The organism is Rhabdonatronobacter sediminivivens, assembly GCF_013415485.1.
Classification (GTDB): Bacteria; Pseudomonadota; Alphaproteobacteria; order Rhodobacterales; family Rhodobacteraceae; genus Rhabdonatronobacter; species Rhabdonatronobacter sediminivivens.
Genome location: NZ_JACBXS010000005.1, coordinates 56396 through 112783, shown reverse-complemented (window position 1 = coordinate 112783; position 56388 = coordinate 56396). Strand labels below are relative to the sequence as shown.

The following is a 56388-nucleotide window of genomic DNA, read 5'->3' as shown; positions in this document are numbered from 1 at the left end:
GTCATTCTGGAAGTCCAGCCACATCTTCATCCGCAGCGCATAACCGGCGCGGGCGGGCATGATCCAGACCTGGCGCAGGGGTGCTTCCTCGGGCGCCTCGGCCCGGGCGGGGTGCCCCGCATCCCCCGTGGCGCCCGTATCGCGCGCCGCCGCAGCGCCTGCGGCATGGGCATCGGCCAGCCCGTCGCCCGCGCCCAGGGCACCGCTGGCTGCCCCGGCACAGGCCACGAAGCCCGCCCCGTCATGGCCCAGCGGCGGGCGGTCGGGATCGGGCCGGAAAAACGCCTGCGCGTCATCCCAGATCAGCTTGCCCCCGCAATGCGACCACAGATGCACCACCGGCGACCAGCCGCCGGACATGGCGACTGCGTCACAGTCCAGCACCTCGGTATGGGTGGACCCGTCGCTGTCGATCCGGCAAAGCGCCACGCCGGTGACGGTCTTGCCGCCCTTGACCTTCTGCACGCCGGTTCCGGTCATGATCCGGATGCCCAGATCGCGCGCCTTCTGCGGCAGCGCGCCGGTGGCCTCGTCGCGGGCATCGGCGATCACGGGCACATCCTCGCCCGCCTCTTTCAGCGCAATTGCGGTGCGATAGGCATCGTCATTGTTGGTGACGACCACGGTGCGGCCGGGGCTGACCGCCCAGTTCACCACATAGTCCCGCACCGCGCTGGCCAGCATGACGCCCGGCAGGTCATTGCCCGCAAAGGACAGGGGCCGCTCGATCGCGCCGGTGGCCGTGATCACCCGGTCCGCGCGCACCCGCCACAGCCGCTGCCGCGGCCCTGAGGCGCCGGGCAGATGATCCGCCACCCGCTCATTGCCCAGAACATAGCCGTGGTCATGGACCCCGGCCCCCATGCAGCGCAGGCGCAGGCTGACATTCTCCATGCCTTCAAGGGCTTCCACGGCGCTCTTGATCCAGCTATCCGCAGGCTGACCGTCGATCTCCACCCCGTCCACCGGCGCGCGCCCACCCCAATGGGCGGTCTGCTCCCACAGCATGACCCGCGCCCCGGCCCGCCCGGCCGCCAGCGCCGCCTGCAACCCGGCCACGCCGCCGCCAATCACCAGCACATCGGCAAAACCATAAACCAGCTCATAGCGGTCCGGATCGCGGCTTTCCGCATCGGGTGCGCGGCCCAGACCGGCCGAACGGCGGATGATAGGCTCATAGACATGCTTCCAGAATGCGCGCGGGCGCAGGAAGGTCTTGTAATAGAACCCGGCGGTCAGGAACTGCGGCACCAGGTTGTTTGCGGCCAGCAGGTCGAACTCCAGACTGGGCCAGTGGTTCTGGCTGGTCGCGGACAGCCCGTCGAACAGCTCGGTCGTGGTGGTGCGCTGGTTGGGTTCGAACCGCTCCCCCTTGCCCAGCCCTACCAGGGCATTGGGTTCCTCGGCGCCCGAGGCAACGACCCCGCGCGGGCGGTGATACTTGAAGGACCGCCCCGCCAGCACCTGACCCCGCCCCAACATGGCCGAGGCCAGCGTATCGCCCGCAAAACCGGACATGTGCTGGTCGTTGAAGGTGAATTTCAGCGGGCGCGCGCGGTCGATCAACCGCCCGCCCGAGGCCAGACGCCGGCTCATTTGTAGCCCTCCCACTCCGGGCGCTTCGCTTTTATCGTCTCGACAATGCCGGCCGGCGGCTCGGTCGTCTGCGCCGGATAGGTGCCGAACACCTCCAGCGTGACCGTGCAGCGCGCGGCGATAAACCACTTGCCGCAGCCATAGGCATGGCGCCAGCGCTCGAAATGCACGCCCATCGGGTTCTTGCGGTTGAACATGTAGGCTTCGAACGCATCATCGTCCGAACCGGGGCCGAAGCGCTTCAGATGCGCCTCGCCGCCCGGGGCGAATTCGGTTTCCTCGGCGGTGACGCCGCAATGGGGACAGGTCAGCAGCAGCATGGCGCGCTCCGGTTGGGGGCCGAACCGCGCGCCGTCAGCCAGGCTGCGCGGTCAGTCGAAGGTTTCCACCACAAAGGCAGGGGGCGGGCTGGCACGGGTGTCCGAAAGGCCACCCGAGAGAACGGCCAGGACCAGGGCCGCGCCCAGAAGCGGCAGGGCCATACCCGCGGCAAAGGCTGCAAAGCGACGCGGATGGCGGGTGACAGCGCGGAAGAGGAAATAGTATCGCATGCGAACTCCGTTGAAACAGGCCCGGATGCAGATAGGCGCCCAAAAGACCGAGTCACGCCCGCATATGCCGAATTGCACGCAAATACCATGGCCGCCCCGCCCTGCGGCAGCCCAGCCAGAGCGACGCGCAGGCAAAGGCGCCGCAGCGCCCGGCGCGCGCGGGTGGGCGGGTGGGGCGCGGGCCGGGCGCTGTCCGACATCGGCCGCCCGCGATCCCCCCCGGCAAGGGCGACATCAGACCTCAATGCGCCACCCCCGCCGCCACGGATTCGTCGATGAACCGCCCTTCGCGGAAGCGATACATGGAAAACGCATCGGCCAGCGGCGCGTTGCCCTTCGCCATCAGCTCCGCCATGGCCCAGCCGGATCCGGGGATCGCCTTGAACCCGCCGGTGCCCCAGCCGCAGTTGATGAAACACCCCTCCAGCGGGGTTTTCGAAATGATGGGCGAGCGGTCGCCGGTCATGTCCACGATCCCGCCCCACTGGCGCAGCATCTTCAGGCGGCTGATCATGGGGAATGTCTCGCACAGCGCGCGGACCGTTTCCTCGATATGATGCCAACTGCCGCGCTGGGTGTAGTTGTTATACCCGTCCGCGCCACCGCCGATGACCATCTCGCCCTTGTCGGACTGGCTCATGTAGCCATGCACCGTGTTGGCCATGACCACCACATCTATGCAGGGCTTGATGGGTTCGGACACCAGCGCCTGAAGCGCCACCGATTCCACCGGCAGCCGGAAGCCCGCCATATCCGCCAGTTTGCCCGAATGCCCGGCGACAACAATCCCCAGCTTGCCGCAGCCGATGGTGCCGCGGGTGGTGTTGACGGCCGTGACCTGCCCGCCGGCGGATTCCACACCCGTCACCGCGCATTGCTCGATCACATGCATGCCCATGGCCGAACACGCCCGCGCATAGCCCCAGGCCACCGCATCATGGCGCGCGGTCCCGGCCCGTGCCTGCCACAGCGCCCCCAGCACCGGGTAGCGCGGCCCGTCCAGATTGATGATCGGCACCAGCTTCTTCACCTCGGCCGGGCCGATGAAGCGCGTATCCACGCCTTGCAGCGCATTGGCGCGCTCGGTGCGCAGGTAGCCGCGCTTTTCATGTTCGGTCTGGGCCAGCATCATCACCCCGCGCGGACTGAACATGATGTTGTAGTTCAGGTCCTGCGACAGGGTCTCATAAAGGCTGCGCGATTTTTCATAGATCGCCGCCGAGGGGTCCTGCAGATAGTTCGAGCGGATGATGGTGGTGTTGCGCCCGGTATTGCCGCCCCCCAGCCAGCCCTTGTCGATCACCGCGACATTGGTGATGCCGTGGTTCTTGCCCAGGTAATAGGCGGTGGCGAGGCCATGCCCGCCCGCGCCCACGATCACCACGTCATAGCGGTCGCGCGGTTCAGGGCTGGGCCAGGCCTCGGTCCAGCCCTGATGCTGGCGAAGCGCCTCGCGGAAGATGGCAAAGGCCGAATAGCGTTTCATTCCGTCCCCTCGGCATGACTGCATGCGGTACCGCGCGCCTGACGCGCGCCCTGCCCGCCTTCTGGACCGGGGCGCGCGTCCAGCGCCGACCGCAAGCGGCACTATGGGGCAAAAAACGACACCACGCCTCGCCGGACTGCGACGCGATGTCCCGCAGCAACTGGCACAGTTTTGACCGCAGACGCGCACCGCCCCCTTTTGCCCGCAGCACATGCGCGCTAGGACACGTGCAGACCGAAGGGAAAGGGTGACGATGAGCATTCTGGCGTTCTGGATAACCGTGGGGATTCTGTCGGCGCTGGTCCTGTTGCTGATGGTGCTGGCCCTGCTGCGCGCCCGGGCCGAAGATGCAGAGGCCACACATGAGCGGGAAATGCGCGTCTATCGTGACCAGCTGGACGAGATCGAGCGCGACCAGGCGCGCGGCGTGATCGGCAAGGACGAAGCCGCGCGCCTGCGCACCGAAGTGTCACGCCGCTTGCTTGATGTTGACCGCGCACGCGACCGGGACCTGGGGCGCGGCCCGGCACCGGGGGCCATGCGCATGGTGGCACTGGTGGTGGTGCTGACGTTGCTGCCGGTTTCGGCAGCGACCTATTGGTGGGTGGGTGCGCCGGGTTACGGCGACCTGCCCCTGGCCGAGCGGCTGGCCCAGGCGGCCGAGTTGCACCGCAACCGCCCCGATCAGGCCACGCTCGAAGCGCGCATGGCCGAACGCCGCCCACCGCCCCCCGAAGATGACGCCGAACGCAACGAGCATGAGGCCCTGGTCACGCAGCTCCGCGCCGCCCTTGCCGACCGCCCGCTGGACCTTCAGGGTCATCTGCTGCTGGCCCATAACGAAGCCCTGCTGGGCAATTTTCCCCAGGCCGCAGCCGCGCAGGCACGGGTGATCGAGATCCGCGGCGAAGAGGCCGATGCCGATGACCACGCCGTGCTGGCGGAGTATCTGATCCTGGCAGCCGGTGGCGCCGTCTCGCCCGAGGCCGAGGCCGTGCTGGAACAGGTGCTGCGGCGCGACCCGCAGCACGGTGTGGCACTGTATTACACCGGATTGCTGTTTGCGCAGACCGGGCGGCAGGACCGGACCTTTGCGATCTGGCGGCGGCTGCATGACATGAGCCCGGGCGACGCGCCCTGGATGGATGAGCTGCGCGCCTCGCTGCCGGAACTGGCCGAGATTGCGGGGGTGCGCTATACCCTGCCGCCGCGCCCGGCGGTCCGAACGGTCGCCGCCGAACCCGGTCCCACCCGCGAACAGATCGAGGCCGCTGCCGAGCTGTCCGAAGACGAGCGCCAGGAGATGGTCGAAGGCATGGTGGCGCGGCTGATGAACCGCATGGCCGCCGAAGGCGGCCCGCCCGAGGATTGGGCCCGCCTCATCGCGGCGCTGGGCGTCATCGGCGACACCGAACGCGCGACGACCATATGGGAAGAGGCCCAAGTGATTTTTGGTGCAACCCCCGAGGCCCTGGCTGAAATCCGCGCCGCCGCCGAACAGGCCGGCATCCTGCGTGCGCCCACCCCCCCGACACCCTGACCCAAGGCCGGCTGTCATCCAGCGGCGCGCGCGATGCGCGCAAGTCCATGAGCTGCCGCCCCTGCTTGCGCAGGGGCGGCAGCGGTGGGCACTGGCCGTGATGGCAGGGGAATGATCCGGGCATTGGTGCTTGCCCATGGAAGCAGGAGCAGCGTATCTGCAGTGCCAGGAAACGGAGGCTCCCATGCCCGTGCAGGATGATGTTGCCGAATTCGCCGCGCTGCTGCCCCGTGACGGGGCACTGCTGGGGCTGGACCTGGGCGAGAAGACCATCGGGGTTGCCGCCTCGGACCGGATGCGGGCCGTCGCCTCGCCTCTGCAGACGATCCGGCGCCGGAAATTCGGCCAGGACGCGCAGGCGCTGCTGGCGATCGCAACCCAACGCGAGATCTGCGGCCTGGTGCTGGGACTGCCGCGCAATATGGACGGCTCCGAAGGTCCGCGCTGCCAGTCGACCCGCGCCTTTGCGCGCAATCTGGCCCGGCTGAGTGACCTGCCCATCACCTTCTGGGACGAACGGCTTTCGACTGTTGCCGCCGAACGCGCGCTTCTGGAAGCGGATACCTCGCGCCGCCGCCGCGCCGAGGTGATCGATCATGTGGCGGCGGCCTATATCCTGCAGGGCGCGCTGGATCGTCTGCACCACATGCAGGGATGAGCCCGCCCTTGCCCGGTGCCCTGGCACCGGGCGCGCCCATGCGGTGCACAGGGTGGGTGGGCGGGTGCGCCGCATGGGCGCTGTGCACCCCGGGCCACAGGCGCGCGGTCAGCCGGTGTAGTCAGCGCGGACCAGGCCGTATTTCGCCATCTTCTCGTTCAGGGTGCGGCGTGGCAGGCAGAGCTCCTCCATCACCGCAACGATCGAGCCCTTGTGGCGGCGCATGGTGTTGTCGATCAGCATCCGCTCAAAGGATTCCACATGGTCCTTCAGGGGCTTGCCTTCGGTGGTGATGGCCCCGCCCGAGGCCTCGTTATCCGCCATCAGCATCGACAGGATCGATTCGCCTTCGCGGCGGCTTTGCAATGCCGCGCGTTCGGCCATGTTGACAAGCTGGCGCACATTGCCCGGCCAGGGGGCCTGCAGCAGTTGCGCGGCCTCCTGCGCAGCGATATCCGGCGGCGCGCAGCCGTATTCGTCAGCAAATTCCGCCGCATAGGCGGCAAAGAGGGTCAGGATATCCTCACCCCGCGCGCGCAGCGGCGGCAGGGTCAGCTTCAGTGCCGACAGGCGGAAGAACAGGTCCGGGCGCAGCACATCCTCGATGGTGCGGTCGGGGGCGTGTTCGTTGCACACGGCGATGATCCGGGTGGGCGCAGGCGTGCCCTGTTCGTTGATGAAGGCCAGCAGGCGCGCCTGCGCGGCCTCGCCCAGCGCCTCGATATCCTCCAGGCACAGGGTGCCGCCGCGGGCTTCCTCGACCAGCGGCAGACCGCCGCCTTCCTCGACCGGGCCAAAGAGCCGCGCGATCAGGCTGTCCTGATCCTGCCCCGCGCAGGCCACGGTGACAAAGCGCTTGCCCGCCCGTGGCCCCACCGCGTGCAGCGCATGGGCCACCAGCGTCTTGCCGGTGCCGGTTTCGCCATCGATCAGCACGTGACCATCGGCCTGGCCAAGATCCAGAATATCCTCGCGCAGGCGCTGCATGACCTCGGAATTTCCCGCCAGCCGACGCATCAGCGTGCTGCCATCAGCCAGTTCCTGGCGCAGGGCGCGGTTTTCCAGGGTCAGCGCGCGGGCCTTGGCGGCGCGGCGCACCAGATCGGACATCTTGTCAGGGTCAAAGGGCTTTTCCAGAAAATCGAAGGCGCCCAGGCGCATGGCCTCGACCGCCATGGGCACATCGCCGTGGCCGGTGATCAGGATCACCGGCAGGCCCGCATCCTGCGCCACCAGACGCTTCAGCAGCGCCATGCCATCCATCCCCGGCATCCGGATATCGGTGATCACCACGCCGGGAAAATCGGTGCCGATGGCGCGCAGCGCCGCCTCGGCCGAGGCATGGCTTTCGGTTTCGAACCCCGACAGCGACAGCCATTGGCTGATCGACTGGCGCATATCGGCTTCGTCATCAATGATTGCAACCCGTGGTGCCCGTGGCATTGATGGTCCTTTCGTCAGCTGCAAGGCCGCCACGCGGCCCGGTGTGGCGGCTTATTCGGCCGCGGCGAGGGCGTCATCCAGGATCGGCAGGCGCAATTCGAAAACCGCGCCTCCCTGCGGCGCGTTCTGCCCGCGCAGCCGCCCCCCGTGATCGGCGGCGATACCCGAGGAAATGGCCAACCCCAGCCCCACCCCTTCGCCGGCGGCTTTGGTGGTATGGAAGGGTTCGAAAAGGTTCTCCAGATCGGTGATACCCGTGCCATTGTCGCGCACGGTGAGGGTAATGTCATCACCCTGGGTGATGATCAGGTCAATCCGGGGGGCGTTGGAGGTCTGGGTGGCGTCAATCGCGTTGCGCACCAGGTTGATGATCACCTGTTCCAGCCGCACCCGGTCGCCCATCACCCGCACCGGGGTCTGCGGCACGGTGCGCGTGACCAGCACCCGGGCGCTGCGCAATTGCGGTTCCATAAGCGCCAGCGCCTCGGTCAGGCAATCGCGCAGGTCCAGCGGCGCGAATGCCTCGCCGCCCTTGCGGGCAAAGGATTTCAGGGTGCGGGTGATGGCGCCCATGCGTTCGATCAGATCGTCAATGCGCTGGAAGCTGGCCATGGCCTCGTCCACGCGCTTGCGCGTCAGCAGCAGCCGCGCACCCGCCAGGTAGGTCTTCATCGCCGCCAGCGGCTGGTTCAGCTCATGGCTGACCGAGGCCGACATCTCGCCCAATGAGGCCAGCTTGGAGGATTGCGCCAGCGTCTGTTCGGCCACGGCCAGGTCCTTCTGCACCTTCTCGCGGGCCGAAATCTCGCGCTGCAGGCGCATGTTGAGCGCGCGCAGCTCCGCCGATTCGCGCTGGAACAGCGCCGATTGTGACCATGCCCGGCGCGAAACCACGTAGAAAGTCAGCGCCAGCAGCAGCGCAAACCCCATGATGACCAGCGCCAGCAACCCGTTGACCCGTTCCCGGACCGAGTCATATCGGGTAAAGGAAATCAGCTTCCAGCCGCGAAAGGGCACCCGGATTTCCGAACGCAGCACCGCCTCGCCGCTGAGAAAGGCATCGGGCGGGTCCTGTGCCCAGTCGGCGGTGGCGCGCAAGGCGCGGGCGATCGCCGAGGGCGCATCGCGCAGGGCCAGGGCTTCGACCTCGGTCCGGCCGCGCCAGCGCGGTTCGGTGGCCAGGATGATGCGGCCTTCGCTGTCGGTCAGGGCCACGGCATCGGCAAAGCCGGCCCAGCTGCGTTCGAATTTCGACAGGTCCGCCTCGACCACCACCACGCCCAGGAAATCGGCGGCCTGGCGCACAGTGCGCGAAAAGGTGAAGCTGAAGCCGCCGCTGTCGCGTTCCTTGACCTGAAACGCGGTGTCCGAGCTGCGCCGTGCATCGACGAAAGCCATGTCATTCAGCAAGTTCATGCCCAGCCGGTTGCGATCGGTGGCGGCCACCGTGCGCCCGTAGTTGTCCAGAAGCTCGATCGAGGCCGCGCCGATTTCCGATTGCAGGTCCATCAGCCGCTGCGATGTGGCGGCGTAATTGCCTTCGCGCAGCGCCGAGATCAGTTCCGGATCGCGCGAGAGCAGCAGTGGGACCACGGAATTGCGCTGCAGCTCGCTCTGGATATTGCCGGAATAGAGCACCAGCCGCAGTTCGGCGCGGTTGCGGGTGTTTTCGGTGAAGCTTTCGGTCAGCCAGGTGTTGAGCACCCAGACCACCACCACCCCGGCCACCATCAAGGTGCCGACGATCACCCGCCCCCAGAGCGGTATGCCCAGAAGCCCGGTGCGGGAGTTGTCGATATCCGGCGGCTGCATCATCGACATAGGTTACGCCCTGCGCGCGCTGTGCTCAAGCACCGGGCGCGCTGCGGTTACGCGGGCGTGAGCGTGTCAAGCAGCGTGCGGAACAGAATCGCCCCGTCGGCGGCGCCCTGATGCGGTGCAATCGCGCGCTCCGGGTGCGGCATCATCCCCAGCACGCGGCGGTTTTCCGACAGCACCCCGGCAATGCCACGGGCCGAGCCGTTGGGCGTGTCGGCATAGGTGAAGGCGATGCGATCCTCAGCCTCCAGCCGGTCCAGGGTGGCGGGATCGGCGGTGTAATTGCCATCATGGTGGGCGATGGGCAGGGTGATGGTGGCACCCTGCGCCCAGCCGGAGGTAAAGGGGCTTTCGGCGGTGGCAACCTGCAGCGCCACCGGCTTGCAGATGTATTTCAGCCCGGCATTGCGCAGCAGTGCGCCCGGCAGCATCCCGGTTTCCACCAGCACCTGAAAGCCGTTGCAGATGCCCAGCACCGGTCCCCCGGCGGCGGCAAATTCGGCCAGCGCCCGGGTGATGGGCGCGCGGGCGGCAATCGCCCCGCAGCGCAGGTAGTCACCGAAGGAGAACCCGCCGGGAAGCCCCACGATATCCACCCCCGCGGGCAGCGCGGTATCCTTGTGCCAGACCCGTGTGACGCGGGCACCGGCGGCTTCGAAGGCCACGGCAAGGTCGCGGTCGCAGTTGGAACCGGGGAAGGTGATGACAGCAGCGTGCATGGCGGTCTCCGGAATTTCGGCGCTGGAGTGCCTTTAGCGCGATTCCCGCACGGGGGGAAGCGGGGCGCGGAGCTTTGGCGGCGCGGCGGCGGGGAGGGAGCGCTCCCGCCCGTCTTTGCCACGCCTGACGGCGCGGCGCATCCCGTTGGGCCGGGCCCTGCGCCCGTTGGGCGCAGGGCGGGTGCTCGGGTTTGGGCCTCAGGTGCCGCAGAAGGTGGCGCGCACGCGCTCGGTGGGCAGGGGCGCATCCTGCAGGGCGGCGTCTTCGGGGGCGGGATCGGCGAAGGGTGTGGCGAGGACGCGGTTGAGGCGTTGGAAGGGCGCGTAATCGCCCTGAAGCGCGGCCTCGATCGCCTGTTCCACGCGGTGGTTGCGCGGGATCACTGCCGGGTTGGCCCGGGCCATGCGGGCCTGCGCATCGGCGGGGGTGCTGCCCTCGGCCTCCAGCCGGGCGAGCCAGTCGGTTTCCCAGGCGGTGAAGGCCTCGGGCTCGCGGAACTCGGCCTTGGCGGTGCCGTGGCGCAGGCCTTGGAAGGTGCGGGTGAAATCGGCGCCCAGGGTGGCCATGCGGTCCAGCAGCGTCTGGGCAAGGGCATCGTCGCCCGCGCGCGCCTCGGCCAGGCCCAGTTTGGCGGCGAAGCGGCTGCGGTGGGCGGCCTCATAGAGCGGGGCAAAGCCGTGGACGATCTCGGTCGCCTCGGCGATGGCGGCCTCCTGGTCATCTTGCATCAGGGGCAGCAGGCAGGTGGCCAGTTGTGCCAGGTTCCAGACCGCCAGTTGCGGCTGGTTGGCATAGGCATAGCGCCCGTGGCTGTCGATGGAGGAGAACACCGTGTCCGGGTGGTAGGCATCCATGAAGGCGCAGGGGCCGTAGTCGATGGTCAGCCCGCCGATATGGCAGTTGTCCGTGTTCATCACCCCGTGGATGAAGCCGAAGCTCATCCAATGCGCCACCAGATCGGCCTGGGCGGCGACGGCGTGGCGCAGCAGGTCTGCGGGGCCGCTGGCCTGCGGGAAATGGCGGGTGATGGCGTAGTCACAGAGCGCTTGCAGGGCCTCGGTGTCACGGCGGGCGGCGAAGAACTGGAAGGTGCCCACGCGCAGGTGGCTTTGGGCGACGCGGGTGATGACGGCGCCGGGAAGCTGGCCCTGTTCGCGCCAGACCGGTGCGCCGGTTTCCACGGCGGCCAGCGCGCGGGTGGTGGGCACGCCCAGCGCGGCCATGGCCTCGGAGACCACGTATTCGCGCAGCACCGGGCCGATCCAGGCGCGCCCGTCGCCGCCGCGCGAAAACGGCGTGCGCCCCGAGCCCTTGAGCTGGATATCCATGCGCTGGCCATCGCGGGCGATCACCTCGCCCAGCAGATGGGCACGGCCATCGCCCAGTTGCGGGACGAACCCGCCGAACTGGTGCCCGGCATAGGCCATGGCCAGCGGCTCGGCCCCCGGGGGCAGCGCGGCGCCCGAGAAGACGGCCGCGATGGTGGCCTCGGCCAGGTCCGGCAGGTCCAGTTCGGAGGCGAGAGCGGCATTCCAGGCGATCAGCCGGGGCGCCGGGGCGGGGTCCGGGTCCACACGGGCATAGAAGCGCGCGGGCAGGCGCGCGTAACTGTTGTCAAAGGCGATTGCGGGCTGGGTCAGGGTATCCATGCCCCAAACATAGGCATCCCGCGCGCCGTGGCGAGGGGGCGGGCGCAGTTTCAGGGCAGGACGCCGCCGCGATCTGCGCGCCGGAGGCTGAAAGTGAGCGCGCCTTAACGGCACGTTAACCATTCTGCTGTTGGGCTTGGCAGGGGCGGCGGGTGTGTGTCGCCGCAGACAGGGTAACGGATGACCATTGCGGGCAGAAGCTTTGCAGGCATGCTTTCGGCTGCGTGGCGGGCGCGGCCAAGCCAGCCCCTGCCCCGGTTGCGGCTGGTGGACCCCCTGCCCCGGCCACGGCCAACCCTGGCCACGGTGCTGATCCGCATGGGGGCGATCCGGCCTTCGGACCTGGTGCGGGCGCTGGCGCTGCAATCGCGCCATGCCGGGCATCTGGGCGATATCCTGCTGTCGCACGGGATGATCTCCGACGCCACGCTGCTGGCCGCGCAGGAACGGCAATTCGGCGCGCGGCGGATCACCATGGCGCAGGGGCTGCCGGATGCGCGGCTGATCGACCGGCTGGGGGGCGCGCGCTGCCTGGCCCTGGGGTGCCTGCCCTGGGCGCTGGCGGGCGGGGTCTGCATCGTCGCCACCGCGCAGCCTGAGCGGTTCGAGGCCAACCGCCCCACGCTGGAGGCCGCGCTGGGACCGGTGGCCATGGCGCTTGTCAGCCGGGCCGAACTGCACCGGATGGTGCTGGAAACCCGCAGCGCCGCGTTGCGCGACTATGCTGAAACCTGTGTCCCCGAGGCCCTGAGTTGCCGCGACTGGACCCGTCGCGGCCTGCATCGCTGGTTGGCGGCGGTGGTAATTCTGGTGCTCACGGCGGCAGTGCTGGACCCGGTGGCCACAGGCTGGGCGATGACGGGGCTGGCCTCGGGGTGGCTGGCCGTGATGACGGGGCTGAAACTGGCCGCGGCCATTGCCGCACGGCGCAAGGCCCGCGACCCGGCACCGCCTGCGGGGCCGGTGGCGGCACGGCTGCCGGTGGTCAGCATCATGGTGCCGCTGTTTCGCGAACCCGGAACAGTGCGCCCCCTGATCAACCGGCTGGCGCGGCTGAGCTATCCGCGCGACCTGTTCGATGTCCTGCTGGTGGTCGAGGAACATGACACCCCCACCCGCCGCGCGCTGGAGGCCGAGACGCTGCCCCACTGGATGCGGGTGATCCCCGTGCCCGACGCGCCCCTGCGCACCAAGCCCCGCGCCCTGAATTTTGCGCTGCTGTTCGCGCGCGGGTCGATCGTTGGCGTCTATGATGCCGAGGACGCCCCCGAACCGGACCAGATCATCCGTGTTGCCCGCCATTTCGCCCGCGCCGCCCCCCAGGTCGCCTGTGTCCAGGGCATGCTGGATTACTTCAACCCCGGCACCAACTGGCTGTCGCGCTGCTTCACGCTGGAATACGCCGCCTGGTTCCGGCTGCTGCTGCCGGGCAAGGAACGGCTGGGGCTGGTGCTGCCGCTGGGGGGCACCACGCTGTTCTTTCGCCGCGGGATACTGGAGCGGCTTGGCGGCTGGGACGCGCATAACGTGACCGAGGATGCGGATCTGGGCATCAGGCTGGCGCGGCAGGGGTTTCGCACCGAAATCCTGGACACCACCACATTCGAGGAAGCCAATTGCCACCTGCTGCCCTGGATCAAGCAACGCTCACGCTGGATCAAGGGCTATGCGATCACCTATTTCGTGCATATGCGCGACCCGCGGGCGCTGTTGCGCGATCTGGGCCTGCGCCGCTTTGCCGGGTTTCAGGTGCAGTTTCTGGGCACGCTGATGCAGGTAATCCTGGCGCCGATGCTGCTGTCCTTCTGGGCACTTGTGCTGGGCTTCGGCCACCCGCTGCAGGGCACTGCGCCTGCGGGCATGCTCTGGGCGCTTTCGGGGTTCTACATGATGTCGCTGGCCGCCGACATGGCGGTCCACCTGCTGGCGCTGCACAACCGCCACCACCGCGCGCTGATCCCATGGGTGCTGACCCTGCCGCTCTATTTTCCGCTGGCCACGATTGCCGCCTACAAGGCTTTGTGGGAGCTGATGACCGCGCCGTTCTACTGGGACAAGACAGAACATGGAAAATACGCCAGCCGCGCGGATGCCACCCATGTTGCGCGGTTTTGATCGTCCGGTCTTGAACACGGCGCGATCCGGCGCACCTATTGCGAGAGGACACTGATGACAGGAGCGCCCCAGATGCCGCATGACGTGACCGTGAACGGCACCCGCCACAGCCTGGACCTGCCGGGCGAGACGCCGCTGCTGTGGGTGCTGCGCGATGAACTGGGCCTCACGGGGACAAAATACGGCTGCGGGGTCGCGGCCTGCGGCGCCTGCACCGTGCTGGTCGCGGGCGAGGCCGTGCGCGCCTGTGCGCTGCCGCTGGCCGATGTCTGGGACGAAGTGACCACCATCGAAGGCTTCGGCACCCCCGAAGCCCTTGCCCCGCTGCAGGCGGCCTGGGTGCGCCATCAGGCGGCGCAATGCGGCTATTGCCAGCCCGGCCAGATCCTGCAGGCCGCCGCACTTCTGGCCGAGAACCCAACGCCTGACGATGCCGCCATCAATGCCGCCATGTCCGGGAATCTGTGCCGCTGCGGCACCTATCCGGCGATCCGTGCGGCCATCCACGATGCCGCCGCCGCGATGTCCGAGGCCTGAAGCATGACTAAAAGCAAAAAGGGCAGCAAGCTGGGCCGGATCACCCGTCGCACGCTTCTGGTCGGCGCCGTGGCCGTGGCCGGTGGCGCGGCCTTCGGCATCTGGCAGGTCCGCCGCCCCGTGGACAATCCCCTGGCCCCCGAAAGCGGGGCCACGCTGAACCCCTATCTGATCATCGACGGCGATGCGATCACCATCATCACCCCAAGGGCCGAGATGGGCCAGGGCATCCACACCACCCTTGCCGCGCTGGTGGCCGAGGAACTGGATGTGGATTGGGCGCAGGTGCGCCACTGGCATGGCCCGCCCTCGGCCGCCTATTACAATGGCGCGTTGATGCATGGCGCCCTTCCGGTGGCTGATTACGCGATGAAGGGGTGGCAGATCGCCCTGGCCGAAACCCTGGGCGCGGCCTCGAAGGTGCTGGGTCTGCAGGTGACGGGGGGGTCAACTTCCACGGTCGATGCCTATGAACGGATGCGGCTGGCCGGCGCCGGCGCGCGCGAGGCGCTCAAGGCCGTGGCCGCCGACCGGCTGGGCGTAGAGGTGGCGCAACTGCGCACCGAAGCCGGCCAGGTGCTGGCCCCTGACGGAACAAAGCTGCCCTATGGCGAACTGGCGGCCGAGGCCGCAACCCGCCCCGTGCCGCAACCCGCGCTGCGCGACCCGTCGCAATGGCGCTTGCTGGGCCGGTCCCTGCCCCGGCTGGACATGGTGGCCAAGGTCACCGGCACCGCGGAATTCGGCACCGACATCAAGCTGCCGGGGCTGCACTGCGCGGCGCTGCGGCTCTGCCCCTATCCCGGTGGGCGCGTGGCCGGGTTCAACCCGGACCCCGCGCTGGCGGTGCCCGGCGTGGCCCATGTGATCGATCTGGAAGACGGGATCGGCGTTGTCGCACGCAACACCTGGGCCGCGATGCAAGGCGCGCAGGCGCTGGAGGTCGACTGGCAGCGCGGCGATCTGCCCGACAGCATCGAAGCCATGTTCGACCGCATTGCCGAGGCTTTTGACGACCGCCGCAACTCGCGCATGCGCAATGACGGCGATCCGGAGCGCGCCATCTCCGACGCCTCCGAGGCGCTGGAGCTGGAATACCGCGCCCCCTTCCTCCACCATGCCACCATGGAGCCCATGAGCGCCACGGCCCTGCTGGAGGAGGGTCATCTGACGCTCTGGTGCGGCAACCAGGCCCCGCGCCTGCATCAGGAACGTGCCGCGCGCGCCGCCGGGATCACCCCCGAGGAGGTGACCCTGCACAGCACCTATATGGGGGGCGGTTTCGGGCGCCGCGCGGAAAGCGATTTCACCCATTACGCGGCAAAACTGGCGGCCGCCCTGCCCGGCACGCCGATCCGCCTGACCTATAGCCGCGAGGAAGATATGGCCCATGGGTTCCTGCGCCCCGCTGCGATCGCACGGATGCGCGGTGCCGTGGCCGATGGGCGGGCGGTGGCGTTTGACGCGCAGGTGGCCGCATCCTCGGTCAGTCATCAGGCCATCGCACGGATGACCGGGCGGCGCATGGGTGGGCCGGACAAGGGCCATGTGGAAGGGCTGTTCGACCAGCCCTATGCCATCCCGAATTATCGCGTGCGTGGATATCTGGCCGATCTGGATGTGCCCGTGGGCTTCTGGCGCGCGGTGGGCAATTCGCAGAATGCGTTTTTCCACGAATGCTTCATCGACGAACTGGCCCATGCCGCCGGCGCCGATCCGCTGGCCTTCCGGCTGGCGCATATGCGCGATGAACACGCCCCCTCGGCGCAGGTGCTGGAGGCCGTGGCCGAGATGTCCGACTGGGGCAACCCGCCCGAGGGGCGCGCGCAGGGGGTGGCCTTTTGCCATTCCTTCGGCACCCCCACGGCGCAGGTGGTCGAACTGGCGCGGGAGAATGGCAGCCTGCGGATCACCCGGGCCTGGATCGCCTGTGATCCCGGGCGGGTCCTGGACCCGGGGATCGTGCGCGCGCAGATGGAATCGGGGCTGATCTACGGTCTTTCGGCGGCGGTGACGGGACAGATCACCTTTGCCGACGGCATGGTGGAGCAGCGCAATTTCCCCGATTACGACGCCCTGCGCATGGACAGTGTACCGGAGATTTCGGTGCGGATCCTGGAGAACAACCCGCATATGGGCGGCGTGGGCGAACCGGGCACACCGCCCGCAGCCCCTGCCCTGGCCAATGCAGTCTTTGCCCTGACCGGAGAGCGCGTTCGCACACTTCCCCTGAGCCTGCAGTTCGATTTCCGGGTGTAGGAATGCCCCTCCTCGGGCGCCCCACCCGCCCACCCTGGCGCCCTCGGAGGGGCATGGTCCTGCGCAGGCGCAGAACCATCAACAAGTGGCGTCCGGTGCGATCGCACCGGACAGCGCCCGCGAGGTGCACCGGGGTGGGTGGGTGGGAGGTGCGCCGAGCGGGCGCTCCCCCCGTTTGCCGGATGCACCGCGCCGGGGGGATCAGAGCGTTGGATAGACCGGGAAGCGGGCGCAGAGTTCGGCGACCTCGGCCTTGACCTTGGCCTCCACCGCGCTGTTGCCATCGGCACCATTGGCGGCCAGCCCGTCCACCACTTCGGTGATCCAGTCGGCCACCTGGCGGAACTCGGCCTCGGCAAACCCGCGCGTGGTGGCCGCCGGTGTGCCCAGCCGCACCCCCGAGGTCACCATCGGCTTTTCCGGGTCAAAGGGAATGCCGTTCTTGTTGCAGGTGATATGCGCGCGGCCCAGCGCCTTTTCGGTGTCATTGCCCTTCACGCCCTTTGGCCGCAGGTCCACCAGCATCACATGCGTGTCGGTACCACCCGTAACGATATCCAGCCCGCCCTTGATCAGCTGATCCGAAAGCGCCTGCGCGTTCTTGATCACCTGGGTGGCGTAATCCTTGAACTCGGGGCGCAGAGCCTCGCCGAAGGCCACAGCCTTGGCGGCGATGACATGCATCAGCGGCCCGCCCTGGATGCCGGGGAAGATGGCGCTGTTGAACTTCTTGGCCAGACCCTCGTCTTTGGTCAGGATCATGCCGCCGCGCGGGCCGCGCAGGGTCTTGTGCGTGGTGGTGGTGGCCACATGCGCATGCGGGAAGGGCGAGGGATGTACGCCCGCCGCAACCAGCCCGGCGAAATGCGCCATGTCCACCATCAGATACGCGCCCACGCTGTCGGCGATCTCGCGGAAGCGGGCAAAATCGATCTGGCGCGGGATGGCCGAGCCGCCGGCGATGATGATCTTCGGCTTGTGCTCGGCGGCAAGGGCGGCGACATGGTCGTAATCGATGCGCTGATCGTCGCGCTTCACCCCGTAATGCACGGCGTTGAACCATTTGCCGGACTGGTTGACCGGTGCTCCGTGGGTGAGGTGCCCGCCTGCGGACAGGTCCATGGCCAGGAAGGTGTCGCCGGGGCGCATCAGCGCGGTGAACACGCCCTGGTTGGCCTGGCTGCCGGAATTGGGCTGCACATTGGCGAAACCGACGCCGAACAACTCGCAGGCGCGGGCGATGGCCAGTTCCTCGGCCACGTCCACGAACTGACACCCACCGTAGTAGCGCCGCCCCGGATAGCCTTCGGCGTATTTGTTGGTCATCACCGAGCCCTGGGCCTCCATCACCGCGCGGCTGACGATGTTTTCCGAGGCGATCAGCTCGATCTCGTCGCGCTGGCGTCCCAGCTCGTTGCGGATGGCGCCGAAAAGTTCGGGGTCGCGCGATTCAAGCGCCTCGGTAAAGAACCCGGAGTCACGGTGGGTGATGTTCATGGCAGTCTCCTCGCGCGTGGTGGTGGCCGTCCCTTGTCTGGGCGGTGACATAGCGCAACTGCACCGGATCGCAAAGCGCCGAAAACGACGCATGCCGGCGCAAGGGCGCTGCAGGCGCCGATTTTCCGCGTGATGCGCTTGCCAAGCCTGCCGCGGCGCGCGACAAACAGCACCATCGCCGCGCAAGGAGCATAAGCGCATGACGCAACCCAGACTGGGGTTCACGGCCAGCCCGGCCGCCGACGCGCAGGAAGCCCTGGCGATCCTGTCGGCGCGCTACATCAACCACCCCCTGGAGGCAGCAGATATCATCGTGGCGCTGGGCGGGGACGGCTTCATGCTGAGCACGCTGCATGCCACGCAACACCTGCCCGCACCGGTCTTTGGCATGAACCGGGGCACGGTGGGGTTCCTGATGAACAGTTATCGCCCCGGGGGGCTTTATGAACGGCTGGCCCGGGCCGAGACTGCGCAGATCAACCCGCTTCGGATGCGCGCCACGACGGTTTGCGGCGATGTCCATGAGGCGCTGGCGATCAACGAGGTTTCATTGCTGCGCGAGGGCGCGCAGGCGGCCAAGCTGCGCATCTGGGTGGACGGGCATCTGCGCATGGAAGAGCTGGTCTGCGATGGCGCACTGCTGGCCACGCCTGCGGGGTCCACGGCGTATAACTATTCCGCCCATGGACCGATCCTGCCCATGGGCGCGCCGGTTCTGGCGCTGACCCCGGTGGCGGCCTTTCGCCCCCGGCGCTGGCGCGGGGCGCTGGTGCGGATGAGCTCGAGCGTGCGCTTCGAGGTTCTGCACCCGGGAAAACGCCCGGTGATGGCCGATGCCGACAGCCGGTCGGTGCGGGATGTGAAGCGGGTGGAAATCGCCGCCGATATGGATGTGACCCACAGCCTGTTGTTCGACCCCGGTCACGGGCTGGATGAACGCCTGATGCGCGAACAGTTCAGCTGAGCTGCCCCGTGGCTGGGCGGGGAAGCGCCCGGAAGCCGCCCACCCGCCCACCCGTTGCGCCTTCCGGGCGCTGCCTGGCGCGGGCGCCAGGCAGGCATTGTCGTCAGCCGATCACGTTATGATCGGGGCCATAGGGGAAGCCGGTGATGTTTTCGGCCCCGTCTTCGGTGACGATCAGGATGTCATGTTCGCGGTAGCCCCCGGCGCCGGGCTGGCCCTCGGGGATGGTCAGCATCGGCTCCATGGAGATCACCATGCCGGGTTCCAGCACGGTGTCGATATCCTCGCGCAGTTCCAACCCGGCCTCGCGCCCGTAGTAATGCGACAGGATGCCGAAGCTGTGGCCATAGCCGAAGGTGCGGTAGTGCAGCAGATCCCGTTCGGCCAGGAAATCGTTGATCTGCGCGGTGATGCCGGAACATGTGGCACCGGGGCGGATCAGGCTGATCCCCAGTTCATGCGCGGCCACATTGGCCTGCCACACGCCCAGGCTGGCGTCATCCACATGGCCGGCAAAGAGCGTGCGTTCCAGCGCAGTGTAATAGCCCGAAATCATGGGAAATGTGTTCAGGCTGAGGATATCGCCCGCGCCGATGCGCCGGGATGTGACCGGGTTATGGGCGCCGTCGGTGTTCGGCCCGGACTGGAACCAGACCCAGGTGTCGCGGTATTCGGCATCGGGGAAGCGGCGTGCGATCTCGAGTTCCATCGCATCGCGCCCGGCCATGGCCACATCGATCTCGCGCGTGCCGATGGCGATGGCATCGCGGATGGCCTCGCCGCCGATATCGGCCACCTGCGCGCCCTGGCGGATAAGCGCCCGTTCGGCGGGGGATTTGTGCATCCGCTGGGTCATGGTTTGTGCATGGATTTCGACCAGCGCGCGCGGGGCCAGGAAGGCGCGCAGGGCGGCTTCGGCGCTGCGGGTCAGGTGGTCGCCCTCAACCCCGATCACGCCGCCCGTTCCGGCCACATGGGCCACCGCGCGCCAGAAGTTGTCGCGCGTCCAGTCGGTATAGGTCAGCGCCTCACCATGGCTGCGCCGCCACGGCTGGCCGGCATCGATCCCGGCGGCAATGGTGACGCAGGCACCGGGCGTGACCACCAGCCCGTAGGGCCGCCCGAAGGCGCAATACAGGAACCCGCTGTAATAGGCGATATTGTGCATGGACGTCAGCACGCAGGCATCCACCCCGGCATCGGCCATGATCGCGCGCAGCCCGGCCAGGCGGGCGTCATATTCGGCGGCGGCAAAGGGCAGCGGAGCCTTCGCGCCGTTGCGGAGGGGGTGAAACGGTGGACGGGGGATGTGTGACATGGTGACCTCGAACCGGAGGTCGGGCGCTTTGGGGCCGGAACCTCCTGAAAGGATCCCGGCGTACAGGACGGACAGGCAGCGCCGCGCGCTGGCGGTGACGCCATCACCGCATCCTTGACCGTTACCATTCGTGCGACGGAATCGCCAGTGCAAAGCTGCGGCGCGCAGGTCGGAATTGTGACAGAATCCTTGCGCAAACGCGCCGCTGCGGCTACCTTGAAGGCAACACGATATGGAGGGCGATGAATGACGCCCGAGCGTCCCGCAGGCGCGGGCGCGCACCCGAAATCGACCCACGGCCCCGGCATGACCGCGCGGGCCGCGACATCGGCGAAGCCGCCGCGCCAGACCAAGCCCGGACGGGCGGGGCTTTATGCCGCGCTTGACCTGGGCACCAACAGTTGCCGCATGCTGATCGCCCGACCGAAGGGCGCGCAGTTTGAAGTGGTTGACAGCTTCTCCAAAGCGGTGGAGCTGGGTACCGGGCTGGAACAATACGGGCGATTATCCTATCGCCCGATGGAGCGCACACTGCATGCGCTGCGCATCTGCCGGTCCAAGCTGGACAAGCATGACGTCGCCTCGATGCGCCTGGTGGCCACCGAAGCCTGCCGCCGCGCCCGCAACAGCCGTGACTTCATCCGCAAGGTGCGCCGTGAAACCGGGCTGAACCTGGATATCATCACGCCTGAGGAAGAGGCCCGTCTGGCGGTTGTCTCATGCGCCTCGCTGGTGGCGCGGAGCACCGAGCAGTTGCTGGTGCTGGATATCGGCGGCGGGTCCACGGAACTGGTCTGGGTGGATCTGTCATCAGTGGCCCCGGCGCAGCGCCGCGCGGCGATCATGGACATGCACCGCGGCTTTTCGCGCACCCCCCGGGCCGGCAAGGCCATGGTGGTGGACTGGATCAGCGTGCCGATGGGCGTGGCCACCCTGCGCGACATGTTCGCCGATGTGGACGATGATGCCGCCCGCTTTGCCCTGATGAGCTGGTTCTTCGAGGAACAGCTGGCCGATTTCAGCCCCTACCATTCGCCGCAACCGCGCGACGGGTTTCAGATCATCGGCACCTCAGGCACCATCACCACGGTGGCGGCCTCCTACCTGGGGCTGCGGCGCTATGACCGCAACAAGGTGGACGGGTTGACCATGACCTCGGACCAGATTGACCAGGTGGTGCGCGATTATCTGGCGCTGGGCCCCGAAGGGCGGCGGCTGGACCCGCGGATCGGGCGCGAGCGGCACACCCAGATCATGTCCGGCGCGGCGATCCTGATGGCGCTGATGCGGGTCTGGCCCACGGACCGGATGTCCGTGGCCGACCGCGGGCTGCGTGAGGGGTTGCTCTATTCACAGATGACCCGGGACGGGGTATTGCTGCCGGTCTGATCCTGCGGATCATCCGGCGGCGGCAGGGAGAGCAGACACCATGGCAGCCAAGGGCAAGCAGACCTCGGGGCGGGGACAGCGTGAATTGCGGGTGCGGGTAAAGACCGCCAAGGGGCGCAAGCTGTCCTCCACCCGCTGGCTGGAGCGGCAGTTGAATGACCCTTACGTGCAGGCGGCCCGGCGTGAGGGGTATCGCGGGCGCGCGGCCTACAAGATCATCGAACTGGATGACAAGTATCGCTTCTTGCGCCCCGGCGCGCGGGTGGTGGATCTGGGCTGCGCGCCGGGCGGCTGGCTGCAGGTGGCTGTGGCCCGCGTCAATGCCCTGGGCGAGGATCGCAGCAAGCCCGTGGGCCGCGTTCTGGGCGTGGACCTGCAAGAGGTTGACCCCCTGCCCGGCGCCGAAACCCATGTGCTGGATTTCCTGGAAGTCGGCGCCGATGACAAGGTTCGCGCCTGGCTGGGCGGGCGGGCGGATGTGGTGATGTCGGACATGGCCGCGGCCAGTTCCGGGCACCGCCAGACCGACCATCTGCGCATCATCGCCCTGTGCGAGGCCGCGGCCGAATTCGCCTTTGACGTGCTGGAAGAGGGCGGGACCTTCGTGGCCAAGGTGCTGGCAGGCGGGGCCGAGAGCGACCTGCAGGCCCGGCTGAAACAACGCTTCACCAAGGTTGCCAATGTCAAACCCCCCGCCAGCCGCGCCGACAGCGCCGAGAAATACGTGGTCGCCACCGGCTTCCGCCTGGCGCCTGCAGAGCCGGAGGCATGAACACCCCGCGTCCCGGCGAGCAGCCCCTGCCCGGCCCGCTGTCAGCCGATGCCACGCTGGCCTTCATCGGCACCATCCGCAGCGACTGGGCCCCCGGTGATTGCCCGAAGAACCTGACCCAGGCGCGCGAGGGTGGCGGCGGCAACGCCCGGCTTGAGATCGCAGCCCCCTTTCGCCCGGGACTGGAGGGTCTGGCGCCGGGGGACGGGCTGATTCTGCTCTACTGGATGGACCGCGCCCGGCGCGACCTGATCCGCCAGCACCCCGGGCACCGTGACGCGCCTGCGGGCACCTTTGCCCTGCGCTCCCCGGTACGGCCCAACCCGGTGGCCATGGCCGTGGTGCGTTGCCAGAGCATCGACCCCGTTGCGGGAATTGTGGGGATCGATGCGATTGACGCCATGGACGGCACGCCGCTTCTGGACATCAAGCCCTATCTTCCTTCGGTCGATGTGCTGCCGGGCGCAGGGGACCAGGCATCCTCCAGCCGGGCATAGAGATCGCCCGATTGCGCATCGGCGGGCAGCGCGGCCAGCCAGTCCCGCAGCGTCTGCGCATCCTGCCAGTCCTGCCATTCGAACCGCGCATGTTCCCCGCGCACCGCGTTGAACCGATACGCCCCCAGCGCGCAAAGACGGTCCAGCACCGCAAGGGTCAGCGCGGGCCAACCGGGCAGGTATTCGACCGAGATCACACGCACCGGCTGCGACAGCCCCGCCAGAACCTCCAGTTCAAAGCCTTCGACATCGATCTTGACCAGCGCGGGCAGCCCATGATCCGCAATCACCGCATCCAGCGTGGTCACGGCCACCTGCGCCTGCGCATCCCAGCGGACATGTTCGAACCCCGGCTTTGCCACCGCATCGGCCACGAACCCCTCGTTCAGGCTGGACACGGTCGGATGGCGCCGGGACACCGTCATGGCCGCCTGCCCCGGCGCGGGTCCGGCGGCAGCCTCGATCAGCCGGATATCGCGCGGCAGGGTGCGGCGCAGGAACCGGGCAAAGACCGGCTGCGGCTCCAGCGCCACCACCCGCGCCCCAGCCGCGCGCATGGCCCGCGCCCGGGTGCCCACATGCGCGCCCACATCGATCGCCAGATCCCCCGGCCCCAGCAACCCGCGATACAGCGCCCGCGACTGCCGGATCACGGCCGGGTTGTAATAGATCACCAGTGACCGCAGCAGCCCGGCCAGCGCAGCAAATTGCATCGCCTCTCCCTTCCGGCGCATTCTCACAGCGTTTTCAGGTATTCCAGAATCGCGCGCCGCGCGTCCGCGCTCAGCGCCTCGCCATAGCCGTGGCCGGTATTGGCATAGCCGGGGCGCGTGGTGTCATGGATGCGCGCCTGGGTGGCGCGGTCGGGGGCGGCGTCCTTGCCTGCGTCCAGTTCCTCGAACCGCCAGCCCATGGCTTCGGGGTCGTAGTCCGGCGGGTCGGCGTGCATCCAGTAGCGCGGGCGCAGGCGCGGGTTCAGCAGCGCTTCCAGGCTGGGCACCGATCCGTTGTGCAGAAAGGGGGCGGCGGCCCAGATGCCATCCAGCGGCGGGGCGATATAGCCTTCGGCCGGGGCGGCGCGGACGGTGCCGCCATGGGATGAGCGGTCCACCCAGTCATAGAACCGGTCCAGGCTGCCATCGGTCATGGTCTGCGCATACATCGGGTCGGTGCCGATCCGGTCCAGCGCGATCACCCGGTTGGGATAGCCGGGGTCATCGCCATAGGTGCCGTGGCAACTGGCGCAATTGGTGTTGAAGAGCGCCTCACCCTCGGCAGCGAGGGCCGTATCGACCTCCCACGGAAAGGCGGGCGGCTCGATGCTTTCCAGGAACGCGCGGATATCGGCGGCATAGGCGTCGATTTCGTGCAGTTCCTCCACCGAATCGGCGCAGAGGAGCGAGGCAAACAGCATGTAGCGCGCATGATCCCCGCGCCCGATGGTGGTGTAGAACATGGCGTTCTTCTTGCCCATCCACCACCAGGGCGGGGTGCGCAGGGGCACGGGGGTTTCGGGGGGCGGGTCCAGCAGCGGGTCCGGCGACCATTCCATGGTTGCCGGGTCCCGGTGCGCCATCAGCGCCCAGCTGAGGTTCGTGGCCGGGTTCATGCCCACCGTATCGGTGCGGATATACGGCGCGATCCCTTCGATCCGGTCGGCCCAGTGTTGCCAGGCGGCCACATGGTCAGCACCACGCACAAAACGCCCCGATTGCGTGACCAGATCGCGCGCGTCCTGGGTGAAATCGACAAACGGGTTGCCCAGCCCCACCACCAGTTCGCCACTAATATGGCCCGCATGGCAGGTCAGGCAGTTGTTGGCCACCACCTCGACCCCCGTTTCGGTGACATGCGAGGTCAGGAAATAGGGCAGATCGGCGTTGCGCCCCGTGCGCCCGGGCAGCAGGTTGTCCGGATCGGTATCCGGGGCGAGCCGGGTCCAGACCTCGCGCGGGATGCCGCAGCTGACATAGGGGGCGTTGAGCAGCGCATCGCGCCCGGCCTGCGGGTCGCCCGGGCGCTGCTCGGCGGCGGCGACCGGCCCCGTGTCCGAGCGGTTCTGCCCGGCCTGTGGCGCAGGGGGTTGGGGGGCGGGCCACAGAAACCACAGCGCCACGCCCCCAGCCAGCACCAGTGCGGCCATGCCCATCAGCCGTGTGCTGCGCGTCATTCCAGCCCCTCCGCATCCAGGGTCAATGTAGCATGGCCCTGCACCGGCTGGCCATCGCGGCGGCCTTCGGCGCGGACCAGCCCGGACCAGAGGGGGGCCATGAAATCATGGGCCTGCGCGTCGATCACCGGGGTCACCTCCAGTGCCAGCCCGTCCAGCGTCACACTCCAGCCCACCGGCCAGCGCCGCCCCGCCCCGTCCCAGTGCTGCGTGACCGCCACCTGCGCGGTTTCAGGGTCAATGGCCCGCACATCGCCCGCAGCATCAATGGCGAAGCCTTCGAGGGTCGCCCGCCCGCCCCCATCCGCCCGGCGTGAACGGACCAGCGACAGGTCGGTGCCATCATCAAGCTGCAGTTGCAAACGGTCCGACACCACCGCCGCCCCGCCCCCCGGGATCGGCAGCGCGCCCCAGGCATGTTCAAACCAGGCCGTGCCCCGGACCGGCAGTTCCGCCCCCCCGTTCCGCAGATGCCCCTGCGCTGTCATCCGGGTAAAGGCATAGCCGTGAAAGGGGGCGCCTTCGGCATCGGCGGCCAACGCGGGCCTTGCCGGGGTCAGGGTCAGGGCGATCTGCGTGTCCCCGGTGCCTGCCTCCAGCACCCAGGCTTCGGGGGCAAAGCGCAGGGACCAGCCGTCCAGCCGCAGCCCGTCCCCATCGGCCCCCGCAACGCCCGCCATCGCCCGCGCCAGCCGTTCCTCGGCCATGACACCGCGGGCCGGGTCAGCCAGGATCACATGCCCGCGAAACAGATCGCGCGCCATCCAGTCGGGGGTCGCGCCGGGGTCCGCAGGCGCAGCCAGTGCCAGCCGCGCCAGGTTGAACTGCACGCCCAGAGGCACGCCGTCAGGCCCCTCCAGATGCGCGGAGAGGTGCCACAGTTCGCTCGGCGCATCGGGGTGCGCGCCATGGTCCGCGGGCAGGTCCAGCGACCATCCGGGCGCAAGACCAGGGCGCCCGGGGGCCTCCTGCGCCAGTAACCCGGCCATAGGGTCCGGGGCGGGTGCATCGGACGGCGGCGCGGACATCAGCCCCCAGAAGGCCAGCGCCACCGCGCCCAGCCCCAAGACCCCCAACCCCACCGCCGTTCGCACCCGCGCGCTCCTTCCGCATTGCCTTGGCAACAGCTTAGCCTGACCGGCCCACCGGACAATCCCCCCGCACATCATTGCGCAGCCGAACACCCAGATATTGACGCAATGCCCCGCTTTGCCCCAATATGCAGGGAGCCCGCAGCCATCCACAAACCATCCACAGGCTTGCCAACAGGGTTATACAATTTGCGCTGGCCTCCCGTTTCCGGCATACCCGCCCCACCCTCGAACGACAGGTCCCCGTGCCATGAACGAAGTTGCAGCAATCCGCGCCGAATCCTCCAGCGAACCCCTTGCCCTGCCCCATAACATCGAGGCCGAGCAGCAGTTGCTGGGCGCGATTCTGGTCAACAACGACATCTATGACCGGATTTCCTCGCTCGTGCGGGCCGAGCATTTCCACGACCCGGTGCACCAGCGCATCTTTGAAATCGCCAGCACGCGAATCCAGAAGAACGCGCTGGCCTCGCCGGTGACGCTCAAGGCCTTCATGGAAGATGACGAGGGGCTGAAGGAACTGGGCGGGCCGGCCTATCTGGCGCGGCTGGCGGGGGCGGCGATTTCCTCTTATGCGGCGCGCGATTATGCGCAGATGATCTACGAACTGGCGGTGCGGCGTGACCTGATCACCCTGGGCCAGGACATCGCCGCCCGCGCCGCGCAGGTGGATGTGGAAAGCGAGCCGAAGGACCAGATCGTCGATGCCGAACAGCGGCTTTACAAACTGGCCGAACAGGGCGTGGCCGAACGTGGGTTTCAAAGCTTTCTGAAGGCGGTAACGGACGCCGTTAATGTGGCCAACGCCGCCTATCAGCGCGATGGCGGGCTGGCGGGGATTTCCTCGGGGCTGACGGACCTGGACAAGAAACTGGGCGGGCTGCACCCGTCGGACCTGATCATCCTGGCCGGGCGCCCGTCCATGGGCAAGACCTCGCTGGCCACGAACATCGCCTTCAACATCGCCAAGGCCTGGAAGCGCGGCACCCGCCCCGATGGGACCGAAGGCACCGTCAATGGCGGTGTCGTGGGATTCTTCAGCCTGGAGATGAGCGCCGAGCAGCTGGCCGCGCGGATCCTGTCCGAAGCCTCGGAAGTGCCCAGCGAACAGATCCGCCGCGGCGACATGACCGAAGAAGAATTCCGCCGCTTTGTCGAGGCCGCCAAGGCGCTGGAATCCTGCCCGCTCTATATCGACGACACGCCCGCACTGCCCATCAGCCAGGTCGCCGCCCGCGCCCGGCGGCTGAAGCGCACCCATGGGCTGGATGTGCTGATGGTGGACTATCTGCAACTGCTCAAAGGCGCCTCGCGCGAGAGCCGGGTGCAGGAGGTGTCCGAGATCACGCAAGGCCTGAAAGCCATCGCCAAGGAGCTGGACATTCCCGTGGTGGCGCTGTCGCAGCTGTCCCGCCAGGTCGAAAGCCGCGAGGACAAGCGCCCGCAGCTTTCGGACCTGCGCGAATCCGGGTCGATCGAACAGGATGCCGATGTGGTGATGTTCGTCTACCGCGACGAATATTACCGCGAGCGCGAGAAGCCCGGCGACCATGATCTGGAGGCCATGGCCAAATGGCAGGAGATCATGGAAAAGGTCCATGGCAAGGCCGAGGTCATCATCGGCAAGCAGCGCCACGGCCCCATCGGCACGGTGGAGCTGAGCTTCGAGGGCCGTTTCACCCGCTTCGGCAATCTGGTCCAGCCCTGGCAGCAGGGCGGCGATGGCGGGTTCTGAGCGCCCTCAACCGCCATCACGCTTGCGATACGCCGCCCGCCCGGCGCGCCTGAGCGCTTGACCATCCCCGCGCCCCGGGCCAGTTTGGCGCCCGAGTTGCAGGAGCCCCCATGACCGGCAGAACACCCCCTTTCGCAGGCTTCGAATGGATGATCGCCTGGCGCTACCTGCGCGCGCGCCGGGCCGAAGGCGGCGTCAGCGTGATGACGCTGATCTCGTTCATCGGGATCACGCTGGCGGTGTTCGCGCTGATCGCCACCCTGTCGGTCCGTGCGGGCTTCCGCGCCGAATTCGTGGACACCATCCTGGGCGCCAATGCCCATGTGACCATCTATAACGCGGTCCATGTGACCGAAACCGGCACCGCGACCCGCGTGATCGAGGATTACGCCGACATGGCCGCCCGCGTCGCCGCCGTGCCGGGCGTGACCCGTGTCGCCCCCCTGATCAAGGGCCAGGTCATGGCCAGCGCAAACGGCGGCGCGGCGGGTGTCGAGGTGTTCGGGATCGAGAAGGAAAACCTGCTCACCATCCCGCGGATCGTGGACCCCGAAGACAGCCTGGGCGACATCATGCGGTTCGAGGACGGGATCGCCATCGGCTCGGGCGTGGCGCGGGAACTGGGCGTGGTGACGGGGGATATGGTGCGCCTGATCTCGCCCGAAGGCGCACGCACAGCCTTTGGCACCAGCCCCCGGGTGTCCGCCTTCGAAGTGGTCTATATCTTCACCGCCGGGCGCTATGACATCGACCGAACCCGGGTCTACATGCCGTTCGAGGAGGCGCAGATCTATTTCAACCGCGATGGTGTGGCGGATGAACTGGAGGTGATGGTCGCCAACCCCGAACGCATCGACGCCATGTACAGCGCGCTGCTGCGCGCGGGCGGCGAACGCGCCCTGCTCTGGACCTGGCGCGACAGCTCCGGCGCCTTTCTGCGCGCGCTGGATGTGGAGGATAACGTGATGTTCGTGATCCTGTCGATCCTGGTGCTGATCGCAGCCATGAACATCATCTCGGGGCTGATCATGCTGGTGAAGAACAAGGGCCGCGATATCGGCATCTTGCGCACCATGGGCCTGACCGAAGGCGCGGTGATGCGGGTGTTCTTCATCTGCGGCGCCGCGGTCGGGGTGGCGGGAACGGTGTTCGGGGTGATCCTGGGCTGTCTGTTTGCGATCTATATCGACCAGGTGTTCAGCTTCGTGAACTACATGGCGGGGGGCGGGGTCTGGGATCCGTCAATCCGGGGGATCTACAACCTGCCCGCGCTGCTGCGCGCCGAAGATGTGGCCAAGGCGGTCGGCCTGTCGCTGGGCCTGTCCTTCGTGGTGACCATCCTTCCCGCCCGACGCGCCGCGCGCATGAACCCGGTGGAGGCCCTGCGCTATGAATGACCCCCGGCCGGTGCTGGCGCTGGATGCCATCACCAAGACATACAACAAGGGCCGCCCGAATGAGGTGCGCGTGCTGATGGACGCGGCCCTCACCCTGGCCCCGGGCCAGGTGGTGGCGCTTGTCGCGCCTTCTGGGGCGGGCAAATCCACGCTGCTGCACATCGCGGGACTGCTGGACACGCCGGACAGCGGCACCGTGCTGCTGGACGGCCAGGACATGAGCCGCGAAAGTGACACTGCCCGGACCGTGGCACGGCGCCAGAAGATCGGGTTCGTCTATCAGTTCCATCACCTGCTGCCGGAATTCACCGCGCTGGAAAACGTGGCGCTGCCGCAACTGGCCAATGGCGTGACGCGCGCCGCAGCCAATGAACGGGCCGTGGATCTGCTGGACCGGGTCGGTCTGGGCAAGCGCCATGACCACCGCCCCGCGGCACTGTCGGGGGGCGAACAGCAGCGCGTGGCCTTTTGCCGGGCACTGGCCAACGCCCCGGCGCTGCTGCTGGCGGATGAACCCACCGGCAACCTGGACCCGGCGACCTCGGACCAGGTGTTCGATGTGCTGCTGGGACTGGTGCGTGACACCGGACTGTCGGCGCTGATTGCCACGCATAACCTGGCGCTGGCCGAGCGCATGGACCGCGTGCTGCATATGGACGGCGGGCGCGTCACCTGACGCAGCACAAGGCGGCCCGGCACACCGGCCCCGCGGGCTGTGCCCCGCCCAGCCATCCGCACACCCCGCGGACCCGGCGCGCCGGGCCGCTGGCAAATGACGCTAAAGCCGGTATCGGCCTGCCGCACGCCCGGCGCAGGGCACGCGGGTGGGTGGGTGGGGCGTGACCTGTGACGGGCGTGCGGCAGGCCGCAGCAGCGCGATCAGGGGCGCCAGCTCAGGAAGTTGCGGATCAGGGCCAGCCCGTTGGCCTGGCTCTTTTCCGGGTGGAACTGGGTCCCGATGATATTGTCGCGCCCCACGATCGCCGTGATCGGCCCGCCATACTCCACATGCGCCAGCAGATGCGCCGGGTCCGCCACCTGGAAATGATAGGAATGCACGAAATAGGCGTGATCGCCCGTTGCCACCCCTGCCAGCACCGGATGCGCATGATCGATCACCAGGTCATTCCAGCCCATATGCGGCACTTTCAGGGCCGGATCATCGGGCGTGATCCGCACCACCTCGCCGCCGATCCAGTCCAGACCCGCGGCCTCCCGGTACTCGCGGCCCAGCGTGGCAAGCATCTGCATGCCCACGCAGATCCCCATGAAGGGGACGGCGCGGACCTGCACCGCCTCGGTCAGCGCCTCCACCATCCCCGGCACCGCGTCCAGCGCCGCGCGGCAGGCCGGGAAGGCCCCGTCGCCGGGCAACACCACCCGGTCAGCGCGCGCCACATCCTCGGCCCGGCTGCTGACCAGCACCGCGCCGCCGCCGACCTCGGCCGACATGCGCTCGAACGCCTTTTGCGCCGAATGCAGGTTCCCGCTGTCGTAATCCACCAGCACCGTCAGCATGGGTCAGAGTGCCCCCTTGGTTGACGGGATGGCATCCCCCTTGCGCGGATCGGCCTCGACCGCCATGCGCAGCGCGCGGGCCACCGCCTTGAAGGCCGCTTCGGCGATGTGGTGGCTGTTGATCCCGTGCACCTGATCCAGATGCAGGGTGATCCCGCCATGAGTGGCCAGCGCCTGAAAGAACTCGCGCACCAGTTCGGTGTCGAAGGCGCCGATCTTCGCCGTGGGAAACGCCACGTTCCAGACCAGAAACGGCCGCCCCGAAAGATCCAGCGCGCAGCGGATCTGCGCATCATCCATGGGCAGCGCGCATTCACCATAGCGCCGGATCCCGCGCTTGTCGCCCAGCGCCTGCGCAAGCGCCTGCCCCAGGGCGATGCCGCAATCCTCGACCGTGTGGTGGTCGTCGATATGCAGATCGCCCTTGGCGCGCAGGGTGATGTCGATCAGGGAATGCCGCGCCAGCTGGTCCAGCATGTGATCGAAGAACCCCACCCCGGTGGCGCAATCATACACCCCTGCCCCATCCAGATCGATGCTGACCGAGATATCGGTTTCCGAGGTCTTGCGGGTGATGCTGGCTGTGCGCATGGAACCGGGCCTGTGCTGTGCTTTTCGCGCGCCGGTATAGGCCAGTGGCCCCCGCATGGAAAGAGCCGTTGCGCAAGGACAGGCGCCGTGCTCTACTTCCGGGTGCAGCGTCAGCACCCGGGGGGCGCCATGACCAAGCAGTTGATTGTTGTCGTGCACGGTGTCGGCGTGCGTGAGGCAGGGGCCTCCACCGACATGCTGTCCACCGCGCTGGAGCCCGCCCACCCTGATGACCCATTGGCTGAAACGCCGGAGGCGGATGCACCCCGCTTCATCCCCGGATCGAGCGATGATTTCCACCTGCTTGAACACCCCCGCCAGGACAGCGGCACCCGCGCACGGGATTTCCCCGCCCGCCTGCGCCGCTTCCGCGAGGCCGTTCCGGACAACGACCACCGCAACCCCCGCGAGCGGGTGATCGCCGATTTCTACTGGGGAGACGTGGCGGCCTTGCGCGGGGGGGCGCCCGGGCTGGTGCTGGGGTTCTTTCGCGTTGCCATGGGGCTGGGCCATGCCATCCGCGAGAACGCCCGCGCGGTCTTCCCCGAGCCCTTCGGCCCCGATCAGCGCATGCGCCAATTGGCGGCGGCCGCGGTGCTGACGCTCCACGGCCCGGTGATCGCCATCAACATCGTGTTGCTGGGCGGGCTGTTGCTGCACCGGGCCCTGACATACCTGGCCGAGGACCCGCCCGCAGCCGTCACGGCCCTTGTCCTGGCCGCGCTGGCCATGGCCGGGGGCATGGTGGCCCTGCGCTACACCCATGCCTTTCTGACCCGGCACATGGCCGGCTGGCTGGCGCTGACCGGCGCGGCGGTGCTGCTGATGCAACTGGTTGCACCGCCGCCTTCTGATGCTGCGGCACTGGGCACGCTGGACCTGTGGCTGGTCACCCGCAGCTGCGCCATCTTCCCGGACACCACCGACTGCACCGATGGGTATACAGGGATTTACCTGATCGGGCTGCGGCTTTACGCAGCGATGATCCTTGCGCTGGCACTGGCAATCGGGCTGGCGGTGGCGGTGGGCTTCGGCTCCTGGTCACGGTATCGGCGCGGCGCCCGCCCTGAGCATGTGGTGGACCTGACAGTGCCCGCGCTGGGGCTGATGATCCTGCTGTGGTTTCTGCTGATCTCGGCCATCTGGGGAAGCGTCGGCTATCTGGGGCCGGATATCATCCCCGAGCCGGAGCATGTGACCTCGGCGCTGCGCGGGCTGCTTCCGGCGCTGGTGGCGCTGATCGCACTTGCCGTGATTGCGGGATATGTCATGTGGGGCAAACGCGCGCTGGGCCAAGGCTTCGACCCCGCGCGCTACATGGATGACCCCGACACGCTGGCCGAGCGCCACCGCCTGCTGATCTGCCGCCGGATGCTGCTGGTGCTGTTCATCTTTCTGGGCCTGCTGCTGACCGTCGGCGCCCATGCACTGACCGGCTTCGGGGGCGGCTGGGGCCGGCTCAGCCCCGACTGGCTGCTGGCCAGGGCCACGCCGGTTCTGCTGGGCATCACCGCCACCGCCGGGGTGGTGCTGGTCACCACGGCACGCCCGCTGTTCGAGGCCGGGCTGGGCATCCTCACCGATGTCCTTTCCTGGATCAACGATGCCTCCTGGAACTCGCGCGCGCTGGTGAAGGACCCGAAAACCGGCGCCCCGGTCCCGCATGGCCCCCATACGCGCACCTGGATCGAACGCGCCCTGGGCTGGCGCAAGGAACCGCCCGCCATGCACATGCCCCAGGGCTACTGGTTGCGCCGCCGCATCCGCGAACGGATGAACCTGCTCATGGCGCAGCTGATCCGGGACGAGGCGCCGGACCATATCGTTCTGGTCTCGCATTCGCAGGGCACGGTGATCGCGCTCGAAGTGCTGGCCTCCGAAGGCGCGCGCTGGCTGGAGCAGCTGCCCGAAGACGGCACCATCGGGCTGATCACCATGGGCGCGCCCTACACGCATCTCTACAACCGCTACTTCCCCGAAAGCTTCCCACCCCCGCGGCAGCGCCCGCAATGGCGTCCCCGCGGGGACAGCGAAACGGCGGTGCTCAGCCGCTGGGTGAACATCTTTCGCGTGGACGATTTCGTCGGCACCCATATCGACGCAAACCGCCACCACCGCGCCCCACCGGACCCCGGGGACCGCTGGCCACAGGAAATTCCGGTTCCCGCAGGCGGGCATACGAACTACTGGACCGACCGGACCGTGGCGCAGCACCTGCGGCGCGAACTGGCGCCCCCCACACCAGCCCTTGCCGCCGCCCGTGCCCCGGTCTAGCCTGCATCCGACCCCCGGAAAGCAGGAGCCCCCATGACCATCCATATCGGCGCCGAACCCGGCCAGATTGCCGAAACCGTGCTGTTGCCAGGCGACCCCTATCGCGCGCGCTGGGCCGCCCAGACCTTCCTGCAGGGCGCCGAACTGGTGAACGAAACCCGCGGGATGCTGGCCTACACCGGCACCTGGAAGGGTAACCGCGTGACCATCCACGGCTCGGGCATGGGCATGGCGTCCATGTCGATCTACGCCAATGAACTGATCCGCGACTATGGCGCGAAAACGCTGATCCGCATCGGATCCGCAGGCGCCATGCAGGCGCATGTCCAGATCCGCGACCTGGTGATCGCCATGACCGCCAGCACGCTCTCCACACCCTCGGCCGGGATCCTGCGCGACCTGAACCTCGCCCCCTGCGCTGACTGGGGCCTGCTGCACGCCGCCGTCACCGCTGCCCGGGCCCGCGGCGCGCGCACCCATGTGGGCAGCATCTATTCATCGGATGTGTTCTATGACGAACGCCCCGACCTGAACGAGATCATGACCCGCCACGGTGTGCTTGCGGTCGAGATGGAGGCCGCTGAACTCTACCTCGTCGCCGCCCGCCATCAGGCCCGCGCCCTGGCGGTGCTGACAATCTCGGACCACCTGCTGACCGGCGCCGCGCTGCCACCATCCGAACGTGAACAAAGCTTCGGCGACATGGTGGAAACCGCACTCCAGGCCGCCTTCGCCTGAAACCCCACGCCGCGCGCAACGGCACCGTTGCGGTGCCCGGCCCGCCCACCCACCCGCCGCGCGGCCCGGGCACCGCGCGCGCCTCCAGCCTGGCTGCACACGACCGGCTGTTTCACCCTTGAAAAATATCCTCGGGGGGAGGCGCCCGGGACGGGCGGCGGGGGGCAGACAGCCCCCCTGCCACGCATCCTGCCCGTCACCGCCGCCCGTAATAGAGCCCCACAACATGCTCGGCCTCGGCAAAGAACAGCCACCGCGCCACGACCATTCCCGCCAGATGCAGCAACACTGCAAGCACCAGCATGGGCGGCCAGGACGGGGCCAGAAGCATCAGGATTGCCGGCAGCAATGCTGCAAGGGGCAGCGCGATCAGGCGCAGCTTGTGCGCATGGCGCCGGCCAACCACATGCACCATTTCGCGCAACAGATAGTTGCTGCCCGTATGCGGTGGCTCCAGCAGGCGCACCGCGCCCAGGCCACCCAGCCCCGTGGCCGTTCCCGCATCACTCCCCGAGCCGCGAAACCGCCTGTCCCCGATCTGCCAATGCGCCACCATCACCACCGCCAGTGCCAGCAGCAGCCACAGCCCTGCGCGCCCCTGCCCCGCCAGCAGCGCCCCCCCGGCCAGCGCGGCCAGCACAAACAGGACCGGCACGCTCCAGTGATGCCAGCGCGGCACGCTGCGCAGCTGCGCATAGATCATCGAGGTCGCCCCCACCGTCGCCAGCGCCAGCACCGCCGCCACCAGCCCGAAGCCCGGCAATGGATTGCTCCAGAACACCGCCCCCGCCGCATGGGGCGCCATCACCGCCAGCGTGGCCAGCGCCAGCACCGCCTCGCGCGAGAGCCAGCTTGACCGCCATTGCGTGAAGGCCAGCAGCATGCGTTCCGGGTGCCCCAGATGAAAGGCCGAGGCCAGCAGCCCCGCCCCCGCCAGCCCATAGCCCAGCCCGAACCACCAGAAGGCCGCCCAGCCCGTGGGGCGCACCACGCCCAGCCCCAGCCAGGCCAGCAATCCGAAGCCCAGCCCGGACACCACGGTAAAGAAGATCAGAGACGGTGCCGGATGCATTCAGAGCCTTTCCAGTGCGCGGTCCAGCCAGCCCAGAAAGCCGCTGGCACCATCGGTCGAGGGATCACAAAGCGCGGCCAGGTCCGGGGCCTGCGCCCCTGCGGCGCCCAACTGGTCCCGCGGACGGGGCGGCAGGTATTTGTTAACCGGGGCGGTCCCCTGTTCGGGCATAAGATCCATGCCGCCGCGTTCGGCGACCAGTTGGCTGACCGCGCTTTGCGGGTCGCCCAGATCGCCGAAATGCCGCGCACCGGCGGGACAGGTCCGGACGCAGGCGGGCTCGCGGTCCACTTCGGGCAGGTTTTCGTTATAGATCCGGTCCACGCACAGGGTGCACTTCTTCATCACACCGGCATCCGCGTCCATCTCGCGCGCGCCATAGGGACAGGCCCAGGCGCAAAGACCGCAGCCGATGCAGGCATCCTCGTTGACCAGCACGATCCCGTCTTCGACCCGTTTGTAGCTGGCGCCCGTGGGGCAGACGGTGACGCAGGGTGCATCGTCACAATGCAGGCAGGACCTGGGGAAATGCACCACCATGGGGGGCGCATCCTTGCGGGTGACTTCGAAGCTGTGGACACGGTTGAGGAAGGTGCCCTCGGGTTGCGCGCCGTAGGCATCCCTGTCCGACAGCGGCGCCCCGTAGTGTTCGGTGTTCCAGCCTTTGCAGGAGATCACGCAGGCATGGCAGCCCACGCAGGTATCAAGATCGATGACAAGGCCAAGCTTGCGGCTGGTGCTGGCAGGCAATGTTGTCATGTCTCAGGCCCCTTCGGCTGCGTGCGGGTCTGCCATGGCGCCGCGCTTGTAGGCCACATAGCTTTTGGGGAAGCCCAGCTTCCATTCGGTCCAGAGCGCAGCATCGGGAAAGCTGCGGACCATTTCACCGCGGCTGACGATCGTTGTGGTTTCCACCATTTCGGTCCAGGCCGGAAGCTTGCGCCGCCAGCGCCGGATCAGCGCGCGCTGCAGCCATTCCGGATAGAACCACCAGAAGGGCATCATCGTATGCGCCTCAACGGGAAACCAGATCGCCGGTGTCTGCACCCAGTATGCGGGGGCAAGGCGGCGCACCTCCCCGGCCATGGATTGGCGCCGCTCCAGATCGCCGACATGTTCGATCACGCTGTTGGAAAAGGCGATATCGAAGCTCTGGTCCGCAAAGGCGGCCAGATCGCAGGCATCCCCGTCCAGCAGCGTGATCCGGTGATGCGACGGGCCGGGTTCGGGCGGGTTGAACCCCGGCAGGTTCACGATCGTCAGGTCCAGCGATACCGGCGCATCGTCCCAGAAGCCCGGCGTCCCGCCCAGATCGATGATCCGCTCACCCCCGGAAATCTGCATGCGGCGCGCGAACTCGGCCATGCGCTTGCGCCGGGCCGAGGCCATGAAGGGCCGCTTGATCCGCATCAGGAAATGAAACAGTGCGTAACGCATTCCACAGGTCCCCCTTTCAATCGGTGGATGACAGGGCAATATCCTGCGGCCCGCGCCCGACCGGAGAGCTTTGCGCCGGATGGGCGGGATAGCTGACCTGCTGTCCGGCGGGCGCCTTTTCGATCCGCACGCGCAGGTCATACCAGGCGGCCTGGCCGGTGATCGGATCGGAATTGGCCCAGCGCAGCCCGTCGCCCCTGGGCGGCAGCAACTCATGGATCAGGTGGTTGAGCAGGCTGGAACGGGTGGCCTCGGGCGCGGCGGGGTCCAGCGCCCAGGCGCCCCGGCGCTTGGCAATGGCGTTCCATGTCCAGACCGTGCGCGGGTTGAGCGCATCCATCCGCGCCACCGGCAGCGTGATCCGCCCGTGCGGAGATGTCAGCACGGCCCAGTCTCCTTCGGCAAAGCCGTGTTCCGTCCAGACATCGCCCGCCACGAACAGCGGGGCCAGGCCATGGATCTGGCGCAGCCAGGGGTTCTGGCTGCCCCAGCTGTGGTAATGGGCCATGGGGCGCTGGGTCAGGGCGTGCAGCGGATAGTCCGCAGGGTCGGTTTCGGCATCGGTAAAGGTCGGATACCAGAGCGGCAGCGGGTCCATGGTGGCGCGCAGCCGGTCGCGCAGGTGTTCGGGGGGCTGGCGGGGCCCGTGGCCTTCGGCGGCCAGCTGGAACCGGCGCAGGGGTTCGCACCACAGGTGCAGCACATAGGGTTGGGGCGCATCATAGAGCCCGCGCGCCACGGCCCAGTCCTGATAGGCGGCGTTCCAGGGTTTGAAGAACTGCGCCGCTTCCGGGATATGGTCGATGAAGAAGCCGCCGTTTTCGATATAGCGGTCCAGTTGCGCGGAGTTGGGGGCGCCGCGGCCGGTGGCACTCCCGCCAGCCTCGCGCCAGCCGGCCAGCGGGCCGATCCCGGGGCGGCGCTGATGGTTCACCATGTAATCGGCGTAATCGGCGTATTGGGGCGTGCCATCCTCGCGCACCATGCCGGGCAAGCCCAGCCGGTGGCCCAGGTCCAGCAGCACCGACTGAAAGGGGCGCACGTCACGGTCAGGCGCCACCACCGGCCAGCGGATGCTGTCGGCCAGGGCCTCGGCCTCGCATATGGGGCGGTCCAGCAGGCTGATGCAGTCATGGCGTTCCAGATAGGTGGTATCGGGCAGCACCAGATCGGCAAAGGCCACCATTTCCGAGCTATAGGCATCGGAATAGATGATGCGCGGGATGACGTAGTCGCCGTTGTCATCGGTGTCGGTCAGCATCTCCATCACCTGGGTGGTGTTCATGGAGGAGTTCCACGCCATGTTCGCCATATAGAGAAACAGCGTGTCGATCCGGTAGGGATCGCCCGCATGGGCGTTCGAGATCACCATATGCATCAGCCCATGGGCCGAGAGCGGGTTGTCCCAGGTGAAGGCCTTGTCGATCCTGATCGCCGTCCCGGCGTCATCCAGCAACAGGTCATCCGGCCCCTGGGGATAGCCCAGATGCGGGCCATCGAGCGGCTGGCCGGGGGTGGCGCGGCCATGGGGGCGCGGATGTGCGGTGGCAGGTTTGGGATAGGGCGGCTTGAAGCGGAAGCCGCCCGGAACCTCGACCGAGCCGAGCAGGATCTGCAGCATGTGCAGGGCGCGGGTGGTCTGGAAACCGTTGGAATGGGCCGAAAGCCCGCGCATGGCATGAAAGGCCACGGGGCGGCCGGTCATCTTGTCATGCCGCTGGCCGCGGAAGTCGGTCCAGGGGCGGTCGATGGTGATTTCCTCGTCAAAGGCCACGCGGGCGATTTCGGCGGCGATGGCGCGGATGCGGGTGGCGGGGATGCCGCAGCGTTCGGCCACGGCCTCGGGCGCGTGGGCCGGGTCCAGGTAGCGCGCGGCCAGGTGGCGGAAGACGGGCAGATGTTCGACGCCGTCACGGGTGATGCCCTGGGCCAGGTCCGGCTGCACGCCCGGCGCATCCCAGGCCATGGCCTGGCCGGTGGCGCGGTCCCGCACAAGCGGTGTGCCGGCCGCATCGCGCAGGAACAGGCCCTTTTCCGGGCCATCGGTGGCATTCACCAGAAACGGCGCGTCGGTGTAGCGGATCAGATAGGCCAGATCGACCTTGCCCGCGCGCAGCAACTCATGCACCAGCGCCAGGATGAACAGCCCGTCGGTGCCCGGCGTGATCCCCACCCAGTCATCGGCCACGGCATTGTAGCCCGAGCGCACCGGATTCACCCCGATCACCCGTGCCCCGCGCGCCTTCAGCCGCCCGATCCCCATCTTGATGGGGTTGCTGTCGTGATCCTCGGCCACGCCGAAAAGCATGAAGAGCTTCGTGCGGTCCCAATCCGGCTGGCCGAATTCCCAGAACGCCCCACCCATGGTGTAGATCCCCGCCGCCGCCATGTTGACGGAACAGAACCCGCCATGGGCGGCCCAGTTGGGCGTGCCGAAGGCCTGCGCCCACCAGCCGGTGAAACTTTGCGACTGGTCGCGCCCGGTGAAGAAGGCCAGCTTCTGGGGCGCGGTGTCGCGCAGAGGGCGCAGCCAGTCGGTGGCAAGCTGCAGCGCCTCCTCCCACGAGATCTCCTGAAACTGGCCCGAGCCGCGTGGGCCCACCCGCTTCAGCGGCGCGCGCAGACGCGCGGGCGAGAGGTGCTGCATGATCCCCGCGCTGCCCTTGGCGCAGAGCACGCCCTTGTTGACGGGGTGGTCGCGGTTGCCCTCGATATAGGACACCTTGCCGCCCTTCAGGTGCACGTTGATCCCGCAGCGGCAGGCGCACATGTAGCAGGTGGTCTTGCGCACCTCATCCGACACCAGCGGCGAGAGTTCCGGCGCGGGCTGGCTGAACATGGTTTGGCGACCCCTTTCCGCAAGGCGAATTCTGTTCCACGCGCGCGCAGGTGCCGCGGCAGATTTTCCGAAAGGAACAGGAAGCGCGCCGGTTTGTCCAGAGCGAAGGCGCCCCGATGCAGCCGGTTACAGGAACGGGGCGATGCACCGCTGCGGCCTGTGCATCAGCGCAGCGGGTGGTCCCGGGTCACGTCATGGCCCCACAGCCAGTCAAACCGCCGCACCGGCGCCTGCGGCGCCACGGCCCCGCCCAGCCGCAGGGCCAGATGCGCGATCTGGCGCAGGGGCGCGCGCAGGTGGTAGTTGCGCGCATTGGCATTGGCCGCCGCCACGATCCGGCGCACCCGGTCGGCGCGGGCGGTCTGATAGGCGGCCAGGGCACGGGAAACATCCGTGTGGCGGGACAGTTGCGCGGCCAGAACCCAGGCATCCTCCAGCGCCATGTTCGCCCCCTGCGCCAGAAAGGGCAGCGTGGGATGCGCGGCATCGCCCAGCAGCACGGCCCGGCCGGAGAACCAGTTGGCCGCGACCTCATGGCGGAACAGACCCCAAAGGTAGGGCGCCTCCACCTGCGCCAGCCAGCCGGGCACCGGCCCGCCGAATCGTGCGAAGGCGGCGCGCATATGCGCCGGGTCATCGCGCAGGTTCCAGCCCTCTTCGGCCCAGTTGCGGCGTTCCTCCACCGCCACGATATTGCGCAGCGCCCCGCCGCGCAGCGGATAGCTCACCAGATGGCGCCCCGGGCCCATGAAGACCTGCGCCTGCGCCGGGTCCTGCGGGTCACCGGGGATCAGCGCGCGCCAGGCGACCTGCCCGGTAAAGAACGGCTGCCCCACCCCGGCGATGGCCTCACGCAGGACGGAATGGAGCCCGTCAGCCCCCACCAGCAGGTCCGGCGCCATGGTCTCGCCGTTGGTCAGCGCCAGCGTAAGGTGCGGGCCTTCGACCGCCACCGCGGCCACCTGCGCGTTCAGCCGCAAATCCCCCCCCGCGCGGCGGGCGGCGCCTTCCAGCAGCGCCACCAGATCGGCGCGGTGCAGCAGGTGGAACCCCGCGCCCCCGCCGGGCAGGACCATGCGCAGCACCTGCGCACCACGCCGCCCGTCCCGCAGCACCACCGCCTGCGCCGCCATCCCTGCCCGCTCCAGCGCATCCCCCAGCCCCAGCGCGCGCAAGACCACCGCGCCATTGGGGCTGATCTGCAACCCGGCGCCGACCTCCAGGACTGCAGGCGCCTGTTCCAGCACGCTCACCCGCCAGCGCGGTGCCAGCGCCACCGCCAGCGCAAGCCCGGCGATGCCGCCGCCGACAATGACCGCATGTCCTTTCTGATCGCCCATATTCATCCCCTGATGCCCAAGAAAAAGGCACCGAAGCGGTCCGCTTCGATGCCCTCACTTCGCATGCAGACCGGTGCCGCGTCAGGCGTCGCGGTGGACCCGTTCCGCGCGTTCATGGCGTTCCTGCGCCTCCAGCGTCATGGTGGCGATGGGGCGGGCGTCCAGCCGCTTGAGCGAGATCGGTTCGCCCGACACTTCGCAATAACCGAAGTCACCACTGTCAATGCGGCGCAGGGCGGCTTCGATCTTGGACACCAGCTTGCGCTGGCGGTCACGGGTACGCAGCTCCAGCGCGCGGTCGGTCTCTTCGCTGGCGCGGTCGGCGATATCGGGGATATTGCGCGATGAATTGGCCAGCCCTTCCAGCGTTTCGCGGCTGCCGTTGAGGATTTCCTCTTTCCATTGAAGCAGCTTGCGGCGGAAATATTCCAGCTGTCGGTCATTCATGAAGGGCTCGTCCTCGGCCGGGCGGTAATCTTCCGGCAGAAAAACTTCGGGCTTCATCTGGCTTTCCCCCTGCTCGCCTGTCGTGGTGATCCTGGTCTGGTGCATGATGGCCTTGTAACCTCCGGCTCTTGCGGCGGGGAATAGCCGATGGGTCCGGCAATGTCACGCGGATTTCTGCCGATTGTGCGTATCTTGCGGCGCTGCTGCGGCGGCGCTAGGGTCCGCCGGAACCGGGTGGACCTGCCCGACCATGCTGGAGCCGACATGACCTTCACCTCGACCGACCGCTATGTGGCCACCGACGATCTGAGCGTTGCCGTCAACGCCGCCGTGACCCTGGAACGCCCGCTTCTGGTGAAGGGCGAACCCGGCACCGGCAAGACGGAATTGGCCCGCCAGGTGGCGGCCTCGCTGCGCGCCCCGATTCTGGAATGGCATGTCAAATCCACCACCCGCGCCCAGCAGGGGCTTTATGAATATGATGCGGTATCACGCCTGCGTGACAGCCAGCTGGGCGATCCAAGGGTCGAGGACGTCTCCAACTACATCCGCAAGGGCAAGCTGTGGCAGGCCTTCGAGGCCGAGGACCGCGTGGTGCTGCTGATCGATGAGATCGACAAGGCGGATATCGAGTTTCCCAATGACCTGTTGCAGGAGCTCGACCGGATGGAGTTCTTCGTCTACGAGACCGGCGAGACCATCCGCGCCCGCCGGCGCCCCGTGGTCATCATCACCTCGAACAACGAAAAGGACCTGCCGGATGCGTTCCTGCGGCGGTGTTTCTTCCACTACATCCGCTTTCCGGACCTGGAGACGATGAAATCCATCGTCGCCGTGCATTTCCCCGACATCAAGGACCGGCTGCTGACCACGGCGCTGACGCAATTCTATCAACTGCGCGAGACACCGGGGCTGAAGAAGAAACCCTCCACCTCCGAAGTGCTGGACTGGCTGAAGCTGCTGCTGGCCGAGGACCTGTCGCCCGAGGATCTCAAGCACGACGGCGCCTCGGCCCTGCCGAAGTTGCACGGGGCGCTGCTGAAGAACGAACAGGACGTGCATCTGTTCGAACGCCTGGCCTTCATGGCGCGGCGCGGGGGGCGGTAACATTCCCCCTGCAAGCGCCACATCACGCGGTTTCCCGTTGCCGGGATCACCTGATCCGCGCTAGGCCATGGGTATGACCACGCAGGTATCGCATGACATTCGGCGCAATGCACCCCGGCGCGGGCGGGCGCTGCGCGCATCCGCTCTGGCGGCGCTGCTGCCGGTGCTCGCCGCCTGCGCCCCGGCCCCGGATGTGGGCGAGCGGCTGCAACCCGCCGTCAATGCCGCCATCCCCGCACCCCGCTTCGACAGCCCCCGCCCCTATGCCCCCGCGCGCAGCAACACCGAAATCGCCCATGATATCCTGGAGCTGGGCTTCTTTCTGGAAAGCGGGCGCGAGATTCCGCGGTTTTCACGCTTCGAAGGGCCGGTGGCCCTGGCCCTGACCGGCGAGGTGCCCCGCGGCGCCGTAGAGGAAACCGACCGCCTGCTTGCGCGCATCCGCACCGAAGCCGGGATCGACATCCGCCGCACCGGCCGCGCGCCCGCGCAGATCACCGTCGAATTTGTCCCCGGACGCCAGTTGCGCCGCGAAGTGCCGCAAGCCGCCTGTTTCGTGGTGCCCAATGTCAGCGACTGGTCCGAATTCCGCGCCGCACGCCGCAGCGATACGCTGGACTGGACCCGGGTGATCGAACGCACCCGCGTGGGCGTGTTCATCCCCTCGGACACCACGCCGCAGGAAATCCGCGATTGCCTGCATGAGGAAATCGCTCAGGCGATGGGGCCGCTCAATGACCTGTATCGCCTGCAGGATTCGGTGTTCAACGATGACAATTTCCAGACCGTCCTGACCGGCTTCGACATGCTGGTCCTGCGGGTCTGGACCGCGCCGGAGCTGCGCAGCGGCATGACACAGGCCCAGGTGGCCGAACGCCTGCCCGCGATCCTTGCACGCAAGAACCCCCGCGGAGAGCGTGCATTCTCCGGCACCCTGCCCGACCGTTCGCCCCGCGCCTGGGTCAACGCGGTGGAAACCGCATTGGGGCGTGGCGGCAACCGCGCAGCGCGGCAGGGCGCGGCCACCACGGCGCTGGCCATCGCCTCGGCCCGCGGGTGGGAGGACGCGCGCATGGCCTTCAGCCTCTATCTGGTGGCCCGCTTCGCCCCCGCCAGCGCCGGCGAAACCGCGCTGGCCGCCCTGATGCGCGCGCAGGCGATCTATCACACCCTGCCGGGGGGCGAGGTTCACGCCGCCCATATGGACATGCACATGGCCACACAGGCGCTGGCCGCAGGCCAGAACAGCCTGGTGCTGACCCTGACCGGCCGCGCCATGGACCCCGCGCGCCGCACCGAAAACGCCGCCCTTCAGGCCACATTGATGCTGCTGCGCGCCGAAGCCCTGCAACGCCTGGGCCGCCAGGCCGAGGCCGACGCCCTGCGCCGCAACAGCATTCCGCTGGCGGCCTGGGGCTTTGGCCGGCCGGATGCGCTGGACAGCCGCATCGCCGAAATCGCCGCCCTGCGCTAGGGGCGCGCATAACGAAAAGTCAGACATGGAGCGATCATGATCGTCATACTCGGAGTTTTGCTGGGGGTCGCGCTGGGCGTGCGCCAGGCCAGCCGCATGGAGGGCAAGACCCTGGACAAACTGCAGTTCGGCGCCGTCTACGGCATCATCGGCGGTCTGGTCGGGCTTGCGCTGACCATCGCCATAGAATGGTCGTTCTAGCCCATGTTCCTGCCCTTCTTCGATCAGCTGCGCAGCCATGGCGTTCCGGTCAGCCTGCGCGAATACCTCGGGTTTCTGGAGGGGATGCAGGCGGGGCTGGTCACCTATGACAGCGAGGGCTTCTACTACCTGGCCCGCACCGCCATGGTAAAGGACGAACGCCACATCGACCGCTTCGACCGCGCCTTTGCCGCCGCCTTTGCCGGGCTGGAGGCGATCAGCGCCGAACAGGTGCTGGGCGCCATCGACCTGCCGCGCGACTGGCTGGAGAAGCAGGCCGAAAAGCACCTCAGCGAGGCCGAAAAGGCCGAGATCGAGGCGCTGGGCGGGTTCGACAAGCTGATGGAGACGCTGAAACAGCGCCTGGAGGACCAGAAGGGCCGCCACCAGGGCGGCAACAAATGGATCGGCACCGCCGGCACCTCGCCCTTTGGCGCCTATGGCTACAACCCCGAAGGCGTGCGCATCGGCCAGGACAAGAGCCGCCACCAGCGCGCGGTCAAGGTCTGGGACAAGCGCGAATTCCGCGATCTGGACGACACCCGCGAACTGGGCACCCGCAACATCAAGGTGGCCCTGAAACAACTGCGCAAATGGGCCCGCGACGGCGCCGAGGAAGAGCTGGATCTGGACGGCACCATCCGCGCCACCGCCGAACAGGGCTGGCTGGACGTGCGCACCCGCCCCGAACGGCGCAACGCGGTCAAGGTGCTGCTGCTGCTGGACATCGGCGGGTCGATGGACCCGCATGTCCACGCGGTCGAGGAACTCTTCAGCGCCGCCCGCGCCGAATTCAAGCATCTGGAACATTACTACTTCCACAATTGCCTCTATGAATTCGTCTGGCGCAACAACGCGCGGCGATGGACCGAACGCCAATCCACCTGGGATCTGCTGCGCAGTTACGGGTCGGACTGGAAATGCATCTTCGTGGGCGACGCCACCATGTCCCCCTATGAGGTCGCCTTTGCCGGCGGCGCCAATGAACACTGGAACGAGGAGTCGGGCGAGGTCTGGCTGCAACGCGCCCGCGCCCAATGGCCGGACCACCTGTGGATCAACCCCACGCCGGAACGCTTCTGGCCCCACACCCAGTCCCTGCAGATGATCCAGCAGATATTCGAAGGCCGTATGGTTCCCATGACCCTGGACGGGATCAGCCGCGGTGTGCGCGAGCTGGGCCGCTGAGGCCACACTGCCCGCCAAGCAAGCCTCCCGCATGGCGGGCGCGGCGCACCATGACATGCGAACGGAACTGCCCACGCAAATCTGTCCCAACGCTTCAGGCTCAGGCCCGGAACAGAAGCCAATGCGCGCCCCACCGCCCCGGCAGTGCAGCCCCCTGTCCGGCCAAACTACAAGCAACACCACGCACCCAACTGCAGTGTGAACAGAAGCCCATGTCCAGCCGCACAAGCCCCCAGGCCCGGCGTTTCAAGGCGCAGCACGCGACGCCGCCGCCCCCGAGGGCCGGTCGCAAGGCTCAATGCGCCCGTGATCCCGCCACCGATCAATGACAAGCGGCCAACCATGGGCGCGCGGCAGCGGCGGCGCGTGGGGGCTCGATGCCCCCCAAGCCGCCACCCCCTTCAGCCGCGGGCCATACCCGCCTCTGGATCGCCGGGACCCTACCGATCCATCGCCTGCGCCTGAAGGGTCAGGCGCGTGACCTCGCGGATCAGTTCCGCGGCCTGAAAAGGCTTGGCGACATGGGTATCGAACCCGGCCGCGTGGATCTCGTCAATCTGGTCGCGCATGGCATTGGCGGTTATGGCCACGGCGCCGGGGCGTGGCAGGCTGCGCGCGCGGGCTTCGGCCCGGATGCATTGCAGGGCCGTGACCCCGTCCATACGCGGCATCGAGATATCCAGCAACAAGAGGTCATAGCGCTCCGGTTCCTCGGACCATGCCTCCAGCGCCGCCTGACCATCGGGCAGGATCAATGCGCGCGCGCCCGCACGGGTCAGCATCACCTCCAGCAACATCCGGTTGGTGGCATTGTCATCCGCAGCCAGCAGCACCAGCCCCGCCAGCGGCAAGCTGCCCGGCGGTTCCGGGCTTTCGGCTGCCTCCACTGGCGCCTGCGCGCAGAGCGGCAGCGGCAGGGTCACGCTTACGCATGTTCCCTTCCCTTCCCGGCTGGCTACGTCAAGCGTGCCGGCCATGACATCAACCAGATGCTGGACGATGGACATGCCCAGCCCGGTGCCCCCGAAACGCCGCGTGGTGGTGCCATCGGCCTGTTCGAACGGCGCGAAAACCCGCTCAAGCGCCTCGGTGCTCATGCCGATGCCACTGTCGCGCACGGATATGCGCAGCGGCCCGTCACTCTGTGCCGATACGTTCAGCACGACATGGCCGGTTTCGGTGAACTTGATCGCATTGCTCAGCAGGTTGTGCAGGATCTGCTGGACGCGCAGCTCATCGCCCAGCCGCGGCGCGGCGCATTCCGGAGACATGACGACCTCGAACTCCAGCCCCTTCCGACGCGCCAGCTCCTGATAGGTGGTCACGATCTTCCGGACAGTCTGGCGCGGCTCAAACCGTGCCGGTGACAGGGTCATCTTGCCCGCCTCGATCTTGGCCATGTCCAGAAGATCGTTGAGGATTCGCAGCAGGCTGCGACCGGACTCGCGGATGGTGCCCAGCATTTCGGCCTGCCAGGGGTCATCCAGCTCCTCGGACAGGAGCTCGGCCATGCCGAGGATGCCGTTCAGGGGGGTCCGGATTTCATGGCTCATATTGGCAAGAAAGGCCGACTTGGCCTGGTTCGCCTGCTCGGCCTTCTGCTTGGCCTCATAGATCGCGGTCACGTCCGAGCCCACCCCGCGGTAGCCCCCGAAACGGCCTTCCTCGTCGAACCACGGACTGCCGCTCAGGCGCAGCCAGATGCGCCGCCCGTCTGGCCCGGGCACGCTGTAGACAAAGTCACGGAACGACTGGCGCTGATCCAGCGCGCCCATCACCTTTGCCCAGTCGCCGCTTTCGCGCGCGGCGGGCACCTCAGCCAGCCGTTCCGCAATGGTCTTGCCGATCTGGTCGATGATCTGCAACCCGGTGATCTTTTCCAGACTGGGCGAGAGATAGACAAACCGCAGGTCCGGGTCCATTTCCCAGAACCAGTCCGAGCTAACCGATTCAATGTCGAAGAACCGCTTCTCGGCGCGCAGGTGGCGGTTCATCGCCTCCTTCAGCTCGGCATTCTTGCGCGCCAGTTCCTTGGACTGAAGGTGTTCGCGGGTGATATCCAGATGGATCCCTGCCATCGCCAGGGCACGGCCCTTACTGTCAACCCGCGAGACCCTGCCCTTGGACAGGATCCAGACCCAATGGCCGTCCTTGTGGCGCAACCGCATGCGATAGGCAAATTGCGTCCGGGTGCCGGCAAAGACCTGATCCAGTTGTCGGCTGGCGGCCTGCAGGTCCCCTTCATGGACCAGCGTGCGCCAGTGGTCGATATGCATGGGCGTCAGTTCATGCAGTGCATAGCCCAGCATCTCGGCCCAGCGCGCGTTGATCGTATTCAGGCCACTGGCCAGATCCCATTCCCAGGTGCCGACCTCGGCCCCTTCGATGATGGCCTCCAGGCGCTGGCGGGCGGTCTTCAGCGCGGTGATGTCGCTGCGCATGCTGACCAGCCCGCCATCCGGGGTGCGCAACCGAAGCTGGCGGAACCAGCGCCCGTCACGCAGTTGCAGCTCGCTTTCGCTGCGATCGGATTTCAGGGTGGCAAGGGATTCGGCGACATAGGTTTCCTCGCGCCCTGCGGCATCCAGCAACTGCCCCGTGGCGATCAGCGCGCGCAGCACCTCCTCAAAGCTGCGGCCCGCTTCATAGACATGCTCCGTGCCGGGTATGATGCGGCGCTGGCTTTCGTTGCAGACCACCAGACGGTGATCGGCATCGAAATAGGTGAAGCCATCGGGCAGGGATTCGACCGCATTGACCAGTTGCTCACGCGCGCGAACGGCCTCGGCGGTCTTGCGGGCCAGCGCCGCCTCATACTCCAGTTGCTCGGTCAGATCGGCGGCAAACAGCCAGCCCAGAAGGCGGCCGTCATTGTCATCATAGCCGACACCCCGGATGGAAATCGGCATCGGCGTGCCATCGGCGCGGCGGTAGTTCAGGGTCAGCGGCCCAAAGGCACCGACAGCGGTCAGATCTGCCAATGCCGTTTCGGCCATCCCGCGATGCTCGGGCGTGACCAGATCCAGCGCGCATTGGCCCAGAACCTGCGCGCGCGTATAGCCGCTTTCCGTCAGCAGCGAATCATTCACATCCAGGATTTCGCCATCATTCTTCAGATCGATCAATGTGATGGCAACGGGCGAGCGCTGAAACATCGCATCCAGCATCGTTCTGCGGCGGCGGGCTTCGCGTTCGGCATTCGTGCGCCCGGTGACATTGCGCACCACCAGGACATAGCCCGGCCGTTCGGTGGCATGCCCGACCTCACGCCGTGCGGCCGATATCTCGTACCAGCCGGGCGTGCCATCCCGCCCGTCCCAGCGAAAGAAATGACCCAGGCTGCGGCCCCTTTGGTCAACATCGGCCATGACCCTGCGCAACAAGGCAGCGCGCCGGGGGTGCAGCGCCTCTTCGATCGAATTTTCCAGAAAATCAGTGACATCGGCGGGGAAGTTATCCGGCGCCCCGCAATGTGCATCACGGAACACGCCATCGGCGTCCAGTTCCAGAACCATGTCCGGCATGGCGTCCAGCGTTGCCTGCAGATGGGTTTCCACGCTGCGCGCACGGCTTTCGGCGCGGGCAACCTCATCCAGGGCCGCGCGGCGCTGGAGCACAGTGGTGATCATGTCCGCGACCGAGCGCAGCAGCAGCACCTCATCCTCGGCAAAGCTGCGATGGGCGCGCACCGCGTCAAAGCCCACGAAGCCCACGAACCGCCCGCCATGGGACATGGGCACCGCCAGCAATGACTTGATGTCCTGCAGTTCCAGCGTGGGGCGGATGGGGTCATCGGGGTCCATCTGCGCCACATCGGGGATGTAGATGACCTGCGCTTCCTCAAAGGTCTTGCGCCACCCGCCAAGCATGGCCGCATCCAGCCCCTGCAACTGGTCGATCATGGGTTCGGTGCCGGGCGCCACCCATTCATGGGTGTTGTCCAGAAAATCCGGCGCCCTGATCTGGAACACATAGGTCCGGTCCGAACCGCAGGCCTCACCCAGCTGTCCCAGGGTCGCATCGATCGTCCGGTCCAGCGCATCGGGTTCGGCGCGTAGCAGATCGTTCAGCAGCGCCACGACAAGCGTCTGGAACCTGAGTCTGTGTTCGGTGTCATGCGTCATAGAGCGATGGCCCACAGCGATGCCGACCGGGCAGAACCCCGACCGTCGAAGGATCAGACCACAGGATTACGCACAACTCGTTAACGCATTGATACACGCAGAGCGAAGCCACCCCCGGTGTCAGTTCTCCAGCAGATCGGTCAGCACGGCTTCGAATTCCGAATAGGGCATGTTCGAAAACTGCTGGCCGTTGATCATGAAGGTCGGGGTGGCGCGGATGTCGTCGGCCTCGGCATTGGCCTGATAGGTGGCGGTCAGCGCCAGCGCCATGTCCCGGTCGCCCAGGCAGGCGTTGATCTCATCATTGTTGAGCCCGGCCTGGCGACCGATCCGGCGGAGGTTCTCGGCGATTGCGGCCTCGGTCTGTCCCGAGGTCCACTCCTGCTGGGTCTCATAGATCAGCCCGGCGATGCCATGATAGCTTTCGGTGCCGCCACAGCGCGCGACCATGGCCGCCCAAAGGCCATAGCGGTCAAAGAACACCTCGCGCGTGATGAACTGGATCTGCCCGGTCTCGATGAAATTCTCCTTGATCTGCTGGAAGGGACCAAGGTGGAAATTCGCGCAATGGGGGCAGGTGAACGAGGCATATTCGATCACCGTGACGCTGGCATCGGGGTTGCCCAGGGTGATCTCGGGGACCTTGGGCAGGTCAGCGGCGCCGGTGTCGGCGCTGGCGGCGCCCACGGCGGGCAACGCGGTGGTTGCCGCGGCCTGCGGATCAGGGCGTGTGAACCACCAGGCGCCACCTGCAACCGCAACAACGGCCAGAGCGGCGGGGATCATCTTGGTCAGCATCTCAGTGTCCTTTCGATCGATTGCGTGCGGCCAGCACATTCAGCGCCAGCTTTTCCAGGGCGCTGCGCAGGGTTTCATCGCCCACATCCGCCGCGACACCCTGCGCCCTTGCCTGCAGTTGCGCAGTGAACTGGGGTTCCGGGGCCTGCCCGGCGCCCGGGGCATGGGCAAAGGGCGTCTGCCCTTCGGCAAAACCGGTGGGCGCGGTCTGGGTCAGGGCGATGCGGGCAATGGCGTTATACCCGTAGCAGGCGTTCACCCGCTCACGGATGCGGTCCTTCTGCATTTCGACCAGCGGCGCCTGCGCCCCCGGCACCAGCAGGCTGAGCGTGGCGCCCATCCCCTTGCGCGCGTAGCTCACGCGGACGGGGCGGCACAGGCGGGCGGTGTCTTCGCCGACGATCTCGGGCCAGTGGGTCAGCAGGCGGGCGACGGCAAAACCGCGCGATTCGCTGATCTTGCGCAAGGGGGTGCGCAACAGACCCGCCGCAGGTTCGAACCCGCGTCCCCGGCGGACGGGGCGCTTTCCGGGGCCTGGCGGCCGGCTGCCGAAGGTATCGGTCATGCGCAGGGTCTGGTCGCGGTCATCATGGGCGTTATTGTAAGGGCTGAACCGCCGGGCGCCAGAGGCCGCGGCACCGTGAGGGAAACAAAAGGCTCAAGAATGCGTGACAGCACTGCCACAGGCCCCGTGCCCGCGCAGATCGCCGGGCGGCTGATGGCGTGGTATGATCGCCACGCGCGCGCCTTGCCCTGGCGCGTGCCCCCCGGCGTGGCGCAGCGGCCGGACCCGTATCGCGTCTGGCTGTCCGAGGTGATGCTGCAACAGACCACCGTGGCGGCGGTGAAAGGCTATTTCCATGCCTTCACTGCCCGCTGGCCAACGGTCCAGGCCCTGGCCGCAGCCGCGGATGACGATGTCATGGCCGCCTGGGCCGGGCTGGGCTATTACGCCCGGGCGCGCAACCTGCTGAAATGCGCCCGTGAAGTGGCCGCGCGCGGCGGTTTCCCCGATACCCGCGCCGAATTGCAGAGGCTGCCCGGCATCGGCCCCTATACCGCCGCCGCCATTGCCGCCATCGCCTTTGACCGCCCCGAAGCGGTACTGGACGGCAATGTCGAACGGGTCATGGCGCGGCTGTTTGCGGTGGAAACGCCGCTGCCCGCCGCCAAGCCCGCGCTGACGGAACTGGCCGCCGCGCTGACCCCGCTGCAGCGCCCCGGGGACCACGCCCAGGCGGTGATGGACCTTGGCGCCACCATCTGCACCCCGCGCAGCCCCGCCTGCGGCATCTGTCCGGTGATGGCGTTCTGCGCGGCCCGGGCCTCGGGGATTGCCGCGACCCTGCCGCGCAAGACGCCCAAACCCGCCAAACCCCTGCGCCGCGGGATCGTCCATGTGGCCCGGCGCCATGACGGCGCCCTGCTGCTGGAACGCCGCCCCGCCCGGGGGCTGCTGGGCGGGATGCTGGGCTGGCCCGGCAGCGCCTGGGAGGAAACACCCCGCCCCGCCCCGCCGCTGGAGGCCGACTGGCACACTCTGGAAGCCGAGGTGCGCCACACGTTCACGCATTTTCATCTGCGGCTGCAGGTTCAGGTGGCACGGGTGCCCCCGGCTGCGCAGCCCGAACGCGGCGGGTTCATCGCCCGCCAGGAGTTCGACCCGCAGGGCCTGCCCACCGTGATGCGCAAGGTCTGGTCCCTGGCCGGACCGGCGCTGGTGGATTAGCGCCAGCGGCCCGGGCGCCGCCGCCCCCGCCGCACAGGGCTATTCGACGACATGCGCCTTCAGCAGCTCCAGCGGCACGATCTCCAGCGCGCGCCGGTGGGTGGCCTCCAGCCGCACCCTGGGCGCCACCCCTTCGTGATCGGCCTGCAGGAACCGTGCCGCACAGAGGCACCAGTGATCGCCGGGCTTGAGCCCCGGAAAGGCGAGTTCCGGCCGTGGCGTGGACAGATCATTGCCCAGATACTTGGAATAGGCCAGAAATTCGGCGGTCATCACGGCGCAGACCGTATGGCTGCCCTGATCTTCGGCGCAGGTATCGCAGGCACCATTGCGAAAGAACCCGGTCATGGGATCGGTCGAACAGGGCTCCAGCGCGCCGCCCAGCACGTTGACCGAAGGGTCCTTGTCATATGCCATGTCATTACCCCGGTCATTACACGTTACACTGCCTCGCAGGATACCCACTCCCCCTCCGAAGTCCAAGGCAGAAGTCCAAGGCAGTTGCGCAGAGAACTCAGGCGGGATCGCAGCCGCGGTGTTCGACCACGGCGCCATCGCTCAGCACCGTCACCCGCAGCGAGGACCGATCCACCATCACCGGGTGCTGACGATCGCGCGCCAGGACCAGGGCCTCTGCACGCAGCAGCCCCCCCTCGCGCGCATTTTCCCCATGGCGCACCCGCAGCGCCGGGTTGCCGGGTTCCAGAATCACGCGCTCATCACTGCCGATGCGGGGCATCTCCAGTTCCACCCGCAGGCGCATCCGGTTCTTGGCGTCAGGTTCCAGCGTGCACCGCAGCGCCGACAGGCCCATGTCGCGCGCCGGGCGCGGGCCGGCGGTCATGGCGCCCTGGATCACCGGGTCCGGCACCCCTGCGCCGCCTGCGAAATCGCCCTTAATCTGCATGTCCACGGGGATGCAGATATCACGGCACACACCAAGGGTGACATCCGCCCGCAGATGCATGGGCTGCCCGCGCGTGCCCGGGGTCAGCACAATCGGCAGGACCAGTTCGTCCTCATAGCCGATATTGGTGATCCCGTTGCGCACAAAGGTGCGCGGACTGGGCCAGTGCTTTGTCACGCCCGAGATATTGCTGGACCCGGACCAGTCCATGCGCAGCGCCAGCCCGCCATCGCCCGGAACCCGCCAATAGGTCATCCAGCCATCGGCCAGGCGCAGATGCAGCGCGGCCACATGGGTGCCATCGGTCATGCTCCAGCCCGGGCGCAACTGGGCCTCGACCACCTCGGACGGGCGCACGCCCTGCGCCCAGGCTGGCAGCACCAGCGCCAGAAGCCACGCGCCAAAACTCAGGGAAAGCGCCACCAGGCGCAGCGGGGGGTGTGTCCGACTCGTCATGCGGCCATCATCAGAAACCGCCCCCGGAAGGGAAGTCACGTTTCGGATAGCTTTGGCGGCTGTGGCACGCATGCACCGCCTGCCCGCGCAGCACCGGGCCAACCTGCCGGTGGCGGCACAAGACTGTGGCTTGGCAACGGCGCGCGGCTGCGGCATCCTTGGCGCATGACCGAAACCACGCCCCCCGCCGACGCCCCCCTTGATCTGACCGGCAAGCTGCTGGTCGCCATGCCTGGGATGGAGGACATGCGCTTTTCCCGCAGCGTGGTCTGCATCTGCGCCCATTCCGAGGACGGCGCCATGGGGCTGATCCTCAACAAACCCCTGCCGGACCTGCGCCTGCCCGCGCTGCTGGAGCATCTGGACCTGCTGGCCGAAAACGGCAACCAGCATGCCCCCGACGCCCCGGTGCATTTCGGCGGCCCGGTGGAACACGGGCGGGGCTTCGTGCTGCATTCGCCGGACTACAGCTGCGGCGGGGCCACACTGCGCGTGACCCCGGATATCGCCATGACGGGGACGGTGGATATCCTGCAGGACATGCTGCACGGGCGCGGCCCGGCCCAGGCGCATATGATGCTGGGCTATGCCGGCTGGGCGCCCGGACAGCTTGAGGCCGAGATGCTGGCCAATGGCTGGCTGAGCGTGGACGCCACCGCCGCGCTGGTCTTCGACACCCCGCCCCCCGCCCAATGGGAGGCCGCCCTGCGCGCCCTTGGCGTGGACCCGGTGATGCTTTCGGGCGCGGCGGGGCGGGCGTGATGGATGGCGGGGCGGGACCGATCGTCTGGGTGCAGGTGGAGGGCTGGCGTCTGCTTTGCGGGACCTTTCTGCCGTTGGTCATTGGGCGCGAAGCCGCGCTGCGTCGGGCCGCGGTGCGGCGATCCGTGCTGTGAGCTATCGTGCTTTATGGCAGCCAGATCCGTAAAACTTCCAGGCTATGCAGTTGTGGCAGCCAAGTCGCCGTGCCGGGGGGCGGCCCGGCGAGGCGCGGCGGGCTGACGCCCTTGATTCCGCGCCGGGGAGCGATCGCTCAGGACTCCTTACGTCATCATCCCCCTCAGCCCGCTTCGGGTCGCCCCCGCCTTCCCATGGCCTCCGCTCCGCGGCAATGCTACGCAGCGATGAACCGCGCGCAAGGACGGATGCCACCCCATGCCCCACACCCACCCCATCCGCGTCTATTACGAGGACACCGACCTTGCGGGCATCGTCTATTACGCCAATTACCTGAAGTTCATCGAACGGGCGCGGACGGAATGGGTGCGCGGGCTGGGCATCGATCAGGCGGCTCTGAAGGCGTCGCAGGGGCTGGTCTTTGCCGTGCGGCGGGTTGAGGCCGATTACCTCGCCCCCGCCCGCTTCGATGACCTGCTGGACGTCACCACCACGGCGCAGGCCGCGACCCCTGCGCGGCTGATCCTGCGCCAGCAGGTGCTGCGCGGCGAGGCGCTTCTGTTAGATGCGACGGTGGTGCTGGTGTGCCTCAACACCGCCGGGCGGGCGCAGCGATTTCCCGCCGCGCTGCGCGCCCTTTGCATCGATCACGGATAAATTTGTTGCATCACCGGTCGATCTGTTGGCTTTGAGGGCCGAAAACCTGTAGATTCGCCGCCAAACAGAGCTGCCCGCGCAAAGGGTGGCCCATCTTGAGTGAGCAGACCCATGGAACAGACCGCCCTTGCCGCTGCGCAAGACATCGACTTTTCGCTGGTCGCGCTGTTTGCGCGCGCCACCCTGACCGTGCAGCTGGTGATGATCATCCTGATCCTGGCCTCGTTCTGGTCCTGGGGGATCATCATCCAGAAGCTGATCCGCTATCGCCGCGCCCGCGCCGAGGCGGAAGCCTTTGACGGCGCCTTCTGGTCCGGTGAACCGCTGGATGAGCTTTACGAACAGCTTGGCCCTGAACCGGCCAGCCCGCCCGCGCGGGTCTTTGCCGCCGGGATGGCCGAATGGCGGCGAAGTCACCGACAGGATGGCGCGCTGATCCCCGGCGCGGTGCAGCGCATCGACCGCTCCATGGATGTGGCCATCACGCGGGAGGCGCGCGAGCTGCAGGGCGGGCTGACCTTTCTGGCCTCGGTCGGCTCGGCCTCGCCCTTCATCGGGCTTTTTGGCACGGTCTGGGGGATCAAGCACGCCTTCGAGGAAATCGCGCTGGCGCAATCCACCAATCTGGCCGTGGTCGCGCCGGGCATCGCCGAGGCGCTTCTGGCCACCGGGCTGGGGCTGCTGGCCGCCATTCCCGCCACCATCTTCTACAACAAGCTGACCGAGGATTCGGAGGTCATCATCTCGGGCTTCGAGGCCTTTGCCGATGAGTTCAACACCATCCTGTCACGTCAGCTGGATGCGGCCTGAGCGATGGGGGGACAGGTCATCAAGCGCAATAGCGGCAACGGGCGGCGGCGGCGCGGGACCGGCGGGCGCATGTCGGAAATCAACGTCACGCCCTTTGTGGATGTGATGCTGGTGCTGCTGATCATCTTCATGGTGGCCGCACCGATGTTGACCGTGGGCGTGCCGGTGGAGTTGCCGCGCACTTCGGCGGGCGCGCTGCCCGCGGAACAGGAAGAGCCGCTTTCGGTGACCCTGACCGCCGATGGCCGGGTGCTGATCATGACCACCGAGGTTCAGGGCGGCGATCTGGTCGCGCAGTTGCGCGCGGTGGCCGCCGAACGCCGCGACAACAGGATCTTCCTGCGCGCCGACGGGACCATTCCCTATGAGCGCGTGGTCCAGGTGATGGGCGCGCTGAATTCGGGCGGGTTCAACAATATCGGGCTGGTGACCGACACCGGCGGGCCGCGTTTCGACGGGCAGAACTGAGCCAGGCGAAAGCACATGGATACGGGACAGAAGATTTCGGGTGCGATGCATCTTGCCCTCATCCTCTGGGTGATGGTGGGGGATCTGTTTCGCGCGCCCGACAGCGGGCTGAGC

General features: G+C 67.7%; 50 protein-coding genes (2 of these 50 only partly in view). 24 read left to right on the top strand and 26 right to left on the bottom strand.

Translation table 11 applies throughout. The annotated features are described in order from the left end of the window. The 4 genes from HUK65_RS03705 to HUK65_RS03690 form a co-directional block, all read right to left on the bottom strand. Positions 1–1596: the 5' portion of a sarcosine oxidase subunit alpha family protein gene (locus tag HUK65_RS03705; protein ID WP_179904784.1), read on the bottom strand. The gene continues 1422 nt to the left of window position 1, outside the view; only the first 1596 of its 3018 coding nucleotides appear in the window; its start codon is at positions 1594–1596; the stop codon falls past the left edge of the window. Beyond that, on the bottom strand, positions 1593–1916 hold the full coding sequence (locus HUK65_RS03700; RefSeq protein WP_179904783.1) for a sarcosine oxidase subunit delta: 324 nt from the start codon (positions 1914–1916) through the stop codon (positions 1593–1595). Before HUK65_RS03700 ends, HUK65_RS03705 begins: the two co-directional genes overlap by 4 nt. A 51-nt stretch (positions 1917–1967) precedes the next feature. After that, positions 1968–2147 carry a hypothetical protein gene (locus HUK65_RS03695; protein ID WP_179904782.1) on the bottom strand — a complete coding sequence of 60 codons (180 nt, stop codon included), beginning with the start codon at positions 2145–2147 and terminating at the stop codon, positions 1968–1970. A gap of 241 nt (positions 2148–2388) precedes the next feature. After that, entirely contained in the window at positions 2389–3633 is a 1245-nt protein-coding gene (locus HUK65_RS03690; protein WP_179904781.1) for a sarcosine oxidase subunit beta family protein, read from the bottom strand. Between the two features lie 253 nt (positions 3634–3886). On the opposite strand from HUK65_RS03690, the gene ccmI reads away from it, so the two are divergent. Both ccmI and ruvX read left to right on the top strand, forming a co-directional pair. Then, positions 3887–5173 (top strand): c-type cytochrome biogenesis protein CcmI, encoded by a 1287-nt coding sequence (gene ccmI, locus HUK65_RS03685; RefSeq protein ID WP_179904780.1) that lies wholly within the window; start codon positions 3887–3889, stop codon positions 5171–5173. A 184-nt stretch (positions 5174–5357) separates the two neighbouring features. After that, a complete protein-coding gene (ruvX, locus tag HUK65_RS03680; protein WP_179904779.1) occupies positions 5358–5831 on the top strand; it encodes a Holliday junction resolvase RuvX in 474 nt (157 codons plus the stop codon). Between the two features lie 108 nt (positions 5832–5939). Here ruvX and HUK65_RS03675 read toward each other — a convergent pair whose 3' ends face one another. The 4 genes from HUK65_RS03675 to HUK65_RS03660 form a co-directional block, all read right to left on the bottom strand. Further along, a complete protein-coding gene (locus tag HUK65_RS03675) occupies positions 5940–7274 on the bottom strand; it encodes a sigma-54-dependent transcriptional regulator (RefSeq protein WP_179904778.1) in 1335 nt (444 codons plus the stop codon). A 51-nt stretch (positions 7275–7325) separates the two neighbouring features. After that, complete coding sequence (locus tag HUK65_RS03670; RefSeq protein WP_407692412.1) at positions 7326–9086, bottom strand: sensor histidine kinase; 1761 nt, start codon at positions 9084–9086, stop codon at positions 7326–7328. A 56-nt stretch (positions 9087–9142) separates the two neighbouring features. Beyond that, positions 9143–9811 carry a phosphoribosylformylglycinamidine synthase subunit PurQ gene (purQ, locus tag HUK65_RS03665; RefSeq protein WP_179904776.1) on the bottom strand — a complete coding sequence of 223 codons (669 nt, stop codon included), beginning with the start codon at positions 9809–9811 and terminating at the stop codon, positions 9143–9145. Positions 9812–10009: 198 nt separating this feature from the next. Then, positions 10010–11461, bottom strand: coding sequence for a protein adenylyltransferase SelO (locus HUK65_RS03660; protein ID WP_179904775.1), 1452 nt, complete (start codon positions 11459–11461; stop codon positions 10010–10012). A gap of 210 nt (positions 11462–11671) precedes the next feature. Between HUK65_RS03660 and HUK65_RS03655 the strand changes: the two genes are divergently transcribed. The 3 genes from HUK65_RS03655 (at position 11672) to HUK65_RS03645 (ending at position 16372) form a co-directional block, all read left to right on the top strand. Then, positions 11672–13576 (top strand): glycosyltransferase, encoded by a 1905-nt coding sequence (locus HUK65_RS03655; RefSeq protein ID WP_235441742.1) that lies wholly within the window; start codon positions 11672–11674, stop codon positions 13574–13576. A 72-nt stretch (positions 13577–13648) separates the two neighbouring features. Continuing rightward, positions 13649–14113: a (2Fe-2S)-binding protein gene (locus tag HUK65_RS03650; RefSeq protein ID WP_179904774.1), complete on the top strand. Its 465-nt coding sequence runs from the start codon at positions 13649–13651 to the stop codon at positions 14111–14113. 3 nt (positions 14114–14116) lie between these two features. After that, the gene (locus HUK65_RS03645) at positions 14117–16372 is read left to right on the top strand and encodes a xanthine dehydrogenase family protein molybdopterin-binding subunit (protein WP_179904773.1); all 2256 of its coding nucleotides are present in this window, start codon (positions 14117–14119) and stop codon (positions 16370–16372) included. A gap of 201 nt (positions 16373–16573) precedes the next feature. Here HUK65_RS03645 and glyA read toward each other — a convergent pair whose 3' ends face one another. Then, positions 16574–17869 carry a serine hydroxymethyltransferase gene (gene glyA / locus HUK65_RS03640; protein ID WP_179904772.1) on the bottom strand — a complete coding sequence of 432 codons (1296 nt, stop codon included), beginning with the start codon at positions 17867–17869 and terminating at the stop codon, positions 16574–16576. 199 nt (positions 17870–18068) lie between these two features. On the opposite strand from glyA, the gene HUK65_RS03635 reads away from it, so the two are divergent. After that, entirely contained in the window at positions 18069–18833 is a 765-nt protein-coding gene (locus tag HUK65_RS03635) for an NAD kinase (RefSeq protein WP_179904771.1), read from the top strand. Between the two features lie 103 nt (positions 18834–18936). Here HUK65_RS03635 and HUK65_RS03630 read toward each other — a convergent pair whose 3' ends face one another. Further along, the gene (locus HUK65_RS03630) at positions 18937–20151 is read right to left on the bottom strand and encodes an aminopeptidase P family protein (RefSeq protein ID WP_179904770.1); all 1215 of its coding nucleotides are present in this window, start codon (positions 20149–20151) and stop codon (positions 18937–18939) included. Between the two features lie 306 nt (positions 20152–20457). On the opposite strand from HUK65_RS03630, the gene HUK65_RS03625 reads away from it, so the two are divergent. Genes HUK65_RS03625 through HUK65_RS03615 form a run of 3 tightly spaced genes read left to right on the top strand, consistent with a single transcriptional unit; the run spans position 20458 to position 22809 of the window. Continuing rightward, positions 20458–21540 carry a Ppx/GppA phosphatase family protein gene (locus tag HUK65_RS03625; RefSeq protein ID WP_407692411.1) on the top strand — a complete coding sequence of 361 codons (1083 nt, stop codon included), beginning with the start codon at positions 20458–20460 and terminating at the stop codon, positions 21538–21540. A 40-nt stretch (positions 21541–21580) separates the two neighbouring features. After that, complete coding sequence (locus tag HUK65_RS03620; protein WP_179904768.1) at positions 21581–22312, top strand: RlmE family RNA methyltransferase; 732 nt, start codon at positions 21581–21583, stop codon at positions 22310–22312. Continuing rightward, on the top strand, positions 22309–22809 hold the full coding sequence (locus HUK65_RS03615; protein ID WP_179904767.1) for an SAM-dependent methyltransferase: 501 nt from the start codon (positions 22309–22311) through the stop codon (positions 22807–22809). Before HUK65_RS03620 ends, HUK65_RS03615 begins: the two co-directional genes overlap by 4 nt. Here the strand turns inward: HUK65_RS03615 and HUK65_RS03610 are convergent. From HUK65_RS03610 to HUK65_RS03600, 3 genes are read right to left on the bottom strand one after another with little or no spacing between them, the layout of a single operon-like run. Next, positions 22746–23543 (bottom strand): FkbM family methyltransferase, encoded by a 798-nt coding sequence (locus HUK65_RS03610; RefSeq protein WP_235441741.1) that lies wholly within the window; start codon positions 23541–23543, stop codon positions 22746–22748. The genes HUK65_RS03615 and HUK65_RS03610 overlap by 64 nt on opposite strands. 2 nt (positions 23544–23545) lie before the next feature. Continuing rightward, positions 23546–24979, bottom strand: coding sequence for a c-type cytochrome (locus HUK65_RS19075; protein WP_327787028.1), 1434 nt, complete (start codon positions 24977–24979; stop codon positions 23546–23548). Beyond that, positions 24976–26073, bottom strand: coding sequence for a lipocalin-like domain-containing protein (locus tag HUK65_RS03600; protein ID WP_179904766.1), 1098 nt, complete (start codon positions 26071–26073; stop codon positions 24976–24978). Before HUK65_RS03600 ends, HUK65_RS19075 begins: the two co-directional genes overlap by 4 nt. A 247-nt stretch (positions 26074–26320) precedes the next feature. Here HUK65_RS03600 and HUK65_RS03595 point away from each other — a divergent pair, with 247 nt between their 5' ends. From HUK65_RS03595 to HUK65_RS03585, 3 genes are all read left to right on the top strand, one after another. Continuing rightward, positions 26321–27805 (top strand): replicative DNA helicase, encoded by a 1485-nt coding sequence (locus HUK65_RS03595; RefSeq protein WP_179904765.1) that lies wholly within the window; start codon positions 26321–26323, stop codon positions 27803–27805. A gap of 110 nt (positions 27806–27915) precedes the next feature. Next, positions 27916–29202 (top strand): lipoprotein-releasing ABC transporter permease subunit, encoded by a 1287-nt coding sequence (locus tag HUK65_RS03590; protein WP_179904764.1) that lies wholly within the window; start codon positions 27916–27918, stop codon positions 29200–29202. Continuing rightward, the gene (locus HUK65_RS03585; RefSeq protein ID WP_179904763.1) at positions 29195–29878 is read left to right on the top strand and encodes an ABC transporter ATP-binding protein; all 684 of its coding nucleotides are present in this window, start codon (positions 29195–29197) and stop codon (positions 29876–29878) included. Before HUK65_RS03590 ends, HUK65_RS03585 begins: the two co-directional genes overlap by 8 nt. Before the next feature lie 203 nt (positions 29879–30081). Here HUK65_RS03585 and hisH read toward each other — a convergent pair whose 3' ends face one another. Further along, positions 30082–30720: an imidazole glycerol phosphate synthase subunit HisH gene (hisH, locus tag HUK65_RS03580; protein ID WP_179904762.1), complete on the bottom strand. Its 639-nt coding sequence runs from the start codon at positions 30718–30720 to the stop codon at positions 30082–30084. Between the two features lie 3 nt (positions 30721–30723). After that, positions 30724–31311 (bottom strand): imidazoleglycerol-phosphate dehydratase HisB, encoded by a 588-nt coding sequence (gene hisB, locus HUK65_RS03575; RefSeq protein ID WP_179904761.1) that lies wholly within the window; start codon positions 31309–31311, stop codon positions 30724–30726. A gap of 129 nt (positions 31312–31440) precedes the next feature. On the opposite strand from hisB, the gene HUK65_RS03570 reads away from it, so the two are divergent. Together HUK65_RS03570 and deoD are read left to right on the top strand one after the other, a co-directional pair. Beyond that, the gene (locus HUK65_RS03570) at positions 31441–33585 is read left to right on the top strand and encodes a hypothetical protein (protein WP_179904760.1); all 2145 of its coding nucleotides are present in this window, start codon (positions 31441–31443) and stop codon (positions 33583–33585) included. Positions 33586–33618: 33 nt separating this feature from the next. Continuing rightward, positions 33619–34323: a purine-nucleoside phosphorylase gene (gene deoD, locus HUK65_RS03565; protein WP_179904759.1), complete on the top strand. Its 705-nt coding sequence runs from the start codon at positions 33619–33621 to the stop codon at positions 34321–34323. Between the two features lie 196 nt (positions 34324–34519). Here the strand turns inward: deoD and HUK65_RS03560 are convergent, their stop codons facing one another. The 6 genes from HUK65_RS03560 to dksA form a co-directional block, all read right to left on the bottom strand. Beyond that, entirely contained in the window at positions 34520–35395 is an 876-nt protein-coding gene (locus HUK65_RS03560; RefSeq protein WP_179904758.1) for a dimethyl sulfoxide reductase anchor subunit family protein, read from the bottom strand. Beyond that, entirely contained in the window at positions 35396–36154 is a 759-nt protein-coding gene (locus HUK65_RS03555; RefSeq protein WP_179904757.1) for a 4Fe-4S dicluster domain-containing protein, read from the bottom strand. 3 nt (positions 36155–36157) lie between these two features. Next, positions 36158–36832 carry a class I SAM-dependent methyltransferase gene (locus HUK65_RS03550; RefSeq protein ID WP_179904756.1) on the bottom strand — a complete coding sequence of 225 codons (675 nt, stop codon included), beginning with the start codon at positions 36830–36832 and terminating at the stop codon, positions 36158–36160. A 16-nt stretch (positions 36833–36848) separates the two neighbouring features. Next, complete coding sequence (locus tag HUK65_RS03545) at positions 36849–39671, bottom strand: molybdopterin oxidoreductase family protein (protein WP_179904755.1); 2823 nt, start codon at positions 39669–39671, stop codon at positions 36849–36851. 164 nt (positions 39672–39835) lie between these two features. Next, positions 39836–41011 (bottom strand): FAD-dependent monooxygenase, encoded by a 1176-nt coding sequence (locus HUK65_RS03540; RefSeq protein WP_179904754.1) that lies wholly within the window; start codon positions 41009–41011, stop codon positions 39836–39838. Positions 41012–41092: 81 nt separating this feature from the next. Beyond that, the gene (dksA, locus tag HUK65_RS03535) at positions 41093–41515 is read right to left on the bottom strand and encodes an RNA polymerase-binding protein DksA (RefSeq protein WP_179904826.1); all 423 of its coding nucleotides are present in this window, start codon (positions 41513–41515) and stop codon (positions 41093–41095) included. 207 nt (positions 41516–41722) lie between these two features. Here dksA and HUK65_RS03530 point away from each other — a divergent pair, with 207 nt between their 5' ends. The 4 genes from HUK65_RS03530 to HUK65_RS03515 all read left to right on the top strand — a co-directional run bounded on the left by HUK65_RS03530 (position 41723) and on the right by HUK65_RS03515 (position 45428). Beyond that, complete coding sequence (locus HUK65_RS03530) at positions 41723–42565, top strand: AAA family ATPase (RefSeq protein ID WP_179904753.1); 843 nt, start codon at positions 41723–41725, stop codon at positions 42563–42565. 73 nt (positions 42566–42638) lie between these two features. After that, on the top strand, positions 42639–44039 hold the full coding sequence (locus HUK65_RS03525; RefSeq protein ID WP_179904752.1) for a DUF2927 domain-containing protein: 1401 nt from the start codon (positions 42639–42641) through the stop codon (positions 44037–44039). A 36-nt stretch (positions 44040–44075) separates the two neighbouring features. After that, positions 44076–44240, top strand: coding sequence for a hypothetical protein (locus tag HUK65_RS03520; RefSeq protein ID WP_179904751.1), 165 nt, complete (start codon positions 44076–44078; stop codon positions 44238–44240). 3 nt (positions 44241–44243) lie between these two features. Further along, positions 44244–45428, top strand: a complete 1185-nt coding sequence (locus tag HUK65_RS03515; protein WP_179904750.1) for a vWA domain-containing protein — start codon at positions 44244–44246, stop codon at positions 45426–45428. Between the two features lie 440 nt (positions 45429–45868). On the opposite strand, the gene HUK65_RS03510 is transcribed toward HUK65_RS03515, so the two are convergent. The 3 genes from HUK65_RS03510 to HUK65_RS03500 all read right to left on the bottom strand — a co-directional run bounded on the left by HUK65_RS03510 (position 45869) and on the right by HUK65_RS03500 (position 50915). Then, positions 45869–49552 carry a PAS domain S-box protein gene (locus HUK65_RS03510; RefSeq protein ID WP_179904749.1) on the bottom strand — a complete coding sequence of 1228 codons (3684 nt, stop codon included), beginning with the start codon at positions 49550–49552 and terminating at the stop codon, positions 45869–45871. 120 nt (positions 49553–49672) lie between these two features. Then, on the bottom strand, positions 49673–50350 hold the full coding sequence (locus HUK65_RS03505; RefSeq protein WP_179904748.1) for a DsbA family protein: 678 nt from the start codon (positions 50348–50350) through the stop codon (positions 49673–49675). A 1-nt stretch (position 50351) separates the two neighbouring features. Beyond that, positions 50352–50915 carry a DUF721 domain-containing protein gene (locus HUK65_RS03500; RefSeq protein WP_179904747.1) on the bottom strand — a complete coding sequence of 188 codons (564 nt, stop codon included), beginning with the start codon at positions 50913–50915 and terminating at the stop codon, positions 50352–50354. A 99-nt stretch (positions 50916–51014) separates the two neighbouring features. Between HUK65_RS03500 and mutY the strand changes: the two genes are divergently transcribed. Next, on the top strand, positions 51015–52079 hold the full coding sequence (mutY, locus tag HUK65_RS03495; protein ID WP_179904746.1) for an A/G-specific adenine glycosylase: 1065 nt from the start codon (positions 51015–51017) through the stop codon (positions 52077–52079). A 39-nt stretch (positions 52080–52118) separates the two neighbouring features. Here the strand turns inward: mutY and HUK65_RS03490 are convergent, their stop codons facing one another. Further along, the gene (locus HUK65_RS03490; protein ID WP_179904745.1) at positions 52119–52496 is read right to left on the bottom strand and encodes a DUF2237 family protein; all 378 of its coding nucleotides are present in this window, start codon (positions 52494–52496) and stop codon (positions 52119–52121) included. A 97-nt stretch (positions 52497–52593) separates the two neighbouring features. Further along, positions 52594–53442 (bottom strand): protein-disulfide reductase DsbD domain-containing protein, encoded by an 849-nt coding sequence (locus HUK65_RS03485; protein ID WP_179904744.1) that lies wholly within the window; start codon positions 53440–53442, stop codon positions 52594–52596. 165 nt (positions 53443–53607) lie between these two features. On the opposite strand from HUK65_RS03485, the gene HUK65_RS03480 reads away from it, so the two are divergent. From HUK65_RS03480 to HUK65_RS03460, 5 genes are all read left to right on the top strand, one after another. Beyond that, positions 53608–54204, top strand: coding sequence for a YqgE/AlgH family protein (locus tag HUK65_RS03480; protein ID WP_179904743.1), 597 nt, complete (start codon positions 53608–53610; stop codon positions 54202–54204). A gap of 393 nt (positions 54205–54597) precedes the next feature. Then, complete coding sequence (ybgC, locus tag HUK65_RS03475) at positions 54598–54996, top strand: tol-pal system-associated acyl-CoA thioesterase (protein WP_179904742.1); 399 nt, start codon at positions 54598–54600, stop codon at positions 54994–54996. Positions 54997–55107: 111 nt separating this feature from the next. Beyond that, positions 55108–55806, top strand: coding sequence for a protein TolQ (gene tolQ, locus HUK65_RS03470; protein WP_179904741.1), 699 nt, complete (start codon positions 55108–55110; stop codon positions 55804–55806). A 3-nt stretch (positions 55807–55809) separates the two neighbouring features. Beyond that, complete coding sequence (tolR, locus tag HUK65_RS03465; RefSeq protein ID WP_179904740.1) at positions 55810–56274, top strand: protein TolR; 465 nt, start codon at positions 55810–55812, stop codon at positions 56272–56274. Between the two features lie 15 nt (positions 56275–56289). Continuing rightward, positions 56290–56388: the beginning of a hypothetical protein gene (locus HUK65_RS03460; protein ID WP_179904739.1), read on the top strand. It continues 1104 nt past the right edge of the window; 99 of the gene's 1203 nt are visible here — the first part of the coding sequence; the start codon lies at positions 56290–56292; its stop codon lies off the right edge, out of view.

Excerpts from the sequence above, each read along its gene's own strand:
- ybgC (WP_179904742.1), top strand. The coding sequence starts at position 54,598 with ATGCCCCACACCCACCCCATCCGCGTCTATTACGAGGACACCGACCTT.
- HUK65_RS03560 (WP_179904758.1), bottom strand. The coding sequence starts at position 35,395 with ATGCATCCGGCACCGTCTCTGATCTTCTTTACCGTGGTGTCCGGGCTG.
- HUK65_RS03610 (WP_235441741.1), bottom strand. The coding sequence starts at position 23,543 with ATGCGCCGGAAGGGAGAGGCGATGCAATTTGCTGCGCTGGCCGGGCTG.
- HUK65_RS03485 (WP_179904744.1), bottom strand. The coding sequence starts at position 53,442 with ATGACGAGTCGGACACACCCCCCGCTGCGCCTGGTGGCGCTTTCCCTG.
- HUK65_RS03520 (WP_179904751.1), top strand. The coding sequence starts at position 44,076 with ATGATCGTCATACTCGGAGTTTTGCTGGGGGTCGCGCTGGGCGTGCGC.
- HUK65_RS03620 (WP_179904768.1), top strand. The coding sequence starts at position 21,581 with ATGGCAGCCAAGGGCAAGCAGACCTCGGGGCGGGGACAGCGTGAATTG.
- HUK65_RS03635 (WP_179904771.1), top strand. The coding sequence starts at position 18,069 with ATGACGCAACCCAGACTGGGGTTCACGGCCAGCCCGGCCGCCGACGCG.
- HUK65_RS03615 (WP_179904767.1), top strand. The coding sequence starts at position 22,309 with ATGAACACCCCGCGTCCCGGCGAGCAGCCCCTGCCCGGCCCGCTGTCA.
- HUK65_RS03700 (WP_179904783.1), bottom strand. The coding sequence starts at position 1,916 with ATGCTGCTGCTGACCTGTCCCCATTGCGGCGTCACCGCCGAGGAAACC.
- HUK65_RS03525 (WP_179904752.1), top strand. The coding sequence starts at position 42,639 with ATGACCACGCAGGTATCGCATGACATTCGGCGCAATGCACCCCGGCGC.
- HUK65_RS03630 (WP_179904770.1), bottom strand. The coding sequence starts at position 20,151 with ATGTCACACATCCCCCGTCCACCGTTTCACCCCCTCCGCAACGGCGCG.
- HUK65_RS03670 (WP_407692412.1), bottom strand. The coding sequence starts at position 9,086 with ATGCAGCCGCCGGATATCGACAACTCCCGCACCGGGCTTCTGGGCATA.
- HUK65_RS03490 (WP_179904745.1), bottom strand. The coding sequence starts at position 52,496 with ATGGCATATGACAAGGACCCTTCGGTCAACGTGCTGGGCGGCGCGCTG.
- HUK65_RS03585 (WP_179904763.1), top strand. The coding sequence starts at position 29,195 with ATGAATGACCCCCGGCCGGTGCTGGCGCTGGATGCCATCACCAAGACA.
- dksA (WP_179904826.1), bottom strand. The coding sequence starts at position 41,515 with ATGAAGCCCGAAGTTTTTCTGCCGGAAGATTACCGCCCGGCCGAGGAC.
- HUK65_RS03500 (WP_179904747.1), bottom strand. The coding sequence starts at position 50,915 with ATGACCGATACCTTCGGCAGCCGGCCGCCAGGCCCCGGAAAGCGCCCC.
- HUK65_RS03690 (WP_179904781.1), bottom strand. The coding sequence starts at position 3,633 with ATGAAACGCTATTCGGCCTTTGCCATCTTCCGCGAGGCGCTTCGCCAG.
- HUK65_RS03650 (WP_179904774.1), top strand. The coding sequence starts at position 13,649 with ATGCCGCATGACGTGACCGTGAACGGCACCCGCCACAGCCTGGACCTG.
- HUK65_RS03595 (WP_179904765.1), top strand. The coding sequence starts at position 26,321 with ATGAACGAAGTTGCAGCAATCCGCGCCGAATCCTCCAGCGAACCCCTT.
- HUK65_RS03555 (WP_179904757.1), bottom strand. The coding sequence starts at position 36,154 with ATGACAACATTGCCTGCCAGCACCAGCCGCAAGCTTGGCCTTGTCATC.
- HUK65_RS03645 (WP_179904773.1), top strand. The coding sequence starts at position 14,117 with ATGACTAAAAGCAAAAAGGGCAGCAAGCTGGGCCGGATCACCCGTCGC.
- HUK65_RS03590 (WP_179904764.1), top strand. The coding sequence starts at position 27,916 with ATGACCGGCAGAACACCCCCTTTCGCAGGCTTCGAATGGATGATCGCC.
- HUK65_RS03480 (WP_179904743.1), top strand. The coding sequence starts at position 53,608 with ATGACCGAAACCACGCCCCCCGCCGACGCCCCCCTTGATCTGACCGGC.
- HUK65_RS03505 (WP_179904748.1), bottom strand. The coding sequence starts at position 50,350 with ATGCTGACCAAGATGATCCCCGCCGCTCTGGCCGTTGTTGCGGTTGCA.
- glyA (WP_179904772.1), bottom strand. The coding sequence starts at position 17,869 with ATGAACATCACCCACCGTGACTCCGGGTTCTTTACCGAGGCGCTTGAA.
- HUK65_RS03675 (WP_179904778.1), bottom strand. The coding sequence starts at position 7,274 with ATGCCACGGGCACCACGGGTTGCAATCATTGATGACGAAGCCGATATG.
- mutY (WP_179904746.1), top strand. The coding sequence starts at position 51,015 with ATGCGTGACAGCACTGCCACAGGCCCCGTGCCCGCGCAGATCGCCGGG.
- HUK65_RS03540 (WP_179904754.1), bottom strand. The coding sequence starts at position 41,011 with ATGGGCGATCAGAAAGGACATGCGGTCATTGTCGGCGGCGGCATCGCC.
- purQ (WP_179904776.1), bottom strand. The coding sequence starts at position 9,811 with ATGCACGCTGCTGTCATCACCTTCCCCGGTTCCAACTGCGACCGCGAC.
- HUK65_RS03530 (WP_179904753.1), top strand. The coding sequence starts at position 41,723 with ATGACCTTCACCTCGACCGACCGCTATGTGGCCACCGACGATCTGAGC.
- HUK65_RS03660 (WP_179904775.1), bottom strand. The coding sequence starts at position 11,461 with ATGGATACCCTGACCCAGCCCGCAATCGCCTTTGACAACAGTTACGCG.
- HUK65_RS03545 (WP_179904755.1), bottom strand. The coding sequence starts at position 39,671 with ATGTTCAGCCAGCCCGCGCCGGAACTCTCGCCGCTGGTGTCGGATGAG.
- HUK65_RS03515 (WP_179904750.1), top strand. The coding sequence starts at position 44,244 with ATGTTCCTGCCCTTCTTCGATCAGCTGCGCAGCCATGGCGTTCCGGTC.
- HUK65_RS19075 (WP_327787028.1), bottom strand. The coding sequence starts at position 24,979 with ATGACGCGCAGCACACGGCTGATGGGCATGGCCGCACTGGTGCTGGCT.
- hisH (WP_179904762.1), bottom strand. The coding sequence starts at position 30,720 with ATGCTGACGGTGCTGGTGGATTACGACAGCGGGAACCTGCATTCGGCG.
- HUK65_RS03695 (WP_179904782.1), bottom strand. The coding sequence starts at position 2,147 with ATGCGATACTATTTCCTCTTCCGCGCTGTCACCCGCCATCCGCGTCGC.
- ccmI (WP_179904780.1), top strand. The coding sequence starts at position 3,887 with ATGAGCATTCTGGCGTTCTGGATAACCGTGGGGATTCTGTCGGCGCTG.
- deoD (WP_179904759.1), top strand. The coding sequence starts at position 33,619 with ATGACCATCCATATCGGCGCCGAACCCGGCCAGATTGCCGAAACCGTG.
- HUK65_RS03570 (WP_179904760.1), top strand. The coding sequence starts at position 31,441 with ATGACCAAGCAGTTGATTGTTGTCGTGCACGGTGTCGGCGTGCGTGAG.
- hisB (WP_179904761.1), bottom strand. The coding sequence starts at position 31,311 with ATGCGCACAGCCAGCATCACCCGCAAGACCTCGGAAACCGATATCTCG.
- HUK65_RS03655 (WP_235441742.1), top strand. The coding sequence starts at position 11,672 with ATGCTTTCGGCTGCGTGGCGGGCGCGGCCAAGCCAGCCCCTGCCCCGG.
- ruvX (WP_179904779.1), top strand. The coding sequence starts at position 5,358 with ATGCCCGTGCAGGATGATGTTGCCGAATTCGCCGCGCTGCTGCCCCGT.
- HUK65_RS03510 (WP_179904749.1), bottom strand. The coding sequence starts at position 49,552 with ATGACGCATGACACCGAACACAGACTCAGGTTCCAGACGCTTGTCGTG.
- HUK65_RS03625 (WP_407692411.1), top strand. The coding sequence starts at position 20,458 with ATGACCGCGCGGGCCGCGACATCGGCGAAGCCGCCGCGCCAGACCAAG.
- tolR (WP_179904740.1), top strand. The coding sequence starts at position 55,810 with ATGGGGGGACAGGTCATCAAGCGCAATAGCGGCAACGGGCGGCGGCGG.
- tolQ (WP_179904741.1), top strand. The coding sequence starts at position 55,108 with ATGGAACAGACCGCCCTTGCCGCTGCGCAAGACATCGACTTTTCGCTG.
- HUK65_RS03550 (WP_179904756.1), bottom strand. The coding sequence starts at position 36,832 with ATGCGTTACGCACTGTTTCATTTCCTGATGCGGATCAAGCGGCCCTTC.